This is a genomic window from Vibrio sp. R15-SG3-ISO1A, from assembly GCF_059833955.1.
The window spans coordinates 57,672-102,936 of the sequence record NZ_JCBDGH010000098.1 but is presented as its reverse complement, the minus strand read 5'-3'; the positions used below and the strand labels follow the sequence as shown (position 1 = coordinate 102,936).

38 protein-coding genes (1 of these 38 running past the window's edge) are annotated in these 45,265 nt (G+C 49.5%); 9 read left to right on the top strand and 29 right to left on the bottom strand.

Annotated elements, in window-relative coordinates; all coding sequences use genetic code 11:
* Positions 1–2,717: DNA translocase FtsK (locus AC6R0L_RS18395; protein ID WP_500630078.1), on the bottom strand; the 2,717-nt coding region annotated here is incomplete at its 3' end.
* A 170-nt stretch (positions 2,718–2,887) separates the two neighbouring features.
* The gene (gene lrp / locus AC6R0L_RS18390; RefSeq protein WP_284190498.1) at positions 2,888–3,382 is read right to left on the bottom strand and encodes a leucine-responsive transcriptional regulator Lrp; all 495 of its coding nucleotides are present in this window, start codon (positions 3,380–3,382) and stop codon (positions 2,888–2,890) included.
* A 156-nt stretch (positions 3,383–3,538) separates the two neighbouring features.
* On the opposite strand from lrp, the gene ald reads away from it, so the two are divergent.
* Positions 3,539–4,663, top strand: a complete 1,125-nt coding sequence (ald, locus tag AC6R0L_RS18385) for an alanine dehydrogenase (protein WP_500630077.1) — start codon at positions 3,539–3,541, stop codon at positions 4,661–4,663.
* 114 nt (positions 4,664–4,777) lie between these two features.
* Here ald and yfbV read toward each other — a convergent pair whose 3' ends face one another.
* On the bottom strand, positions 4,778–5,230 hold the full coding sequence (yfbV, locus tag AC6R0L_RS18380) for a terminus macrodomain insulation protein YfbV (protein WP_500626114.1): 453 nt from the start codon (positions 5,228–5,230) through the stop codon (positions 4,778–4,780).
* A 345-nt stretch (positions 5,231–5,575) separates the two neighbouring features.
* Between yfbV and AC6R0L_RS18375 the strand changes: the two genes are divergently transcribed.
* Complete coding sequence (locus AC6R0L_RS18375) at positions 5,576–6,772, top strand: acetate kinase (RefSeq protein ID WP_334552522.1); 1,197 nt, start codon at positions 5,576–5,578, stop codon at positions 6,770–6,772.
* Positions 6,773–6,929: 157 nt separating this feature from the next.
* Complete coding sequence (pta, locus tag AC6R0L_RS18370) at positions 6,930–9,074, top strand: phosphate acetyltransferase (RefSeq protein WP_487901124.1); 2,145 nt, start codon at positions 6,930–6,932, stop codon at positions 9,072–9,074.
* Positions 9,075–9,136: 62 nt separating this feature from the next.
* Here pta and AC6R0L_RS18365 read toward each other — a convergent pair whose 3' ends face one another.
* Together AC6R0L_RS18365 and AC6R0L_RS18360 are read right to left on the bottom strand one after the other, a co-directional pair.
* Positions 9,137–10,408, bottom strand: a complete 1,272-nt coding sequence (locus AC6R0L_RS18365; RefSeq protein ID WP_500630076.1) for an MgtC/SapB family protein — start codon at positions 10,406–10,408, stop codon at positions 9,137–9,139.
* A gap of 101 nt (positions 10,409–10,509) precedes the next feature.
* Positions 10,510–11,460, bottom strand: a complete 951-nt coding sequence (locus tag AC6R0L_RS18360; protein ID WP_500630075.1) for a glutathione S-transferase family protein — start codon at positions 11,458–11,460, stop codon at positions 10,510–10,512.
* Between the two features lie 409 nt (positions 11,461–11,869).
* Between AC6R0L_RS18360 and AC6R0L_RS18355 the strand changes: the two genes are divergently transcribed.
* Positions 11,870–12,655: a hypothetical protein gene (locus AC6R0L_RS18355; RefSeq protein ID WP_487901121.1), complete on the top strand. Its 786-nt coding sequence runs from the start codon at positions 11,870–11,872 to the stop codon at positions 12,653–12,655.
* A gap of 89 nt (positions 12,656–12,744) precedes the next feature.
* Here the strand turns inward: AC6R0L_RS18355 and ptsG are convergent, their stop codons facing one another.
* From ptsG to yceD, 14 genes are all read right to left on the bottom strand, one after another.
* Positions 12,745–14,175 (bottom strand): PTS glucose transporter subunit IIBC, encoded by a 1,431-nt coding sequence (gene ptsG / locus AC6R0L_RS18350; RefSeq protein ID WP_500630074.1) that lies wholly within the window; start codon positions 14,173–14,175, stop codon positions 12,745–12,747.
* Between the two features lie 444 nt (positions 14,176–14,619).
* Complete coding sequence (locus AC6R0L_RS18345; protein ID WP_487901119.1) at positions 14,620–15,387, bottom strand: TatD family hydrolase; 768 nt, start codon at positions 15,385–15,387, stop codon at positions 14,620–14,622.
* Positions 15,378–16,340, bottom strand: coding sequence for a DNA polymerase III subunit delta' (holB, locus tag AC6R0L_RS18340; protein ID WP_500630073.1), 963 nt, complete (start codon positions 16,338–16,340; stop codon positions 15,378–15,380). The genes AC6R0L_RS18345 and holB overlap by 10 nt, the downstream gene beginning before the upstream one ends.
* 1 nt (position 16,341) lies before the next feature.
* A complete protein-coding gene (gene tmk / locus AC6R0L_RS18335) occupies positions 16,342–16,992 on the bottom strand; it encodes a dTMP kinase (RefSeq protein ID WP_500630072.1) in 651 nt (216 codons plus the stop codon).
* Positions 16,989–18,005 (bottom strand): endolytic transglycosylase MltG, encoded by a 1,017-nt coding sequence (gene mltG / locus AC6R0L_RS18330; RefSeq protein ID WP_334552531.1) that lies wholly within the window; start codon positions 18,003–18,005, stop codon positions 16,989–16,991. Before mltG ends, tmk begins: the two co-directional genes overlap by 4 nt.
* Complete coding sequence (gene pabC, locus AC6R0L_RS18325; protein WP_500630071.1) at positions 18,002–18,805, bottom strand: aminodeoxychorismate lyase; 804 nt, start codon at positions 18,803–18,805, stop codon at positions 18,002–18,004. The genes mltG and pabC overlap by 4 nt, the downstream gene beginning before the upstream one ends.
* A gap of 84 nt (positions 18,806–18,889) precedes the next feature.
* The gene (gene fabF, locus AC6R0L_RS18320) at positions 18,890–20,134 is read right to left on the bottom strand and encodes a beta-ketoacyl-ACP synthase II (protein WP_500630070.1); all 1,245 of its coding nucleotides are present in this window, start codon (positions 20,132–20,134) and stop codon (positions 18,890–18,892) included.
* Between the two features lie 91 nt (positions 20,135–20,225).
* Entirely contained in the window at positions 20,226–20,459 is a 234-nt protein-coding gene (gene acpP / locus AC6R0L_RS18315; RefSeq protein ID WP_498017902.1) for an acyl carrier protein, read from the bottom strand.
* A gap of 305 nt (positions 20,460–20,764) precedes the next feature.
* The gene (gene fabG, locus AC6R0L_RS18310; RefSeq protein WP_500626164.1) at positions 20,765–21,499 is read right to left on the bottom strand and encodes a 3-oxoacyl-ACP reductase FabG; all 735 of its coding nucleotides are present in this window, start codon (positions 21,497–21,499) and stop codon (positions 20,765–20,767) included.
* A gap of 26 nt (positions 21,500–21,525) precedes the next feature.
* The gene (gene fabD / locus AC6R0L_RS18305; RefSeq protein WP_487901115.1) at positions 21,526–22,452 is read right to left on the bottom strand and encodes an ACP S-malonyltransferase; all 927 of its coding nucleotides are present in this window, start codon (positions 22,450–22,452) and stop codon (positions 21,526–21,528) included.
* A gap of 107 nt (positions 22,453–22,559) precedes the next feature.
* Positions 22,560–23,540: a beta-ketoacyl-ACP synthase III gene (locus AC6R0L_RS18300; RefSeq protein ID WP_334552535.1), complete on the bottom strand. Its 981-nt coding sequence runs from the start codon at positions 23,538–23,540 to the stop codon at positions 22,560–22,562.
* A 5-nt stretch (positions 23,541–23,545) separates the two neighbouring features.
* Positions 23,546–24,586, bottom strand: coding sequence for a phosphate acyltransferase PlsX (gene plsX, locus AC6R0L_RS18295; RefSeq protein ID WP_334552536.1), 1,041 nt, complete (start codon positions 24,584–24,586; stop codon positions 23,546–23,548).
* Between the two features lie 9 nt (positions 24,587–24,595).
* Positions 24,596–24,766, bottom strand: coding sequence for a 50S ribosomal protein L32 (gene rpmF, locus AC6R0L_RS18290; protein ID WP_014232495.1), 171 nt, complete (start codon positions 24,764–24,766; stop codon positions 24,596–24,598).
* A gap of 48 nt (positions 24,767–24,814) precedes the next feature.
* A complete protein-coding gene (gene yceD, locus AC6R0L_RS18285; protein WP_334552537.1) occupies positions 24,815–25,339 on the bottom strand; it encodes a 23S rRNA accumulation protein YceD in 525 nt (174 codons plus the stop codon).
* Between the two features lie 149 nt (positions 25,340–25,488).
* On the opposite strand from yceD, the gene AC6R0L_RS18280 reads away from it, so the two are divergent.
* Entirely contained in the window at positions 25,489–26,070 is a 582-nt protein-coding gene (locus tag AC6R0L_RS18280; protein ID WP_500630069.1) for a Maf family protein, read from the top strand.
* Between the two features lie 46 nt (positions 26,071–26,116).
* Here the strand turns inward: AC6R0L_RS18280 and rluC are convergent, their stop codons facing one another.
* On the bottom strand, positions 26,117–27,058 hold the full coding sequence (gene rluC / locus AC6R0L_RS18275) for a 23S rRNA pseudouridine(955/2504/2580) synthase RluC (RefSeq protein WP_500630068.1): 942 nt from the start codon (positions 27,056–27,058) through the stop codon (positions 26,117–26,119).
* Between the two features lie 571 nt (positions 27,059–27,629).
* On the opposite strand from rluC, the gene rne reads away from it, so the two are divergent.
* Both rne and AC6R0L_RS18265 read left to right on the top strand, forming a co-directional pair.
* A complete protein-coding gene (gene rne, locus AC6R0L_RS18270; protein ID WP_500630067.1) occupies positions 27,630–30,653 on the top strand; it encodes a ribonuclease E in 3,024 nt (1,007 codons plus the stop codon).
* A 258-nt stretch (positions 30,654–30,911) separates the two neighbouring features.
* Positions 30,912–32,471, top strand: a complete 1,560-nt coding sequence (locus AC6R0L_RS18265; RefSeq protein WP_500630066.1) for a SulP family inorganic anion transporter — start codon at positions 30,912–30,914, stop codon at positions 32,469–32,471.
* Positions 32,472–32,545: 74 nt separating this feature from the next.
* Here the strand turns inward: AC6R0L_RS18265 and rnd are convergent, their stop codons facing one another.
* From rnd to AC6R0L_RS18225, 8 genes are all read right to left on the bottom strand, one after another.
* Positions 32,546–33,661 (bottom strand): ribonuclease D, encoded by a 1,116-nt coding sequence (gene rnd, locus AC6R0L_RS18260; RefSeq protein WP_500630065.1) that lies wholly within the window; start codon positions 33,659–33,661, stop codon positions 32,546–32,548.
* 110 nt (positions 33,662–33,771) lie between these two features.
* Positions 33,772–35,463 carry a long-chain-fatty-acid--CoA ligase FadD gene (gene fadD, locus AC6R0L_RS18255; protein ID WP_500630064.1) on the bottom strand — a complete coding sequence of 564 codons (1,692 nt, stop codon included), beginning with the start codon at positions 35,461–35,463 and terminating at the stop codon, positions 33,772–33,774.
* A gap of 108 nt (positions 35,464–35,571) precedes the next feature.
* The gene (locus AC6R0L_RS18250) at positions 35,572–36,429 is read right to left on the bottom strand and encodes an alpha/beta fold hydrolase (protein WP_500630063.1); all 858 of its coding nucleotides are present in this window, start codon (positions 36,427–36,429) and stop codon (positions 35,572–35,574) included.
* Positions 36,426–36,962: a Slp family lipoprotein gene (locus AC6R0L_RS18245; RefSeq protein ID WP_500626098.1), complete on the bottom strand. Its 537-nt coding sequence runs from the start codon at positions 36,960–36,962 to the stop codon at positions 36,426–36,428. The genes AC6R0L_RS18250 and AC6R0L_RS18245 overlap by 4 nt, the downstream gene beginning before the upstream one ends.
* A gap of 32 nt (positions 36,963–36,994) precedes the next feature.
* The gene (locus tag AC6R0L_RS18240; protein ID WP_500626097.1) at positions 36,995–37,297 is read right to left on the bottom strand and encodes a chromosome partitioning protein ParA; all 303 of its coding nucleotides are present in this window, start codon (positions 37,295–37,297) and stop codon (positions 36,995–36,997) included.
* A 38-nt stretch (positions 37,298–37,335) separates the two neighbouring features.
* Positions 37,336–38,037, bottom strand: a complete 702-nt coding sequence (tsaB, locus tag AC6R0L_RS18235; protein WP_500630062.1) for a tRNA (adenosine(37)-N6)-threonylcarbamoyltransferase complex dimerization subunit type 1 TsaB — start codon at positions 38,035–38,037, stop codon at positions 37,336–37,338.
* Between the two features lie 23 nt (positions 38,038–38,060).
* The gene (gene yoaA, locus AC6R0L_RS18230; protein ID WP_500630061.1) at positions 38,061–39,977 is read right to left on the bottom strand and encodes a DNA repair helicase YoaA; all 1,917 of its coding nucleotides are present in this window, start codon (positions 39,975–39,977) and stop codon (positions 38,061–38,063) included.
* A 112-nt stretch (positions 39,978–40,089) separates the two neighbouring features.
* Positions 40,090–40,290 (bottom strand): hypothetical protein, encoded by a 201-nt coding sequence (locus tag AC6R0L_RS18225; protein WP_334552549.1) that lies wholly within the window; start codon positions 40,288–40,290, stop codon positions 40,090–40,092.
* Between the two features lie 266 nt (positions 40,291–40,556).
* Between AC6R0L_RS18225 and purU the strand changes: the two genes are divergently transcribed.
* Positions 40,557–41,390 (top strand): formyltetrahydrofolate deformylase, encoded by an 834-nt coding sequence (purU, locus tag AC6R0L_RS18220; protein WP_500630060.1) that lies wholly within the window; start codon positions 40,557–40,559, stop codon positions 41,388–41,390.
* A 68-nt stretch (positions 41,391–41,458) separates the two neighbouring features.
* Here purU and AC6R0L_RS18215 read toward each other — a convergent pair whose 3' ends face one another.
* Positions 41,459–43,462, bottom strand: coding sequence for an FAD-dependent oxidoreductase (locus AC6R0L_RS18215; RefSeq protein ID WP_500630081.1), 2,004 nt, complete (start codon positions 43,460–43,462; stop codon positions 41,459–41,461).
* 199 nt (positions 43,463–43,661) lie between these two features.
* On the opposite strand from AC6R0L_RS18215, the gene sppA reads away from it, so the two are divergent.
* Positions 43,662–45,265: the 5' portion of a signal peptide peptidase SppA gene (sppA, locus tag AC6R0L_RS18210; RefSeq protein ID WP_500630059.1), read on the top strand. 247 nt of this gene lie beyond the right edge of the window; only the first 1,604 of its 1,851 coding nucleotides appear in the window; the start codon lies at positions 43,662–43,664; its stop codon lies beyond the right edge, outside the window.

Below are 45,265 nucleotides of genomic sequence, written 5' to 3'. Positions count from 1 at the left end.
CGAGATTGCACTACGTGCTCGACCACTTGATCAAACAGAGGGTCCATCTCTTCATCACCTTCGGGCTTCTCGCCCGGTAGCAACGCTTCTGGCCCTTGGTCTCCGTTGGTGATCTCATCAATATAGTTTGGCTTGCCGCGTGCCTTCCAGTTGTTGACCACCGCATGCACATCGTCATCTGAAGCAAATGCCCCATGGACGCGAATGGTGTGACTCGATCCGGAAGGAAGATACAACATATCACCCATACCCAGCAGTGACTCTGCCCCCCCTTGATCGAGAATGGTTCGAGAGTCCGTTTTGGTTGAAACGGTAAATGCAACCCGCGTAGGAATGTTCGCTTTGATCAAACCGGTAATAACGTCTACTGAAGGGCGCTGCGTCGCCAAAATGAGGTGGATACCCGCGGCGCGCGCTTTTTGTGCTAAACGCGCGATCAACTCTTCGACTTTCTTCCCGACCACCATCATCAGATCGGCAAATTCATCCACGATCACTACGATATAAGGCAGCTTTTCGAGCAGCGGTGGATGCTCATCCATACTGTCACCCGGTTGCCAGAGCGGATCGTGGATTGGGTGGCCCGCATCTGCCGCCATTTTCAGCTTGTCGTTGAATCCTTTGATGTTCCTAACGCCCAGTGCAGACATCAACTTATAACGCCGCTCCATCTCGCCAACACACCAACGCAATGCATTGGACGCATCCTTCATGTCGGTCACCACTTCAGACAACAAGTGAGGAATCCCTTCATACACTGACAGCTCAAGCATTTTCGGGTCAATCATGATAAAGCGGACATCTTCTGGGGTCGCTTTATAGAGGATACTCAAGATCATGACGTTCACCCCGACCGATTTACCTGAGCCTGTGGTACCCGCCACCAACACGTGAGGCATTTTCGACAGGTCCGCCACCACGGCTTCGCCCGCAATATCTTGACCAAGGACGACGGTCGTCGGTGATTTAGCGTTAACAAACGCTTGGCTGCCGACCACGTCGGAGAAATAGACCGTCTGGCGACTCATATTCGGCAGTTCAAGGCCAACATAAGGCTTACCAGGGATCACCTCCACCACTCGCACCGCCATCGCTGAGAGTGAGCGTGCTAAGTCCATCGATAAACTTGAGATGCGGCTTACTTTCACCCCTGGTGCCAAATCCAATTCAAAACGAGTAATCACCGGTCCTGGGAATATATCCACCACCGAGGCGGTGATTTTATAGTCCGCTAACTTAGATTCCACCAGACGAGCTATCTCCTCTAACGCATCGCGATCAATAAAGTTTTCTCGCTTCTCTGGGTGGTACAAAAGCTCGAGCGTTGGCATAGGCTCGGTCGGTTTCGGCAAGTTTTGATCTTGCTGAACCAAAAACGGGTTCTGAGACGCGACCACTTTGGCTTGCGCTTCCGCAACTAAGTTTTGCAGCGCGGCCGCATCTTCGTCTTGTGCTACATCGACGTCGCCCTCGTCATCATCTGTTGAGCCGCCCTGTTCATAAATAAACACTTCGACGGGTTCTTGTGGCGTAAAGCTTGGCTCAGGGTCGTCTTCGACCACATCAAAGCTGGAGATACGAGGTTGCTCATCCTCTTCAATATCAGGGAGTGGCGAATCATCACGATCGTGAAAAGCGGGCTCGTCTTGCCAAGGCGGAGTAAGCTCTTGCTCGCGCTCTTGCGACTGCAACTCGCTGGACGCTTGAGTCAAAATCGGTTCAGGGGCGTAATCGTTGGCGCTATTGGCCGCCGCATCGAGCTCTTCTATAGTGGCACCAAGCTGCTTAACACGCAGGTTACTCTGCTCGTCATCCTCTTGCTCGTCGTAGTGATAAAGCGGCGTCTCTGGCGCAGAGGTGGACGCTTGAGTGGCACTATTGTCCGGCATATGAATATTGTAGCGACGTGTCGCGGACTGAGGAGATACTACCTCGCTGACTGGCTCCTCACGCTCTGAATCCGCTTGGATGGCAGGCGACGTGTTCATACCTTCTCGCGGCTCATGCTCTAATGAGTCAGGTTGCGTCGCATCCGGTTCGGTCAAGGTCGGCGCAAACACCTGATCCTTCTCACCGCGCAGCTTATTGATCACCCAAGTGATGGCACCAATCGCCTGCTCGCCAATCCAATCCACGATCGTTAGCCAAGAAATCCCGGTCAACAGCGTAAAACCCGCGCCCCACAAAAACAGCAGCACTAGCGTGGTGCCTAGCACGTTGAGTGTCGGCAGAGCGAGACTGGTCAGCACATCACCGATAACGCCGCCCGATGAAAAGTACCAGATATCGTCGAAGTTGATGTCGGCAAGACCGCAACTGGTGAGAATCAATATAGTTAAGCCGAGTAAGCGTGTGCCCCAAAGCATAAAATCGAGCGGCTCATCTTCGCCTCGTTTACGAAACAGAACCCATGCGGTCATTGCGATGACCACTGGAATAGTGTACGCCAGTGAGCCAAACGTAAAAAACAGTGTGTCCGCGAGCCAAGCCCCGACAATACCACCGGCATTTTCAATCTCCATACCCCAGGCGGTTTGCGACCATGATGGATCGGCCGCGCTGAAGGTCAGCAGAGCAACAGACAGTAAAATAGCGGCGAGGAAAACCACGATTAGGCTGCATTCTTGTAAACGCTCGGAACCGGAAAGGCGCGTCTTTTGACGATGGTCCCCAGTGTCGACGATGGTTTCGACTTTGTTTTTGGTTTCTCGGAACATAACCACTCTAACATACTGAAAAAAATAGCCCGAACAGCCAAGCTGCACGGACTATTGATTTAACCACATCGGCCTACAAAACCCAATTATGAAAAGTCAGAATATCGAAAGGGATTCTCACTTTGTCTCGCCTTCGCCCTGCATAGTCATTCCCATACTAGGCTTAGGGATTAACGAGTTTTGATCACCAATTGATTGGTTTGTTTCACTTCTTCCATAACCACGTAAGTACGTGTGTCATTAACACCGGGTAGACGAAGTAGTGTATCCCCTAGCAGTTTACGATAAGCACTCATATCCGAAACACGTGTTTTCAAAAGATAGTCGAAATCACCAGAAACAAGATGACACTCTTGGATGTCGTCAAGCTTCTGTACGGCTGCATTAAACTGTTCAAACACGTCTGGAGCACCACGGTTTAGCGTGATCTCCACAAACACCAATAGAGACGCGTCTAGGTACTGAGGGTTGAGCAACGCTGTGTACCCAGTGATGTATCCCTGACGCTCTAAGCGTCTTACACGCTCTAAACACGGAGTGGGCGAAAGACCGACTCGTTTAGACAATTCTACATTCGAAATTCGACCATCTTTTTGCAACTCATTCAGAATATTGCGATCGATACGGTCTAGATCCTTGGACGGCTTCTTATTGTTGTCTGCCATTTTTTATTCCACCTTATTACTTCCTTGCAAAAATTTATACTACAACTTCTTAATATACGGTATCAAATTTTATTACATCCTAACTATACTAGGCATTAATTCGACAGAATTACCCTAAGTACAGTTGATACAACCATTTATCGATAAGGAGTCAGGATGATCATTGGCGTACCAAAGGAAATTAAAAACCACGAATACCGTGTGGGCATGATCCCAGCCAGCGTCCGCGAGTTAGTCTCACAAGGCCACCAAGTGTTTGTTGAAACCAATGCCGGCGCAGGCATCGATTTTTCAGACGATGATTACATCGCTGTAGGCGCATCCATTCTTCCTACTGCTGCCGACGTATTTGCGAAGGCAGAGATGATTGTAAAGGTTAAAGAACCTCAAGCTGTCGAGCGAGCCATGCTCCGCGAAGGGCAAATTTTATTTACTTATTTACACCTCGCACCAGATTTTCCACAAACTGAAGAGCTAATCAAGAGCAAAGCCGTCTGTATAGCCTACGAGACTGTAACAGATAATATGGGTCGCTTGCCACTATTAGCGCCAATGTCTGAGGTTGCGGGTCGAATGTCTATCCAAGCCGGTGCGCAAACCTTGGAAAAATCGCACGGCGGACGTGGTTTGCTGCTAGGTGGCGTACCGGGTGTTGAACCTGCAAAAGTGGTGGTCATCGGTGGTGGTGTGGTCGGTGCAAACGCGGCACGTATGGCCGTTGGTCTGCGCGCAGATGTGACTATCCTTGACCGAAATGTCGACACTTTGCGCCGCTTGGACGAAGAGTTCCAAGGCCGTGCGAAAGTCGTCTACTCAACCAAAGACGCGATTGAAAAACACGTACTTGAAGCGGATTTGGTCATCGGCGCGGTATTGATCCCAGGTGCTGCGGCGCCGAAGTTGGTCACTAAAGAGCACATCGCCAAGATGAAACCAGGCGCGGCGGTAGTGGATGTTGCTATCGACCAAGGCGGCTGTTTTGAAACCTCTCACGCGACCACGCACGCCGATCCGACCTACATTGTCGATGACGTTGTCCACTACTGTGTGGCGAACATGCCGGGTGCGGTTGCGCGCACGTCAACCTTCGCTCTTAACAACGCGACCTTGCCTTACATTGTCAAACTGGCCAATAAAGGCTATCGCCAAGCGCTACTCGAAGACAAAGGCTTCCTGGAAGGATTGAACGTTATTCACGGTAAAGTAACTTGCCAAGAAGTGGCGGAAAGCTTTGACCTTGAGTACGTCGTTCCAGAACAAGCGATCGCGATGTTCAACTAAGCTTTAACAGCAACAACAAACAAAAGCGCTTGTGCCGAAACACAAGCGCTTTCTTTATTCTATTGATTCTAAGAATTGGCTCTGACCAAGCCGTAAGGATCAATCCGAGAACGCTTAAAACCAGCGCTCTAATGACGCACGATCTAGCTGTTTAAACGCTCGGTTAAGTAGACGCGCCAACTCTTTATAACGCGGACGAGATTTCATCGGCTCTAGCGCGCCTCCACTGTCGACAATTTTCTGATGGATTTCTCGATACCAGCCGGCCAACGCAGGAGGAAGTACAGTGTTCGAACGATTGCCGAGCCACCACATGCCTTGAATGGGCATACTGATGGCAAACAAGGCGATGATCACCGCCTGCGGCATAGCCTGATAGTTGTTGAACGCCATTTGAGTCAGCACACTGATGGCTGCAATCGCAGGCATGACCTTCACACCAAACCGAGTCGCCTTAATGATGCGTTGCTCTGGAAACAGCATGTTAAGCTCTTTGCGCATCGGCCAGATTTCCATGTATTTTTGACCGTCACGTAGGCTATGAATCAAACCGACTTTATTACTCATACGACTCTCTCACTGGTTTAGGCGACCAAATTAAAATTTAGTTGAAGAATTAAACTTTCTAAGTAAAAAATTGATAAAAGTTAATATTCTTTCAAAATTTTTTGTTATTATTCTCTATTATCGTTATCCTTCGCGGACCCACAATCTCATTGTTGCTGTTATTTACAATTTACGCAACTCTATGGGACCTATCTGCAAGGATGCAATGGTAACGTTCGGGAGACGTTACTGTCTCTTTATACGGAATTCGACGTTTTTTTGACCAAGATTAGTACGCAGCGAACCTCGTATCGTCTATTCTTGTGATTAATTTTTATCCTAACTGATTATTACAGGTAGCCACTCATGTCAAAGCTAGTTTTAGTTTTAAACTGCGGTAGTTCTTCTCTTAAGTTCGCTATTGTTGATGCAGCAAACGGCGACGAGCACCTAACCGGTCTTGCTGAATGTCTTCATCTTCCAGAAGCGCGTATCAAATGGAAGCTAGATGGCAAACACGAAGCACAACTTGGTGAAGGCGCTGCGCACGATGAAGCTCTTTCTTTCATCGTTGAAACTATTCTTGCTTCTAAGCCAGAACTTGCACAGCAACTGAAAGCGATCGGTCACCGTGTGGTACACGGCGGCGAGAAATTCACGCAATCTGCGCTTATCACTGACGACGTACTGAAAGGTATCGAAGACTGTGCAACGTTGGCACCTCTTCACAACCCAGCAGCGATCATTGGTATTAAAGCGGCTCAAAAAGCGTTCCCTGGCCTACCAATGTCTGCGGTATTTGATACGGCTTTCCACCAGTCTATGCCCGAAGAAGCGTACCTATACGCACTGCCATACAACCTGTACAAAGAGCACGGTATCCGTCGCTACGGCATGCACGGCACATCACACCTATTCATCGCTCGCGAAGCAGCTGAGCGTCTAGGTAAACCGGCTGACGAGTTGAACATCATCAACTGTCACCTAGGTAACGGCGCATCTGTGTGTGCAATCAAGAACGGTAAATCAGTAGACACCTCCATGGGTCTGACACCGCTTGAAGGTTTGGTGATGGGTACACGCTGTGGTGATATCGACCCTGCTATCATCTTCCACCTACACGACGCACTAGGTTACTCTGTTGAGCAAATCAACACCATGCTAACTAAAGAGTCTGGCCTACAAGGTCTAACTGAAGTGACGTCTGACTGTCGTTTCGTTGAAGACAACTACGGTCAAAAAGAAGAAGCAACGCGTGCGATGGACGTATTCTGTCACCGCCTAGCGAAATACGTAGCGGGTTACACTGCGACACTGGAAGGCCGTCTAGACGCGATCGTCTTTACTGGCGGTATCGGTGAAAACTCTGGCCCAATCCGTGAGATGGTATTGAACCGTCTAGGCGTATTCGGTATCGAAGTAGATGGTGAAGCAAACCTGAAAGCACGTTTTGGCGGTGAAGGCACCATCACAACTGCAGACAGCCGCATCCCAGCAATGGTGATTTCGACCAACGAAGAGCTTGTCATTGCCGAAGACACTGCTCGCCTTGCAGGTCTTTAATCAGATTCACCGGCTAGCCAAGTGCTAGCCGGTTTTCTAACTGAAGTCGGTCAATTACAGCTAACTGTGATGACCAAGGGGCACAACTGGCATTCTCCCTCTCTATCGTTTATGTCACTGTGCTTAACTCCCCCTAATAGCTAAAGGTACTCTACGAATGTCTCGTACTATTATGCTTATCCCTACCAGTGCTGGCGTCGGTCTGACCAGCGTGAGTATGGGTGTTCTTCGCGCTATGGAGCGTAAAGGCGTTAAAGTTTCTTTCTACAAGCCAATCTGTCAACCTCGTAGCGGTGGCGATCAACCGGATCTCACCTCGACGATTGTGGGCCGTAACAGCGATGTGAAAATCGGCCAGCCAATGCCGATGTCTGTCGCGGAAAGCTTGATCGGTAACGACAACATGGACGAGTTGCTAGAAACCGTCGTTGAACGTTACAACCAGATCAACAAAGATGCAGACGTAACCCTGATCGAAGGTCTTGTGCCAACGCGTAAGCACCCATTTGCCAACCAAGTGAACGCGGAAATCGCGGCCACATTGGGCGCAGAAATCGTGCTTGTCGCCACACCGGGTACCGATAACCCTGCGCAACTGAAAGAGCGTATTGAAGTTGCGTGTTCAAACTTTGGTGGCACTAAGAACAAAAACATCTCTGGCGTGATCATCAACAAGCTCAACGCACCGGTTGACGAAGCGGGTCGTACTCGCCCTGATCTGTCTGAGATCTTTGATGACGCCGACAGCGCGAAGCAAAGCGAGCTAAAAGTGATGGAGATCTTCAACACTTCTCCTATCCGTGTACTAGGTTGTGTGCCTTGGAGCATCGATCTCATCGCGACACGCGCTATCGACATGGCAGAGCACCTAAAAGCAGACATCATTAACGCCGGTGACATCAACACTCGCCGCATTAAGAGCATCACTTTCTGTGCGCGCTCTTTGCCAAACATGATCGAACACTTCAAACCGGGTTCACTGCTTGTGACTTCAGCAGACCGTCCTGACGTTATCGTTGCCGCATCACTGGCGGCAATGAACGGCGTCGACATCGGTGCTATTTTGCTGACCGGCGGCTACGACATTCCTAAGGAAATCGCAGGTCTGTGTCAGCCAGCGTTTGACACGGGTCTACCTATCTTTAAAGCACAAGGTAACACGTGGCAAACCTCATTGAACCTGCAAAGCTTCAGCATCGAAGTTCCCGCAGATGATAAAGAGCGTATCGAGTTCATCAATGAACACGTTGCTGGCCACATCGACGGTAACTGGATTGAGTCTATGACTGAAGGCACGCAAAAATCACGTCGCCTAAGTCCACCAGCGTTCCGTTACCAGTTGACTGAACTGGCGCGTAAAGCAGGCAAGCGTATCGTACTTCCAGAAGGCGACGAACCACGTACAGTGAAAGCGGCGGCCATCTGTGCAGAACGCGGCATTGCTGAGTGTGTGCTGCTAGGTAACCCCGCTGAAATCCGCCGCGTTGCAGAGCAGCAAGGTGTTGAGCTTGGCGCTGGTGTACAGATCATCGACTCAGACGCTATCCGTGAAAACTACGTTGCTCGTCTAGTTGAGCTTCGTGGTGCAAAAGGCATGACTGAAGTGGTTGCACGTGAGAAGCTGGAAGACTCCGTATTCCTTGGCACCATGATGCTAGAAAACAACGAAGTCGATGGCCTAGTTTCAGGTGCGGTTCACACTACGGCGAACACCATCGTTCCTCCGTTCCAAATCATTAAGACTGCGCCGAATGCGTCTATCGTTTCATCTGTGTTCTTCATGCTACTTCCAGACCAAGTACTGGTTTACGGTGACTGTGCGATCAACCCAGATCCAACGGCGGAACAATTGGCGGAAATCGCAATTCAATCTGCCGACTCTGCAGCGGCCTTTGGTATTGATCCTCGCGTTGCGATGATCTCTTACTCTACCGGTGAGTCTGGTAAAGGTGCAGACGTCGATAAAGTGCGTGAAGCAACACGCATTGCTAAGGAGAAACGTCCTGATCTTGTGATTGACGGTCCGCTACAGTACGACGCGGCGATCATGGAGAATGTGGCAGCGTCTAAAGCACCGAACTCACCTGTTGCAGGTAAAGCGACGGTATTTGTCTTCCCAGACTTAAACACAGGTAACACGACGTACAAAGCGGTACAGCGTAGTGCTGACCTTGTTTCTATCGGTCCAATGCTTCAAGGTATGCGCAAGCCGGTGAACGACCTATCTCGTGGTGCCTTGGTTGATGACATCGTCTACACCATCGCACTGACTGCGATTCAGGCCGACCAAGAGCAGAAGTAAACACGGCTCTTGCGTGACTCTTTTAAGCCCTCCGACTACTGGAGGGCTTTTCTATTTCCCTATTATTGCAAGCCATACATTACGGCGCCGAGCATAACGGCGCAGCTCATAACCGGCACCAATTTGTGCCATAGCGCCCGGCCACCAATGATGGCCACCATCAACATTTTTACTAACGTATTCACCGACGCCGCAATTAAGATCGCCAGCGATGCCACCTCTACGCTTAATATGGTCACGCTTTGTCTGCCCAGCGCGAGAGAAATTGCATCGACATCTGTCATGCCAGAGATCCCCGCCAGGATCAGCACACCCGATTCACCAAACCACTCAGTCAAGGCATGCGAAAGTAAAATGATCCCCGCGAGCACCAAACCAAACAGCAAGGCCGATTGCAACGCAAGTGGGTTACTTTGCTTGCTATTGGGTTCGACAGGCTCGATATGACAGCGGCGCCAAATCCACCATGCGGGCAGATAGAGTGCTGCCATCGTCACTAACGCTGGGTAAGCGATTTGCTCGACCAGTAAGGGGTTAATCACGCTTAGCACAATCAGTAAACGCGGAAACATGGTGCCACAACTGACTAATATGCCCGTCGCGAGTAAACCGCTCAAATGCGGCTGTTCCCGTGATAGATGAGAAAATTGCAATGTTAGCGCCGTCGATGAGCTCAATCCAGCAAATAGCGAAGTGAACAAGATACCCCGTTTGGTACCGCCAATTTTGATCGCAAAATAGCCCACAAAAGAGATGCTTGCGATCAACACCACCATCCACCAAATTTCATATGGATTGAGCGCATTCCAAGGCCCAAAGGTTTGATTGGGCAGCAAGGGCAATAAGACGATGGAGATCATCAATAGCCGCAGTGCCGCGTCCAATTCGTACTCTTGTAGACGTTGCAGCGCTTGGTGCAGTTCGCGTTTGTTATCAAGCACCACTGCCGTAATCACCGCCGCTGACGCAGCCAAGACAGCGTACCCCGAGACCGTGAGCGCGCCGAGAACAAAGGTCATCAGCAAGCTGACCACACCGGTAATACTGATGCTGGTGCTGTTTTTTTGCTGCGCGACAAACGCCACACAAGCAAGAATCACCAAGGCGACAAAAGCAAAACCAAGCAGTAAAGGGGAATAGACTTTGGCTAAAATCGTGACCAGCGCGCCGAGTACCGCTACGAGAGAGAAGGTTCGGATCCCTGCAACGCGCGTGCCTTCCGCATTATTGCGCATCACCCAGCCACGCTGTGTCCCAACAATCGCCCCAAGCATCAACGCAATCAAAAGATGCCAAAAGAGCTGCTCATCGCTGACGAGATGTTGTAACTCCATACGCCCTCCCACTTGCTAACTGTTCAATGTTAAGTGTAGGAACTAACGCAGATAATTCTGTGATAGGGCATAAAAAACCCCGCGAAGTGCGGGGGATTAAGTTAAGCGCTGATGGCCTCTCGTCCGTGGGGAGAATCGAGGTCTAATTCTGGTCCTTTAGGTACCACTTGTGTGGGGTTGATCCCGGTGTGACTGAAATAGTAATGGCGCTTAATATGATAAAAATCTGTGGTCTCTTTGACCCCTTCCACTTGGTACAACTCTTTTAGATAACCGTGCAAGTTCGGGTAATCTTCAATACGCTGCTTATTGCATTTAAAGTGGCCCACATACACAGCATCAAAACGAATCAAGGTGGTAAACAAACGCCAATCGGCCTCCGTTACCTGACCGCCCGCTAGGTAGCGATGACTCGCGAGATGAGTATCAAGCTTATCCAACGCAGAGAACAGCTTATCGTATGCTTCTTCGTACGCTTCTTGCGTCGTCGCAAAACCGCAGCGGTAGACACCATTATTGACGTTGGGGTAGATAAAATCGTTCCACTCATCAATCACTTCGTGGAGATGGTCTGGATAGTAATCGAGGGTATTGCCCGTCAAGTCGTTGAACGCATGATTAAACATACGGATGATTTCTGACGACTCATTGCTGACAATGGTGTTGTGCTTTTTATCCCACAAGACAGGCACCGTAACGCGCCCTGTGTAGTCGGACTTAGCCTGAGTGTAGATTTGGTGCAATCGCGTATGACCAAACAGCGGCTCAGGCAGCCCCATTTGCCAGCCTTCACTCATCATATCTGGGCAGACCACAGTGACATCAATATGAGGCTCCAGCCCTTTTAGGCGGCGAAAAATTAGAGTTCGGTGAGCCCAAGGACACGCGAGCGAGACATAAAGATGATAGCGCCCGGATTCCGGCGCAAAACGCGCGCCCTCTTTATTGACGACCCAATCACGAAACCCGGCGTCTTCGCGCACAAATTGACCGCCGTTTGATTTAGTGTCGTACCACACATCGTGCCACACGCCTTCAACTAGCTTGCCCATAATTCACCTTCGTTATTCTCGTTCACTGTAAAAACCTTGCTTTTACTATAGCGAGTTGATTCAAAATGGCAGTAAGGGAAATTAGACGAACTTGGTCAACATATTTGAATAACTGCCAGCAAACTTACTCATAACCGGTAGAGATAAATGAAAGCAATCCTTTGACTCATCTATTCCTAGCCTCTCCACTATGAGCGCTGAAACTTGATATACCTTCCAGTAAATCGCAACAATTTCCATACCTCTTGCTAACGTCACGGAGAACATCACATTTCAATCAAGACATACATCTTCGATTGTTATGTGTTTAATAACCCCCTCTCTATGTTTCTCATTTTTTGATCTCATTAGGATACGTCGTAAGCGCCCTCTCCCTTCGCTGGCGCACAACAACGAAAAAGGTATAACGATGAAAAACACCACGATTTGTGCAGTGGCTCTGGCCCTCGCTTCTAGCCCAATTTTTGCTGCGGACTCGGATGAGTTGCACGCGTTCGATCCACGAAATACCCAATCTCGCATTGGTACTATGGTCAATACAGACAGCGGTGAGCTAAAGCTGTTTGCCGGCTATGGCGCTGCCAACCTTTACGATGCGGGACCAGAAGGCAAAACTCAAACCGTGCTCTTTGGTGAATACTTTACGGATACAGATAACATGCGTGCACGCATGGCGCATTTTGACAGTCGTGTGGGCGGGGTTTATATCGACTTGTATGGCACTAAGCTGGCAGACTCCTACACCGCAGGCTACATGCTGCCTCTGGAAGCCGCCAACGGCACCACAAAGTTTTTCCCTTCAGTGAATTACACTTATGTGGATGTCGACCTCAATAAAGCGGCAGGCCGCATCGCCAAAAACAGTGGCGGTAGCGTTGATGAGATTCAATCTGTGCTGCACTCTGTGGGGGCGAAAGATGCCCACTTAGCATCGGTCAACCTTTACGCCTTGCAGCCTTGGAATGACACCCACTACACCGTCATTCAAGCGATGGCTGGACAAGCTGTCGATGGTATTGATGACCTCAACTTTGTCGATTTGATGTGGGTTCAAGGTATGCAAGCGTATGTGAATGGTCAGAACATCAATATCTTTGTGGAAGGCCGCTATCACAATATTGAGACCGAAGTCCTAGGCCCGAAAAAGCGCAGCGAAGATGCGAAAATTTCATTGGGGATCGATTGGCGTTTCTGAGTGTCAGCCGTGCACATTTAGTAACGCTAAGCCATAAAAAATGCCAGTCACTTGACTGGCATTTTTCTATCTATCGATGAGGGTAGGGATTATCCGTTGTTACGAATCCACTCATCCATATCTGTTTTAAGGTTGTCAGACTTAGTACCGAAGATAGCTTGAACACCACCTGCGACGACTACAACGCCTGCTGCACCCAATTTCTTAAGTTTGTCTTGGTCAACCACTTCTGTGTCCGCAACCGCAACACGTAGACGAGTGATACACGCGTCAAGACCTGTAATGTTTGCTTTACCGCCGAACGCTGCAACAAGCTCACCAGCCATGTCTGAACCAGACGCCGCCGCTTCAGCTTGAGTTTCGTCTTCACGACCAGGAGTTTTTAGGTCCATCGCTTTGATCACTGCGCGGAATACTACGTAGTAGATTGCTGCGTAAACAAGACCAGTCGCGATCATGATACCCATCTTCTGAGCGTTGCCAGAAAGTACTAGGAAGTCGATCAAGCCGTGAGAGAATGATGTACCGTGTACGAAGCCGATAGTGTTAGCAACAACGTATGCAGAACCAGCAAGTAGAGCGTGGATTCCGTAAAGTAGTGGCGCAACGAATAGGAATGAGAATTCGATTGGCTCAGTAATACCTGTTAGGAATGAAGTCAACGCTGCTGACGCCATGATACCCATAACTTTAACGCGGTTCTCTGGCTTAGCAGAGTGTGCAATCGCGATAGCCGCTGCTGGTAGACCGAACATCTTGAACATGTAGCCACCTGCAAGCTGACCGAAGCCATTACCTGCTGCGCGAGACGCTTCATCTGCTACTAGGTAACATGTCAGTACGCCGTTTTGAGTTTGACCTGCTGCGTTCACACATTGACCTGCTTCGAAGAAGAAAGGTACGTTCCACACGTGGTGTAGACCGAATGGGATCAATGAACGCTCAACGATACCGTAGATACCGAAGGCAAGTTGTGGGTTTTGCTCTGCAGCCCAGTGAGAGAACGCACCGATCGCTGAACCAATTGGTGGCCAGATGATAGACAGTGCGATACCCAGTGCGATAGCTGCAAAACCAGTGATGATTGGCACAGCACGCTTACCAGCGAAGAAGCCAAGGTACTCAGGCAGTTGAATGCGGAAGAAGCGGTTAAACGCCCACGCAGCCACACCACCGACTAGGATACCACCGAGAACACCCGTATCGATTTTCTCAACGCCCATCACGCCAGCCATAACGCTTAGTGTTGCCGTCATGATGCCGTAACCAACGATAGCAGCAAGACCCGCTACACCGTCGTTGTTAGTGAAGCCTAGAGCGACACCCACTGCAAATAGCAGTGCCATCTGGCCAAATACTGAACCACCCGCTTGTTCCATTAGGTTTGATACAATCTCTGGAATGAAACCAAGGTTGGCAGCACCAACACCAAGTAGGATACCTGCAACAGGCAATACTGATACTGGTAGCATCAGTGATTTACCTACTTTTTGCAGGTTAGCAAAAAGATTCTTAAACATGTTTATGCTCCTGAAAAGTTATAAGAATTATCGGGCACTAACGGCACACCCCCGCAGCCTTAAATGTTAGCACCCAAAGAAAATGTAACCACATATGACAGTATATTTTCTGCCTCTAAATATATCTTGATGGTGAACAAACTTTCTAGCGCGTTACGAAAATAAGTTTCAAACTACTAGATAGATCACAATAACGAAGCGCTAAACAAGGCCCTTATACCAACTTATCCCCATGAAAAATATGAACTTTTTATTGCACAACATTAATTTTGTGGCGTAAATAAAATAGAATAGATTGTTATTTTATGTAACAAAATTACATTTGAACAAATTTTGGCTCGCATCTTCAACAGATTTGGTGAACACTGGTTTGATGAGTCAGATACGTGACGCTTGTAACAAAAAAAAAGGGCGAGCGCCCCTTTTTTATACCGCTATTAATTTCTATCTTAAAAAAAGTTTTTTGAAGTTCGTCGTTGTGGCTGTGGCCACCTCATGCAGGCCGCATGACTTAAGCTTCGCGATGTATGCCGCCACTTCAACCACATAGGCAGGTTCATTCTGTTGGCCACGATGAGGAACCGGTGCCAAATAGGGTGAATCGGTCTCAATCAACAAGCGATCAAGTGGCAACGCTTTAACCACGTCTTTCAACTCCGTTGCTTGTCGAAACGTCACGATACCAGAGATGGAAATGTAAAAGCCTAACTCCATCGCTTGCTTAGCAAAGGTAAGATCTTCCGTAAAACAGTGTATGACACCACCGCATTTCTCTGCATGCCCTGCTCTTAAAATAGCCAGAGTATCTTCTCGTGCGTTGCGTGTATGGATGATCAGCGGCTTATTCACATTGACCGCGAGTTCAACCTGCTGCTCAAAGCGCAGTTTTTGCAGATCAGCGGTTTCCGGCTGATAGTGATAATCCAGCCCCGTTTCACCAATCGCGACCACTTTCGGATGACGAGCGTATTCATGTAAGCGATCAAGGGCAAAGTCACTTTCGACGTCTAATGGATGAACCCCACACGACGCGTGTACGTTGTCATAAGGCTCGATCATAGCCAACATATCGGGAAACGAATCAAGCGTTACCCCTACCGAAAGCAACTCGGTGACGTTAGCAGCGTTGGCTTTCTTTATGACATCAGCCACATCATTATGTCGCTCTTGGTAATCAAGCTTATCCAGATGACAGTGCGAATCTACGAACATAATTCCTCTTTTAATGAGAACAACCAACTCATGATCAGTAACTCTGCGTTGAGCCCTGGGTGGTCACTCAGTTGATTAATAAGTTTAGTCAGTGATTGTGTATGTTGGTAGAGCTGCGCGTAAGACACTGTCTCTGCTAAACGCTGACAACCAGGCGTCATCGCCTCATCCCTCACTGAAAAATGAACTTTTTGTGCGTCGGTCAGCAAGGTCCATAACCAGGGTAAAGACTCATCAGGCGCTTTCGCCAATTCCTTCGCAAGCTTCACCCCATCGTCTTGGCTGACCAAAAACGCGAATAAGGCAGACTCTAGCTGCTGATACTGAGCTTCCCCCCCCTGCTCAATAAACGCCAACGTATCGAGCGGTGAGTTCGCATGAATATGGGCGGCAAAGGCTGGCACCGCCTTTTGTGTGTGATATGACAACCACTCTGCGACGTCGGTGGCATTCGGCGTATTGAGATACCATTGCTGGCAACGACTGGTGATGGTGGCAAGCAGATGATTCTGACGGTGCGTCACCAACAGGAACAGACAGTTTTCCCCTGGCTCTTCCAAGGTTTTGAGCAAAGCGTTCGAGGCGGACGTGTTCATTGCCTCAGCCGGTTCAATCACAAACAGTCGATAGCCACCAAGTTGGGACGATTCTTGCGCTAACCGGTTGCACTGCCGCACCTGTTCAACCGTGATCGCTTTGCCCTCTTTTTCAGGCACCACTCGATGAAAATCGGGATGGCTTTGCGATTGCATCAACTGGCAACCATGACAAAACCCACACGGCTCAGAGTGGTCGTGTTGGCACATCACTGCTCTTGAGAGTCTGTCCACCAACTGCTCTGCCCCCATGCCACTCTGTGCAATCAACATCGAGGCGTTGGCAAAACGCTGGTGTTCGAGGCTCGATTTCCACTCCGCCCAAAGCGGCGTTAACCAAGGGTACAGCTCGTTCATACTAGGCGACGCCTTGCTCAGTCTGAGCCTCTAGCCAGCCTTTCAACGCCGCAGAGATATCAGCAGCCACTTGATCTATGGATTGCTCAGCGTTGATGATCAGAACCGATGCATCATGGCGCGCGATCTCAAGATAGCGTGCGCGAGTACGATCGAAAAAGCTCATGTCCATTTTTTCAATTCTGTCGAGTTCACCCCGACCACGCGCTCGCTCAAGACCTACTCGTGGGTCGATGTCTAAGTACAAGGTCAAGTCGGGCTTAAAGTCGCCTAGTGTCGTCTGTTTGAGTGCCGACATCGTCTGAGCGGCAATCTGTCGGCCGCCACCCTGATAGGCTTGCGAGGACATATCATGACGATCGCCCACCACCCACTCACCTTTTGCCAAGGCCGGTTTGATGACATTTTCCACCAGTTGGACACGCGCGGCATACATCAACAGCAGCTCCGTCATGTCTTGCAGCACTTCCCCCTCATGCTCTTGCTTGACCAAGTCACGTAACTTTTCAGCCAACGTGGTGCCACCGGGTTCGCGAGTTTGTTGAATCGAAGTGATGCCCGCCGCTTGTAACGTGGTCAATACGGCTTGAATCGCGGTGCTTTTACCCGCGCCTTCTAATCCTTCGATAACAATAAATTTTGCTTGTGTCATTGTTTACTTCTTAACTGTTTTAAATAGGCTCGGACCGCGCGGTTGTGCTCAGCCAATGTTTTTGAAAACACATGACCGCCGGTTCCACTGGCGACAAAGTAGTAGTAATCCCCATTCTCAGGGTTGGTCGCCGCTGCAATTGAGGCTTCACCCGGCATCGCGATCGGCGTAGGTGGCAGACCAAAAATGACGTAGGTGTTGTAAGGCGTGGGCGTACGAAGGTCTTTCTTACGTATGTTGCCGTCGTAGCTGTCGCCCATACCATAGATAACCGTCGGATCGGTTTGCAAACGCATACCTTTGTTGAGGCGATTAACAAACACTGACGCGACTCGCTCTCGCTCTTCTTCCACTGATGTCTCTTTTTCAATGATAGAAGCAAGAATGAGGGCTTCATACGACGATTTCAATGGTAAATCACGCTGACGTTCTGCCCAGTGATAATCGAGCACCTGAGTGAGCTTACGTGATGCTCGCTCAAGAATATCCAACTCTGACGCTCCGAAGGTATAGTGGTAGGTTTCGGCTAAGAACATGCCTTCTAACTTCTCCACATCGAGCTCTAGCGCTTGGGCAATCTCCGCTTCCGTCATCTCTGTCGTATCATGCGTCAGATGCGGCGCTTGAGACAGCGCTTCACGCCACTCTTTGAACGTCGACCCTTCAACAAAGGTGATCGAAAACTGGTGCTCTTTACCCGACTTAAAAAGCAGCAACGCTTGACGTAGCGTCAGGCCAGGTTCCAACAGATAGGTGCCCGCTTTTACTTGAGTAAGCTCGGGATAAAAGCGTCGAACCAGCGGCGTTAAATCGCTCGGTTCGATAAGGTCGCTCTGAGTAAGGTCACTTAACACTCGCTGAAAGCTGGTACCGGTTTTAAGGGTAAAAATGCGTTCTTGTGTCATCGATAGGGGTTGATTGACGTACTCATTCACTTGGTTAGTGATGTAGCGGTAACCCGCAAAAGCAATCAACAATATAGCAATCAATAAATAGGTGATTTTCTTAATCACGAGGAAAGGTTCTCCTGAAATCGTCGAGTTTGTGGTCCAATGGTGAACATTTTGTGCGAAATAGCGCTGACCGGTGCGACACCTAACAAGGCGTTGCAGATGAAGACCTCGTCGGCCTGTTCAATATCGCAGAGCGTGAATTGCCCCACTTCAATGTGCAATCCCATTGTCAATGCGCATTGAAGCACGCGCTCTCTCATTGTCCCCGCGACCCCCGCAAGAGTAAGGTCGGGGGTAAATAGCGTGTCTTCGCGACACCAAAACAGGTTCGCCATCGTGGTTTCTATCACGAAGCCATCAATGTCGAGTGCCAAGCCATCTGCATAGCCTTGCTCGTCTAACTCTTGTTTGAGCAACACTTGCTCAAGTCGGTTGTTGTGTTTGTGACCGGCAAGGAGTGGGTTGTGGCCTAAACGCCGCTCGCACACGCCAAGTGCTACGCCATTCTGTTGCCATTGTTCATAATGGGCGGGAAATGGAAAGTGGCTAATAGTAACATTGGGTGTCGTGACGTGCGCAGGGCTATATCCGCGCCCACCTTCTCCTCGGCTGACATGCAGCTTGAGACCGGCTTTCGCTGCAGGCAATGACGCGGTTTCTAGCCATTGTCGTACTTGCTGCCAATCTGGAAACTCAATACCCAGCAAACGCAAGCACGCTTCCATTCTCGTCACATGGGCTGACCATTCCTCAATCTGACCATGGCGAGTTAGTATGGTCGTAAAGCAGCCATCACCATATTGAAACGATCGATCACTTAGCGCGATTGAGTCCGCTCTTTGTCCGTTGACCCAAAACATCCGTCCACCTTAGAAAACAAAACGGCTTAATACCGAAGCATTAAGCCGTTTTAACACAAATCACCCGACTACACGTAGCACGGTTTAGATCTTTTTGAACACCAAAGAGCCGTTGGTACCACCAAAGCCGAATGAGTTACATATCGCGTAATCCATCGATACCTCTTTCGCAGTGTGTGGCACAAGATCGATATCCTCTAACCCTTCTTCCGGGTTATCAAGGTTGATCGTCGGCGGCACAATTTGATCGCGCAAAGAGAGCACGGTGATGATCGCTTCTACTGAGCCCGCAGCACCCAACAAGTGTCCTGTCATCGACTTGGTTGATGACACTTTAACTTGTTTCGCGCCCGCTTCACCCAGTGCACGGCGAATGCCTTTCACTTCCGCGACGTCGCCTGCTGGCGTCGATGTACCGTGTGCGTTCACGTAGCCAACTTGTGTGCCTTCGACACCTGCATCACGCATGGCCGCTTCCATTGCCAATGCACCGCCTGAGCCATCTTCACTTGGCGAGGTCATGTGGTAAGCGTCACCTGACATACCAAAGCCAACCACTTCAGCGTAAATTTTCGCGCCACGCGCTTTCGCGTGTTCGTACTCTTCTAGCACCATCATGCCCGCGCCATCACCAAGAACAAAACCGTCACGGTCTTTGTCCCAAGGGCGAGAGGCTTTTTGAGGCGCATCATTACGAGTAGACAGTGCTTTCGCTGCACCAAAACCTGCCATACCAAGTGGGGTTGACGCTTTTTCTGAGCCACCCGCCACCATCGCTTCGCAATCGCCATACGCGATCATACGCGCTGCATGGCCGATGTTGTGCAAACCAGTTGTACACGCCGTCGAGATCGCAATATTTGGACCACGTAGACCACGCATAATCGATAAGTTACCCGCCACCATGTTAACAATGGTCGATGGGACGAAGAACGGACTCACTTTACGTGGACCTTTCTCAACCAATGCTGAGTGACCCGCTTCAATCAAGTCAAGGCCACCAATGCCTGAACCGATAGCGACGCCCACTCGTGCGGCGTTTTCTTCGTTAATTTCTAAGCCAGAGTCATCAAGAGCTTGAATACCTGCTGCGATACCGTACTGGATGAACAAATCCATCTTACGTGCATCTTTCTTTGACATGTATTCTGTGCAATCAAAATCTTTGACTAGGCCTGCAAAACGAGTTGAGAAATTTTCAGTATCAAAGTGCTCGATATTGACGATACCACTTTGACCAGCTAGCAGGGCTTTCCAAGAGGATTCTACAGTGTTGCCTACCGGTGACAACATACCCATGCCAGTGACAACAACACGACGCTTGGACACGATTTTATTCTCCGGGTTTGAAATGATTCTATGGGAGGTATAGAAGAGTTGATAAAACACAGGCGGCCAGTTGGCCGCCTGAGAGAGGGGTTTACTGAGCGCTGTTTACGTAGTCGATTGCAGCTTGAACAGTAGTGATCTTCTCAGCTTCTTCGTCTGGAATCTCAGTGTCGAATTCTTCTTCTAGAGCCATTACTAGTTCAACAGTGTCTAGAGAATCGGCACCTAGGTCATCAACGAAAGAAGCTTCGTTTTTCACTTCTGTTTCGTCTACACCTAGCTGTTCAACAATGATTTTCTTTACGCGTTCTTCGATGTTGCTCATTTTTTCTTTTCCTTTACAGATTTCGCTCAATGCGATGATTCCGTAGTTTATTCGAACTATTGAAAGTTGCAAGTGGGACCTTGCTGGTCAAACCACAATTTTAGCGATTTTAACCGAAATTCAATACATTTTTGACTTAAATCATGCACAAATCTTGTGCACTTCGCTGCCAATAAACACTGACTATAGGCTATTTTTATGACATTAAATAGCCAATTTGGCGACATTGGGTACAAATTGAAGATTCAGCAAAGTTTCGAGTGATATTTGATGTAAAAGTTCACTTTCACTTGCTAAAGCTCAATTTAAACCATGTACATCCCGCCATTTACGTGCAAAGTTTCGCCGGTGATGTATCCCGCTTCTGGGGACGCCAGAAATACCACTGCAGACGCAATCTCACGTGGGTCACCAAGACGACCCGCTGGGACGTTCGATAGTGTTGCCGCACGCTGATCGTCGTTCAATGCTTTGGTCATGTCTGTCTCAATAAAGCCAGGTGCCACGGTGTTCACTGTGATGCCGCGAGACGCAACTTCACGTGCCATTGATTTAGTAAAACCAATCACGCCCGCTTTCGCTGCCGCGTAGTTAGCCTGACCTGCGTTACCCATAGTGCCAACCACAGAACCTACGTTGATGATACGGCCATGACGCTTTTTCATCATGCCGCGCAATACCGCTTTTGACATACGGAAAATCGGCGTGAGGTTGGTATCGATGATGTCATTCCACTCATCATCTTTCATACGCATCAGCAAGTTGTCACGTGTGATACCCGCGTTATTCACTAGGATGTCAATCGCGCCAAACTCGTCATTAATGGTTTTCAGGGTTGACTCGATGGAGTTCACGTCTGTGACGTTTAACGCGAGTCCTTTACCTTTGTCACCTAGGTATTCGCTGATCGCTGCCGCACCGCCTTCAGAGGTTGCAGTACCGATCACTGTCGCACCACGCTCAACCAATAGTTCAGCGATAGCACGGCCGATACCACGGCTAGCACCGGTAACCAGTGCGATTTTACCTTCAAGATTCATCATGTTTGTTGTTTCCTTTGAGTCGCTTATGACTTAGCTGCTTCGAGTGAAGCGACATCGTTAACGGCTGCGCCGCTAAGCGTTTTTACAATACGTTTCGTCAAGCCAGTCAATACTTTACCTGGGCCAAATTCTAACAGTGATTCGACGCCTTGCTCGCTCATGAGCTGAACACTTTCCGTCCAACGCACCGGGCTGTAAAGCTGACGCACCAGTGCTTCTTTGATTTTCGCAGGATCGGTCTCTGCCACGACATCCACGTTGTTGATGACGGGTAAAGACGGCGTGTTGAACTCGATCTCTTCTAGTGCAACCGCCAGTTTATCCGCCGCAGGCTTCATCAGAGCGCAGTGAGAAGGCACAGAGACAGGTAAAGGCAACGCACGCTTTGCGCCCGCTTCTTTACACAAGGCGCCCGCACGCTCCACCGCCGCTTTACTGCCGGCGATAACAACTTGACCTGGCGAGTTAAAGTTAACAGGAGAGACAACCTCGCCTTGCGCTGCGTCTTCACACGCTTGAGCAATCGCGGCATCGTCAAGACCGATAATTGCATACATAGCGCCCGTGCCCGCTGGTACCGCTTCTTGCATTAAGCGGCCGCGCAATTCAACCAGCTTGATCGCCTGCTGGAAATCAATCACACCTGCACACACAAGTGCAGAGTACTCACCTAAGCTGTGACCCGCTAGGTTGGCTGGCAGCTCTTGTCCTAGCTCTTGCCACACACGCCATACCGCAACCGAAGACGCTAGCAGCGCAGGCTGGGTGCGAAATGTCTGGTTAAGATCTTCCACTGGCCCGTCTTGCACCAACGCCCAAAGATCGTAACCGAGTGCTTCTGAAGCCTCAGCAAACGTCGCTTTCACTACTGGGTATTGCTCGCCAAGTTCAGCCAACATGCCAACGGCTTGCGATCCTTGACCTGGAAATACGATAGCAAACTTGCTCATACTCTTTTCCTTAACTCAATTTCTTTTAAGACTTGATTCGGTTGCTCTTTCTGCTGTCAGAAAGAAAAGATGCCACTGCGGCATCTTCAATTTGAATTCTTGCGTGATTAAAACTTCACTAGGGCTGAACCCCATGTGAAGCCACCGCCAAAGGCTTCAAGCAGCAAGGTTTGCCCACGCTGAATACGCCCATCACGTACGGCTTCATCAAGTGCAGTCGGTACTGTCGCCGCAGAGGTGTTACCGTGCCTATCCAGTGTAACCACGACTTGATCCATCGACATCGCCAACTTCTTCGCGGTCGCAGAAATAATGCGAAGGTTCGCCTGATGTGGCACCAACCAATCCAGCTCGGTTTTATCCATGCCGTTTTGCTTGAGAGTTTCTGTCACGAGGCGAGACAACTGAGTCACCGCCACTTTGAAGACTTCATTACCCGCCATGTGCAACCAGCTATTGATGTCATCACTGTGCTCAAAGTCACTGCTGATTTCTTCACGGCGATTAGGGTATTTCAAGCTCAGTAGATCGCCAAAGCGACCGTCGGCATTAATGGTGGTCGACAAAATACCCGGCTCATCACTCGCGCCTACGATAACCGCACCAGCGGCATCACCAAACAAGATCACGGTCGAGCGATCACTCGGGTCACAGGTTTTTGATAACGCATCAGCGCCGATCACCAAGATGTGTTTGCAATGACCGGTTTTGATGTACTGATCGGCCACCGACAGTGCGTAAACAAAGCCGGAACACGCCGCAGCCATGTCAAACGCTGGGCAGTGTTTAATGCCAAGCAAGGCTTGCACCTGACACGCCGCTGATGGAAATGCATGTGAACCACTGGTGGTCGCGACAAGAATCATGTCGATGTCGTTCTTGTCAATGCCTGCCATCTCGATAGCATTTTTCGCCGCTTGGTAACCCATATCTGCGACGGTTTCATTTTCCGCAGCAATACGACGCTCTTTAATACCCGTGCGAGCAACAATCCACTCATCACTTGTATCTACCATTTTCTCTAAGTCTGCGTTTGAACGCACCTGAGATGGCAGGTAGCTGCCAGTACCTAAAATTTTGCTATACATGAAGACTAGTAATGCCTCTCTTGGGGTTGCTGATCGAACAGAACCGTTTCCAAACGATCACTAATACGGCTTGGTACTTGTCGTTTGACCTCGTGTAGTGCTTCACCAATGGCATTGATGACCGCGTCTACATCAGCACTTCCATGGCTTTTTATGACAATGCCGCGCAATCCTAGCAAACTTGCGCCGTTATACTGGTCGGGGTTCAGGGTTTTTAGCTCATTAAATAAGCCAGAAAATAATTTTCTTGCAATCCAACCCTTTATAGATGAGGCCATCATGTGTGATTTCAACTTATCGATAAAGAGTTGCGCTGTCCCTTCACAGGTTTTGAGGCAGATATTACCCACAAAACCATCACAAACGACGACATCAGCGGCATCGCGTAACAATTGGTTGCCTTCAATATAGCCGACAAAATTGACCGACTGAGTCTGAGAAAGCATTTCAGCGCAGCGTTTAACGAGATCATTACCTTTGATCTCTTCAGCGCCGATATTGAGAATAGCGACTCGTGGCGGTTTACCCAAGTATTGTTCGACTAACGCACTGCCCATCACCGCAAATTGAAACAGCGAATCGGCGTCACTCGAGACATTAGCACCTAAATCCAACATCCAGGTTTTACCGCCGGATGCCGTTGGCAACGCGGAAATTAACGCAGGACGTTCAATACCAGGTAAAAGCTTAAGCTTGAAGCGTGACAATGCCATTAACGCGCCGGTGTTGCCACCGCTGACACACGCATCCGCTTCAGCGTTGGATACCGCATCGATTGCCATCGCCATGGACGTGTTCGCACTATTGCGCAGCGCTAGAGAAGGTTTTTCTGAGTTAGAAATGACTCGGTCACTGTGCACAACGCGTAACCGTGCGTTGGACTGAACACCAAGTTGGGAGAGTTGGGTTGTGATCATGTGCTGATCACCCAAGATGATCACTTTTAGCTCTGGGAAATGCGACAGTGCCTGCACGGCGGCAGGCACTGTAACGCGAGGACCGAAATCCCCGCCCATTGCATCAAGTGCAACGGTTATATTTTGCAAAGGTCAACCTTACTTGTTGATAACCTTCTTGCCGCGGTAGTAACCTTCAGCAGTCACGTTGTGACGTAGGTGAGTTTCACCTGAAGTTGCGTCAACAGAAAGTGCAGCTGTAGTTAGGGCATCGTGTGAACGACGCATACCACGCTTAGAACGTGTTTTACGGTTTTTTTGTACGGCCATTGACCCTACTCCTATGTTAGTTCTTAAAGTGTCTTGCTTACTAAAAAGTTAACGCTTTAAGCTTTTCAAAACATCGAATGGATTCGGCTTCTCTTCCACTACCTCTTCTGGAAGGTCACCAAACACCATGTTATCTGAATCAACGCTACAATCCGCTTCATCATGCATTGCTACTTGAGGCAAGTTGAGAATGAACTCGTCTTCAACTAACTGTATTAGGTCGACTTCACCGTACTCGTTCAGATCTACCAAATCGTACTCTTCCGGTGCGTCTTCTTCACTCTTCTCGCTATAGTATGGCGTGTAAGTGAATTCGACTTCGCACTCATGTGCGAAAACCTCATTACAGCGTTGACACTCTAAATCGACTTCGATGTTAGCTTTACCAGAGATAACAACAAGTCGCTGTTCATCCAACTCAAATGACAATGACACTTGAGCGTCGCGTTTAACGCCTTCGACCGATTCGCTTAAGCGCTTAAAAAGACTTTCTTGAATGATACCATCATAATCAAGACGCTTTTGAGCTGCTCTTGCGGGATCAACCGTTCGCGGTATTTTTACCTTTTGCATAGGGCGCGAATTCTATCTTCCAATTCATTTTGAGTCAAAGGAAAAGGAGAAAAAGTTGGACTTTTTTTCCTTTGCTCCACCAGAGCAATGATCTTAGCAAAAAGATCCTTTAAGCTCACCTAAATCAAACAAAACACTGATGATTTAAAATGCACTCTTACCCACTCGTCTTAGCGTCCACCTCTCCTTACCGTCAACTATTGTTGGAAAAACTCGGTCTCACGTTTAGCGCCATCGCACCAGACTGTGACGAAACACCACTGAGAAACGAATCGCCTCAAGCGTTAGTGGAACGTCTCGCAATGGGTAAAGCGCAAGGCTGTTCACTATCGCAGCCGAGCCTTGTCATCGGTAGCGATCAAGTGTGTGTTATTGACGGCGAAATTGTTGGTAAGCCCCATACACGTGAGCGCGCCATTGAACAACTGCGTCGGCAAAGCGGCCGTGCGATCTGTTTTTACACAGGCGTTGCCTTATTCAACAGTGCCACCCAAGCGCTGCACACCCGGGTCGATACGTTTACCGTGCATTTTCGCACGCTGACCGAGCAGCAAATTGAACGCTATGTCGATAAAGAGCAGCCCTTTTATTGCGCAGGGAGCTTTAAAAGTGAAGGGTTAGGTATTGCGCTGTTTGAGCGCTTAGAAGGCAAGGACCCCAACACCTTGGTCGGATTACCCTTGATTGATTTAGTCGACATGCTTGAGCAAGAGGGCGTATCCGTCCTTTAGACTGACACGCCCTGTTTTTACTCGTCGCGCGAATGAACCGCTGGGGTTAGGACCTTAGCCCGGCTAACGCCTTTTCAAGCTTTGGCTCCATAGGCGCGCTGATCTCCATCCAATCTTGCGTCTGCGGATGGACAAATTGGATCGTCGCCGCATGCAAAAATAGGCGATCCAACCCAACTTGCCCGGTATAGGCATCAAACCGGCGATCTCCATATCGGTCATCCCATGCGATAGGATGACCTACATATTGGGTGTGCACACGGATCTGGTGAGTGCGCCCTGTAATTGGACTGGCCTGAATTAAGGTAGCCTGTTCAAACTCTTCAATTATTTTAAAGCGCGTCTCAGACGCTTTGCCATTGGGGTTGACGCGCACAATGCTGTTTACTTCGTTTTTCAACAGTGGCGCATTGACCACTTTGCAACTGCGCTTCCATTTCCCCATCACGAGAGCAAAGTAACTCTTTTTGACGGTTTTCTCTCTAAATTGCGCTTGCAGGTGACGCAGTGCTGACCGTTTTTTAGCCACCAGTAAAATCCCGGATGTGTCGCGGTCGATACGGTGCACCAATTCCAAAAATCGAGCTTGGGGCCTCAATGCTCTCAACGCTTCAATCGCACCGAACTTCAAGCCACTGCCACCATGGACTGCGGTACCCGAGGGTTTATTGAGAATGAGTAAGTGATCATCTTCGAAAATGATCATCTGCTCTAGCTCCGCCACCTTACTCAGCTTTGTGCTTGGGGCAATGTCTTCGGTTTTTTCTTCGACCGTCACCGGCGGAATTCGAACCAAGTCACCCGCTTGCAGTTTGTACTCAGCTTTGACGCGTTTTTTGTTCACTCGTACTTCGCCTTTGCGCAAAATGCGGTAAACCACACTTTTCGGCAGGCTTTTGAGTTGGTTGCGCAAAAAGTTATCAATGCGCTGACCAGCCATGTCGTCATCTATATCGACGAATTGGACTTTCGTTCTAATTTCGCTCATCGGGCTATTCTAACACTCTCATAACCGTGCTTGAAATCACATTTCCTCTGCAATTTAAACGCGGTTTTATCTCAAACAATGAGTCTCAGTTCTGCTACGGATACTTTTTAACCGTGGCATTTGCAAATCTGTATTAAAACCAAACTAATAACTTTAAATACAAGGCGTTATAAAAAACAAAATTTGATTTTTTAGCGTTTTATTATAAAGCAGATTGCTGTGTTTACTGGGTACTGCTATAGTTCACACCTGCAATAAATGATTTGGTTGCATTTTACACAAACCCAATCATCTTAGCGCAAGACGGTAAGTAGCCCGCTAATTTAGCAAAATGCAGCATACGGCGTAAGACATTTTCGACATTAGTAAAATTGTTGCCCTGCTTACTGCTCCATCACGTTTGAGTATCGACCGCTAATGATAGCGGCTTACACGCCAGCGCGTGTAAGACTGAAGTGCCCTGAGAGCATCCCTCCAGCCGGGAGGCTGCAACGACATAAGCCATGGGATCAGGCACCGTGATAGAGAAAAAAGGCAACAATATACAAAAGAATGACAACGAGATTTATCAATGAAAAGAATGTTAATTAACGCAACTCAAAAAGAAGAGTTGCGTGTTGCACTGGTTGATGGCCAGCGACTGTATGATCTAGATATCGAAAGTCCAGGACATGAATCAAAGAAAGCAAATATCTACAAAGGACGTATCACCCGCATCGAACCTAGTCTAGAAGCCGCCTTCGTTGACTACGGTGCAGAAAGACACGGTTTCCTCCCTCTCAAAGAAATTGCCCGCGAATACTTCCCTAACGGTTACACCTATCAAGGTCGTCCAAGCATTAAAGAAGTGCTAAAGGAAGGCCAAGAAGTGATCGTGCAGGTAGAGAAAGAAGAGCGTGGTAGTAAAGGCGCAGCCTTAACCACCTTTATCTCTCTTGCGGGTAGTTATCTTGTATTAATGCCAAACAACCCACGCGCGGGTGGTATTTCTCGACGCATTGAAGGCGACGAGCGTACTGAACTCAAAGCGGCATTGAGCACGCTTGAGCTTCCGCAAGGCATGGGACTGATTGTTCGCACCGCGGGTGTGGGCAAAAGTGCTGAAGAGCTGAAGTGGGACTTGAACGTTCTGCTTAACCATTGGGGTGCGATCAAACAAGCCTCTGATGCGAATCCAGCACCGTTCTTGATTCACCAAGAAAGTAACGTGATTGTCCGAGCGATTCGTGACTATTTGCGCCGCGATATTGGTGAAATTCTGATCGACAGCAACACCATTTACGAACGTGCACTTGAGCACATCCGTTTGGTGCGTCCTGACTTTGTCAATCGTGTGAAAAAGTACGATGGTGAAGTGCCACTGTTTAGCCACTACCAAATTGAAAGCCAGATCGAATCTGCCTTCCAACGCGAAGTGCGCCTGCCTTCAGGCGGTTCTATCGTTATTGACCCAACGGAAGCGTTGACGTCTATCGATATCAACTCGGCACGCGCGACCAAAGGTGGCGACATTGAAGAGACAGCGCTCAACACTAACCTAGAAGCGGCAGATGAGATCGCACGCCAATTGCGTTTACGTGATTTGGGTGGTCTAGTCGTCATCGACTTCATCGATATGACACCGGTGCGTCACCAGCGTGAAGTTGAAAACCGTCTTCGTGATGCGGTTCGTATGGACAGAGCGCGCGTGCAAATTGGTCGTATCTCTCGCTTTGGCTTGCTAGAAATGTCTCGCCAACGCCTAAGCCCATCGCTTGCAGAAGCGAGCCACCATATTTGTCCTCGCTGTAGCGGTACAGGCGTGGTGCGTGATAACGAATCACTTGCCCTGTCAGTATTGCGCTTGATTGAAGAAGAAGCACTAAAAGATAACACTGCTCAAGTGTTGGCTGTGGTTCCTGTACCTATCGCTTCTTACTTGTTGAATGAAAAACGTCGCTCGGTGAACCACATCGAACGCATTCAAGAAGTTAAAATTACTGTGGTACCGAACTCTGACATGGAAACCCCTCACTTCGATGTGATTCGTGTACGTGAAGGTGAAGAGTTTGATCTGCTCTCTTATTTGCTACCACAAAAATTGGAAGCGATGAAGGAAGCAGAAGGCCGTGATGTTGCAGAAACAGAAGTGAAACCGAAGAAAATCGAAGAGCCTGCTCTTAAAGGATTTGCCTCGGCAACACCATCTGCACCAACGCCACCACCTGCTGCGCCAAAAGCGGTAGAGAAACCGGTTGAAGAAACTCCGGCTCAACCTGGTGTCGTTGCTCGCTTGTTTAAAGCACTGGCTGGCTTCTTGTTTGGTTCTAATAGCGAAGCAGAGAAGAAAGAAGAAAAACCAGTAGAAAGCGAGAAGAAAGACAACGCGCGTAACAACAATCGCAATCGTCGTGGTCGCAATGACAATCGCCGTCGTAACAACAATCGTGATGACAAACGCGATAACCGTGATGACCGCCGTCGTAATAGCAACCGTGATGACAAGCGTCGCAATAACAACCGCGATGAAGTCGAAGCGACAGAAAACAACGCGATCACTGAGCGTAAGAGCCAGAACCGCAAGCCAAAGCAAGATCGCCGCAATACCAAGCGCGATGATGCCACAAAAGGCAATGCGAAAGTCGCGGAAGAAGGATTGAAGCTTGCCGCTGATGCTCAGCAAACTGAGCCTACCAAAGCGCGCGAAAAGAAAACTGAAAAAGTGAAAGAGCGTCGCCAGCGCCGCAAACTCACCAAACAGGTTCGCGTGAAAGATCAACAAGCTCAGGCCCAAGCCGATGCCAATGCTCAAGAAGCAAAAGCTGAGGCGGTTGTTGAGTCCGTCGAACAGACGAACGATACAGCGAATGAACAAGCTGAACAGCCTAAGCAGCGCCGCAACCGCCGCTCACCGCGTCACTTACGTGCAAGTGGTCAGCGTCGTCGTCGTGGACGTGATCGTCGCCCTAACCCGTTCCGCTTACGTAAAGGCGGTGTCGCGTCACCAGAAATGGCGATGGGTAAAGTGATGCCAAGCTACGGCATTACTAAACCTACTGCGAAGCCTAAAGTGGAAAAAGAGACCACAGAGGTAACAGTGACCCTTGGTGGATTTGCCTGCCCAGAAATGGCAATGGGTAAAGTGATCATTCGTCGCGAGCACCCGGTCCAGGCTCAAGCTGAGGCAGTGCCGTCAACACCAGTGGAAGCCGAAGTGGTGAACGTCACTCCTGAAGCGCCTAAAGCGATCAAAACCGAAAAGGTTGAGGCTTCAGCGCCAGTTGAAGCCGTCGCAGACAAGGTGGTTGAAGAGACCGTCGCGACGAAATCAGCGCCAGCGACTCCAGTCTCTGAGCCAGTGACCCCTGCTGTTGAACCTGTAGTTGAACAGGCAGAAGTCAAACCGGAACCGAAAGTGGTTAAGCCAGCGACGGCTTCTCCTCTGAAAGGATTTGCTTCTGCACCAATGGCTAAAGCCCCTGGCAGCGATGAAATGAAAGAGATTTCAGTGGTCGCCGCGCCTCTTCGTCAAAAGCGCTATCAGCCTAAAGGAGCCGGCAGTCAAGTCGCGCGCAACCAGGCAAGCGCAGCGATGGCAAAGCCACAAGGTTACTAATACAGCCTTAATCCCTCAGTAAAACAGCCCCTTTTGGGGCTGTTTTTTTCTCTGTGATACACCCTCACTGTGTCACACACCACATGCTACACTCTAGTCATTATTGAACTTAATCACACTTTTAGGTAGCATTCGCGGTCTCGAACTGAATTAACGTTTTAGCAACCCTTTCGATGCCCATATCAAAAGTATCATCGCATTTTGCGCACTATGACGTCATTCAGACTAGGCCTAACTCATGAGCAGAACAAAATAAGTATGTTTGAATTTCCTCAATTTTCTAAGCACTCGGTGAAAAACGATGTGCTCTCTGGCCTAACGGTCGCCCTGGCTTTAGTCCCAGAAGCCGTCGCTTTCGCGTTTGTCGCCGGCGTTGACCCTATGGTTGGCCTGTACGCCGCCTTTATTGTTGGTTTAATTACGTCCATTTTTGGCGGTCGTCCAGGTATGATTTCAGGCGCGACGGGTGCCATGGCCGTGGTTATGGTTTCACTGGTAGCCAGTCATGGCGTACAGTATTTATTCGCTGCCATCATGCTTGCCGGCATCTTACAAGTCGCCGCGGGTATCTTTAAGCTGGGTAAATTTATTCGCATCGTACCTCACCCTGTGATGATCGGCTTTGTGAATGGATTGGCGATCGTTATCTTCCTCGCTCAGTTAGGCCAATTTAAAGCCCCGGATATCAACGGTATTCTGACTTGGCTACCACAAGGTCAAATGATGCTGATGTTGGGCTTAGTTGCACTTACCATGGCCATCATCCATTTCTTACCTAAAATCACTACAGCAGTGCCCTCTTCGCTCGTGGCCATCGTGACCGTCACCGCTTTGGTGGTGGGTTTAGACCTCGAAACACGTACCGTGGTTGACTTTCTTCGTACCATGTCTGGTGATGAAGCTGCAACACTGGCGGGCTCACTGCCCACCTTCTCCATTCCTATGGTGCCGTTTACCCTTGAGACGCTGCAAATCATCCTACCCTACGCCATCATTTTAGCGGCGATTGGCCTGATCGAATCACTATTAACCCTGACAGTACTCGATGAAATGACCAATACTCGCGGTCAATCTAACCGCGAATGTATCGGCCAAGGTATGGCGAATATGACCTGCTCCGTCTTTGGTGCGATGGGTGGTTGTGCCATGATTGGTCAATCGATGATTAACGTCAATTCGGGTGGTCGTGGCCGCCTTTCCGGTATTGTTGCCGCGGTTGCCTTGCTGATGTTTATTTTATTTGCATCGGCTCTGATTGAGATGATTCCGCTCGCGGCTCTGGTTGGCGTCATGTTTATGGTTGTGATCGGTACCTTTGAATGGGCGACCTTCAAACTAGCACGCCGCGTACCAAAACAAGATTTCTTCGTGATTGTTCTCGTCACTGTGGTCACGGTATTGACTGACCTTGCCGTTGCCGTAGCGGTTGGCGTGATCGCGTCGGCCTTGATGTTTGCTTGGCAGCACGCCAAACACATTTATGCTGATACGCGCATCAATGACGAGGGGTCAAAAGAGTACAAGATTCATGGTCCGGTGTTTTTTGGCTCTACCGCCAACTTCCTCGAGCTGTTTAACGCACAAGATGATCCAAGTGATGTGATCGTCGATTTTGCTGACTCTCGCGTCACCGACCACTCAGCGATTGAGGCCATTGAAACCTTGGCGGATCGCTACGCGACCGTCGGTAAGACATTGCACCTGCGCCACCTCAGTCCAGACTGCCGTAAGCTGCTACATAAAGCCGGTAGCTTAGTGGAAATCAATGTCAAAGAAGACCCAAGCTACAAGGTGGCCACCGACGTCTTAGCAGGCTAACGGCCCGCTTTTTGTCGATAGCATTCAAACAGTAAGGGCTTCCACTTGGAAGCCCTTTTTATTAACCGCGATGATTACAGCAGTTGATTCAACTTTTCGCCCACTAACGACTTACGCCATCCTTGCATCACGTCCGGTAAGGCCACAGGATCTCGGTCTTTTTTCCACACCCAAGTGATGATCTGATTGAGCTGTTTTTTTGAGGCAATGAATTCAGTCGCCAGACCTGAGCTTTGTCCAGCGTGCTTAACTTCATCCTTTAGACGTTTAAACACCTGCTTGTAGCCTGGTAAATCCATCAAACGTTCAATTTTCTCTGGGTACTCGTCGACTGGCGTCATTTTGGCTTCTTTCACCAACGAAATGAGTCGCGTAGCATGACGTTGCACGGATCTTGGGTCCATGCCTTCTTGCTCCATACGCTGCTTGTTTTGCAAACCCAGTCTCGCGACGTTGAGCAAATCATTTTCTTTAAACACAAAGTTTAACGCTAGGTCACGACGCAGCGCTTCTTTATAACGCCAAGTGGCCAGAGGCTTCAATATGGCCAGCTCTTTAGGTTTCAGTTGCCACGCGCCCTTGATGTCTAAATAAGCTTTAGCTGGATCGATGCTTTTGATGCGCTTTGCGGCCAGCATTTCGCTCTCCTGCTGCGCTGCGTCCCACCAGCCTGCTTGAGTCACTGCATCAAGCAGTTTTTCATACAGTGGCAAGAGGTAGAACACGTCTGCCGCCGCGTAGTCGAGTTGCTTATCTGAGAGTGGACGAGCTAGCCAATCAGTGCGTGATTCACTTTTATCGAGCTCTACACCTAAGTAGTGATTAACTAGGGCAGCAAAGCCAGTTGACAGGCCGTGGCCGAGAAACGCCGCCATCACTTGCGTGTCTACCATGGGAAACGGCAAGCAATCGAAGCTATTGTTAAACACTTCTAAATCTTCACCACAGGCATGAAGCACTTTCAGCACCGAACTGTCTTTAAGCAGAGCCACAAACTCACTCATGTCATCAATCACGGTTGGATCGATTAATGAGAGCTGCTCGCCATCGAACAGTTGTATCAGCCCTAGCTGCGGGTAGAAGGTGCGCGTTCTGACAAACTCGGTATCGAGCATCACTACATCCACCTGGCGTGCTTGCTGGCAGATAGAGTTAAGTTGTTGGGTATCGGTAATGATTTGGTAATTCACAAAGGTCTCGCTACGCCTATAGAGTGGCGTTCTAGTTGCGGCACATAAAAAATGCCGACCATGGTTATGTCGGCATTCTAACATCAAAGCTTACGATCTGCTTAGCGAGTTTAGCTGTCGTGCTTGGCGAGATTCGCTTCGTTTTCCTCTCGCAGAACGCGACGTAAAATCTTACCAACGTTGGTTTTAGGTAAGTCTTCTCTGAACTCAACTAATTTTGGCACTTTATAGCCGGTCAGATGCTTACGACAGTGAGCAATCACTTCCTCTTTGGTGAGGCTTGGATCTCGCTTGACAACGTATACCTTCACCACTTCACCAGAGACGTCGTGAGATTGACCGATTGCCGCCACTTCTAGCACCTTGCCATGCAGAGCAACCACATCTTCAATCTCATTCGGGTAGACGTTGAAACCGGAGACCAGAATCATGTCTTTTTTACGATCGACAATATAAATCATGCCGTGCTCGTCGAATTTGACGATGTCACCCGTTGATAACCAACCTTCGCTGTTGATCACCTCTTTGGTCGCTTCCGGGCGCTGCCAGTAGCCTTGCATCACTTGAGGGCCGCGTACTTGCAGCTCTCCAACCTCGGTGGTTGGTAATACCTGTCCGGCATCATCCACAATACGCACTTCCGTTGAGGGAACAGGCAAGCCAATCGCACCTGTGTAGTCTTTTAAATCGTAAGGGTTCCCCGTCACTAGTGGCGAGCATTCGGTCAGCCCATAGCCTTCAAGTAAGTGAATACCCGTCGTCTTCTTCCATTGGCCGGCAACCGCGCGCTGCACCGCCATCCCCCCACCAACGGCGAGCTTAAGCTTGCTGAAGTCGAGTTCGTGGAAATCTTCATTGCTCACCAAGGCATTGAACAAGGTGTTCACCCCAGTGATGGCGGTGAAAGGGTGCTTTTGCAACTCTTTGACAAAGCCTGGAATGTCTCTTGGGTTGGTGATCAACAGGTTCTGACACCCCAGTTCAACAAACAGCAAACAGTTCACCGTCAGAGCGAATACGTGATACAGCGGCAGCGCTGTTACCACTAATTCACGCCCTTCTGTCAAGACAGGGCCGTAAGCACCTTTCGCCTGCAAAACGTTAGCAATCATATTGCGGTGGGTTAGGATTGCGCCTTTCGCTACCCCTGTCGTCCCGCCCGTGTATTGTAAGAACGCAATGTCATCTCCCGACATAAACGGCTTCACGTACTGTAGACGACGGCCTTTGTGGAGGGCTTTACGCATCGAGATCGCCCCAGGCAAGTCATATTTGGGCACCATGCCTTTGACGTACTTAACGACAAAATCGACCAAGGTACCTTTCGCTCGAGGCAGCATTTGCCCAAGGCTCGTCAACACCACGTGCTTAACAGGTGTGTTCTCCACCACTTGCTCAAGCGTACTGGCAAAGTTGGAGACAATCACAATCGCTTTGGCACCAGAGTCATTGAGCTGATGCTCCAACTCACGTGGCGTGTAAAGCGGGTTAACGTTGACGGCGATCAGCCCAGCTCGTAGTACACCAAACAGGGCGACCGGATATTGCAGCAAGTTTGGCATCATCAACGCGACGCGATCACCCTTTTGCAACTTAAGATCGTTTTGCAGATAGGCGGCAAACGCTCGGCTGCGTTCCTCCAATTTACGGAAGGTCATCACCGACCCCATATTCACAAAAGCAGGTTGATCCGCGTATTTTTGTACGGACTGCTCAAACATCTCAACCAGAGATGGATACTGGTCCGGGTTAATGTGCTCAGGTACATCGCTTGGATAGCGTGACAACCAAGGTTTATCCACGTTAATACTCCTCGAAAAAACAGCGTGCGCGCGCCGATATCGTTATGTTGTTATTGGCCTATTACAGCACAGGCGCAGCGCCCGCGCACGGAAGACTCAAACACTTGTTTAAATTTTGTTAACTAAGCCAAAAATTAGGTCAGATACTCTAGAAGGATGCTCTAAATGGCAGTGATGTCCGCCCGAGATAGTGACAAACTCGCGCACCGGATTTGCCTCTGACGCCATAGCCTTCAAATGAGAAAAGCCTTGCTCTCCCAGCACAATGATCTGGGGGCAGACTATCGCATCGCGGATCGCTTGAGCATGCTGATGAGACATCCGGTAGAGGGAATCACTTTGCAAAGCGGTGTCATGGCGCCAAGCCCAGCCCTGTTCGGTTTGCTTAATTCCACGCAGCACAAGCGGTGCAATTTGTGCCTCCGTCAGCGAGTTGACCGAGGCACGCCGGGCTATCGCCTCGTCCGCTGAGCTCATCAAACGCACAGGTTTACGACGAATACGTTGGCGGCTCAGTACCCCTTGACGCAATCTTGTGACCGCACACTCCGGCGTCTCCGCAAGCGGCCCATCGCCTTCAATCTGGACTAATCCAGCCACCTGTTCTGGAAACGCGGCACTATAGCAACTTGCGATCAAAGCACCAAGCGAATGTCCAACCAATACGGTTCTGTTTGGCGATAACTTAGCCAAAACTTGGTAAACATCGTCGATATAGTCATGAAACGAATAGAAATGAGGAGAGGCTTTATGAAATGAGTGCCCATGTCCAGGCAAGTCTACGGCGCACAAGTGGGCCTGAGGTGACTGATGCGCTAGTGCTGTCATTACAGTAGTGAAACTGGCGGCGTTGTCTAACCAACCGTGCAAAAAAACGACCGAGACATCGGCCGTTTGTTTATCTCCTAGCTCAAGGGTGGCGACCTTGCCGCCATCAATCTGGTAGTGGCAATGTTCAAACGTCATTTGACTTCCTGAATCACGCGACCTTCTCTTGGTCGGTACCCCACATCACGACAGTAGTAGCCTCGGCAAGGGAACATATAGCTGCCAAAGTCATCCACAATCACGCGCTCTTCGATACGCCACAAGTGAAGGGTCGCTTGTTTCATCACAGGAAACTGATGTAAGTAATCACCTACTTTACCCTCTTCGACACCCGCAGATTGCCCCAGCGTCGTGATCAAGCGTCCTTGAGCTAAGCTAACAGGGTCCACAAAACCGGGCACATAGGCGACGTAGCGACCGTTGGGCTCTTGCGTGATGTCAGGCTTACCACTACTTGAGATAGGCAGATTGACTATTTCTATCCGCGTTTGTGAATCCAGATTCTTCACGTCGGCAATCACGCCGCCAAGGCGCACAGGGTGAGATTGTGAGGCATCCCACTGTGCGTAATCTGTCACGAGCGCAGGGTCGTCATTCACTAGCTGTGTGGGCAGTGTGCTGCATGCCGTCATGAGAAACGTAGTCGCAAAAAGGAGTAGTGCTGATTTCATCGGAGACTCATTATCGGAAAAAGGAAAGTGTGCTAGATATAGAGATCGACACCAAGCATCTGCGAGAGTTCATCTCGCTTCACCTGATGCATCACAGTCATATACTCTTCCATCGCTTTACGGCTCTTGCCTTCTGGAAGATCATATTGAACCTTCGCCCGTTCGACGTCAGATTCTGTGATGGGGCGAATAGTATTCGCAACGGCGTTTGCCACCTTGGTCGGCTGCGAAACCTCATTACCCTTGCTTTGCTTGTTTACCCCCTGTTTTTTATTAGCTTTATTCGCACGATTCGGTCCGGGGACCGAAGGGGGTAAACCGTTTATAGACACCATACTATTCACTCATTCCGCTGTACGCTCACTGGGCAGTATTATTCACGCCCAGGAAGCTTTTTCCACGCAACCGTATCGCGAAGATAAACAGGGCTGGCTTCTTCTGCACTGACACTGCGTCCCTCTCGCCACGCTTGTTCGGCCAAGATCACCATATCCCGCGCGTCTGGGAAGAGCAGATCACCCGCTTTCAGCGTTAATGGGAGTTCCGCCAGCGGCGCTTGATAGGTTTGCCACCCCGTCCCTGCCGTATGCCAGCACTGCGCATCAGAAGGCGTGCGTTGAACGAGCTCATCGGGAGCAATCACGCACTCTTCATCCACATTGGCCCAACTGCCATCTTCTTGACGCTGAAAACGTCCCCAATACACTTCACTCATGCGAGCATCAATGGCGCACGCAACTTGTTCCGCTTGGTGGAGACGGTAGCTACCTTGAGCCATCGCGGCGAGTGTTGACACACCAATCATGGGCAGATCCGCACCAAACGCTAAACCTTGTGCAATACCAATGCCAATACGTACGCCAGTAAAACTACCCGGGCCTTGACCAAAGGCTAACGCGTCTAAATCTTGTAGCGTAAGCCCGGCTTCTTTTAGCACTTCATCGACCATAGGAAGAATCTTCTTGGTGTGATCACGCGGGGCGACTTCACTGCGAACAAACACTTTGTCAAAGGCTAATAGGGCCACAGAGCAGTTCTCTGTAGCGGTATCTAGGGCAAGAATTTTTGCGCTCATGAGGTTCTCTAAATCTAATTTCATTAATCTTTATTGGGCTGGAGGAACTGCTTTATCGCTTCAATATCCCGTGTACGAGGAATTAGAGGTAAACTGGCTAAGAACACGCCACCGTAATCACGTGTTACTAATCGATTATCACAAATGATTAGCGCTCCCCTGTCCGTTTTATCACGAATCAAACGCCCTACGCCCTGCTTTAAGGTAATCACCGCATCAGGAATTTGTACCTGTGCAAACGGGTCTCCCCCTTTTAACTGACAATCCTCAATACGTGCTTTCAGCAGTGGGTCATCGGGCGCGGTAAACGGTAATTTGTCGATAATAACACAGCTCAGCGCGTCGCCTCTAACATCTATCCCTTCCCAAAAGGCCCCTGTCGCTACCAGCAGTGCATTACCCAACTCCATAAACTCCGCCAAGGTCTTTTGCTTACTGGTCTCACCTTGCATAAGAACCGGGACATTCAGTACCGCGCGAAATCGCTCAGTCAACTCTCGCATCATCGAATGGGAGGTACACAAGAAAAAGCAGCGACCTTGGTTTTGTTCAATGACAGGCGCGAGTAAAGCAACCAGTTTGTCTGGTAAACCCGCCGAATTTGGCTCAGGAAGATAACGGGGCACGCAAAGTCTCGCCTGCTGTTGGTAATCAAATGGGCTAGGTAGCGACATCTGCTGAGTGGGCTGTATACCCAAACGCGACGTGAAGTGAGCAAAATCTTGATTGACCGCTAACGTTGCAGAGGTAAATACCCACGCACCGGGTTTGAGCGTCATTTGTTCATGGAACTTATCCGCCACACTCAAGGGCGTAATGTGCAAACTGAAATGACGAGGCGTCGTGTCATACCAGTAGGAGTAGCCCGTGATTGAGACATCACACACGCGCTCCAAGCGCCCTTTGATGGTACTCGCTCGCTCAAAAGCGCTATCAAGCAATTGGCTGCGGCCAAGGGCTAATTTCAACACTTCAACGGTAAAATCAAGGCTCTCTTCAAGACGGTTTAACTCTCGAGCGATCGACGGTGATTTGATCGCTTCACGCCAATTGCCACGAAACCCAGGTTCACCCAGAGTAATGCGCAGATCCATCGCACATTGACCCAGTTTTTCCGCTACCTTTTGCAGTTGACGCATGTCTTTTGCTTCGGTGCGATAGGCGATCTCAATATCCTTGCACAGCTCCTGTATTTGGCGACTGGATAACGACTGACCAAAATACTGGCTAGCAATATCCGGCAGTTGGTGTGCCTCGTCGAATATAAACACGTCCGATTCTGGGATCAGTTCACCAAACCCCGTCTCTTTAATGGCTAAATCGGCCAAAAAGAGGTGATGATTGACGACAACCACATCCGCTTCCATCGCTTTTTTACGCGCTTTGAGTACAAAACAGTCTTGGTAGCTAGGGCACTCTTTTCCCAAGCAGTTATCGTTGGTGGACGTAATGGTCGGAATCACAGGGCTGTCTTCCGCAATCGCATCACAATCGCCCAAATCTCCGGTTTTTGTCTCTGAAGACCAGCTGCGTACTTTGACCAACTGACTGAGTAAGGTCGGATCCGAACTTTGATGGTGACTCTCGAGCATTTGTCGGCTTAGACGATCTAGACAGAGATAGTTTGCACGACCTTTCAGCAAGGCCACTTGTCCGTAAAACCCGAGCGCTTCGACCATCAGTGGTAGATCGCGGTGGTAGAGCTGCTCTTGTAAGTTCTTTGAGCCAGTACTGATTACGGTTTTCTTGCCGCTTTGCAGCGCGGGCACCAAGTAGGCGAACGTTTTTCCGGTTCCCGTTCCCGCTTCAACCACGAGCTGCGAACCATCTTGAATCGCTTGATGCACCGCCTCTGCCATATCTAACTGTGCTTGGCGAGGCTGAAAGCCTGGGATGGCCTTGCCCAAGGCGCCATCTTGAGTGAAGGTTTTTGCAATCATTCGACAATACGATAAGAGGGGTTGCTGGGGATTATGTCAGTTTTTTAAAAAGGGCGCGAATGTGTTTGGCGCCCTAAGTTGGTAGATAGCAAGTAGAGAGGTGACGAGTGGATTAGCGTTTGTTGAGGTAACGCGCTAACCACGCAGGACCGGAAAATCCAGTGTGCTGATCAAGCATGGCTCTGGCCGCTTCGCTTGGCGACGCTTTGCTTTCCCACATTTCTCCTAAAATTTGTTCATCAATTTCATGATCACCGAGCAGCGCATGAACACGCTCAGAATACAGTTTGCGGGCGAGGAGTTCTTTATCCATACATACCACCTTAAACAACTCTTTGAGAGTAGAATGAGTCAACCTTGAGCTTATTCGTATTGCCCGAACAGTGCGCCCTCATTTCACTGGCCTGCGACCTTCATTGACGATACAGAGAAGCAGATAATCAATTAACTCAGATTAATTGTTGAAACCAATCTGATATTAGTTTAATTGTAGCTTCAATATTGCGTGTGGCTTCACCGTTCGAAGCGGCGCAAAAATTTTACTTTTAAAAAAAAATAATTCTCGGAAGTATCGACTTAATGGAAAAGAAAACACTACTGACGCACTGTACAGACGCTGCGGGCCTGATTTCTAAAATCACTAACATCTGTTATAAGCATCAACTCAACATCATTCACAACAACGAATTTGTCGACAATACCAGCGGCCACTTCTTCATGCGTACCGAATTGGAAGGTTACTTCAACGACCAAACCTTGTTGGCCGATCTAGACCAAGCGCTACCTGCAGGCACGAAACGTAAATTGATTGGTTCTGAGCGCAAACGCATTGTCATTTTGGTCACCAAAGAAGCGCACTGCTTGGGTGATATTCTGATGAAAAATTACGATGGTAGCCTAGATGTTGAGATTGCGGCCGTGGTCGGTAACTACGACAACCTGCAAAGCCTGACAGAAAAGTTTGATATCCCTTACCACTGCATCTCTCACGAAGGGTTAAACCGTGAGGAGCATGAGCAGAAAATGCTGGAAGTGATTGAGCAGTATGAACCGCACTACTTAGTGCTCGCGAAATACATGCGCGTTCTTACTCCCTCTTTTGTCGAAAAGTACAACCATAAGATCATCAACATTCACCACAGCTTCTTGCCTGCGTTTATTGGCGCGAAACCATATCAGCAAGCGTATGAGCGCGGTGTCAAAATCATCGGAGCAACGGCGCATTTTGTCACCAACGACCTCGATGAAGGTCCGATCATTAAGCAGGACGTGATTCCAGTTGATCATAACTTCAACGCCCAAGATATGGCGCAAGCAGGTCGCGATGTGGAGAAAAACGTTCTCAGCAAAGCGCTAACCAAAGTCCTTAATGACCATGTGTTTGTCTACGGAAACAAGACAGTCATTTTGTAACGCTTTCTCAGTGGGAATAAAAAAACGCCAGATGGACTGACTCCATCTGGCGTTTTCTATTGAACACATTAGAGCTTAATCGCCAGCTCGACCCCTTGTTTAATTGCGCGCACCGCATCCAACTCACCGGCATAATCCGCGCCGCCAATCACATGCAGTTTGTCGCCAAACTTCTCCCACTCATTCTCAAACGGACGAACGGATTCTTGGCCCGCGCAGATGATCACTTTGTCGGCCTCGAGTAACTGCTTTTGTTCATCAATCGCAATGTGCAGGCCTTGGTCGTCAATCTTCTCGTAACTCACCCCACCGAGCAGGTGAACCCCACGTTTTTCCAGTGTGCGCTTATGAATCCAACCTGTGGTTTTTCCCGGACCTTTGCCGACACGCCCTTTACGACGTTGCAACACCCACACGGTTTTATCACTGAGCGAGTCTGGGTAAGGGAACAAGCCGCCCGGATGTGAAATCGCTTTGTCGATACCCCACTCATGCAGCCAATCGTCAAGATTGTGTCCTTGAGGCTCGGTGAGCATGGTGGCAACGTCGACGCCAATGCCGCCGGCTCCCACAATCGCCACCTTGTCGCCAACGTAGGTTTTTTCGCGGATTAGAGTTTGGTAATCCACCACTTTCTCTTGGTTCTCAATCCCCTCAATAGTCACTTTACGAGGTTCAACACCACTGGCCATGACCACTTCATCGTACTCCGCCAATAGATCGAAATTCGCTTCCGTCTCTAAATGGAGTTTGACGCCCGTTTCATCAATGCGGTTAGCAAAATAGCGGATGGTCTCACGAAACTCTTCCTTGCCCGGGATCTGCATGGCAAGACGGAACTGACCACCGATACGGTCACTGCGTTCAAACAAATCCACTTGATGGCCTCGCTCGGCCAAAGTCGTGGCACACGCCAGGCCAGCAGGACCTGCGCCCACCACGGCAATGTTTTTCGCCTTCTGCACCGGAGAAACAATCCACTCTTCCTCTCGACAGGCGAGCGGGTTGACTAAGCAGCTTGCACGTTTGCCTTTGAAGACGTTGTCCAGACAGGCTTGGTTACAACCGATGCAGGTGTTGATGAGCTTCGCCTTGTCCTGCTCGGCTTTGGCGACGAAATATGGGTCTGCTAAGAATGGACGCGCCATCGAGACCATATCCGCATGGCCACTCTCTAAGATTCGCTCCGCTTCATCGGGCATATTGATTCGGTTACACGTCACAATCGGCACATTGACATGCGGCTTCACTTTCTCGGTCACCCACGTAAACGCTCCTCGCGGGACTTGCGTCGCAATGGTTGGAATCCGCGCTTCGTGCCAGCCGATGCCGGTATTGATGATGGTGACCCCAGCCGCTTCTAGCGCTTTGGCAAGCATCACCACTTCATCAAATGTGCTGCCCTCTTCCACCAGATCCAGCATCGATAGGCGGAAAATGATAATGAACTCTTCGCCAACCGCTTTGCGAATGGCTTTGACGATCTCTAGGGGAAAACGCATACGATTTTCGTAACTACCACCCCAATCGTCGTAGCGCATATTGGTTCGTTTACAGATGAACTGGTTAATGAGATAACCTTCCGACCCCATCACTTCCACGCCATCATATCCTGCCAACTGAGCTAACTGCGCACTGTTTGCAAACGCATCGATGGTTTTCTTGATTTGACGAGCACTCATTTCACTTGGTGCAAAACGCGCAATGGGCGCTTTAATGGAAGAAGCACTTTGGGAGAAGGGGTGCATTGCATAGCGACCTGCGTGCAACAGTTGCAACGCAATCTTGCTGCCATGTTGGTGGACCGCTTCGGTCACGACCTTGTGTGCTTGTGCATGTTTCGGCTTACTGAATTCAGCCGAAAATGGATGAAGACGACCGCGCAAATTGGGCGAAAAGCCGCCCGTCACAATTAAACCGACACCGCCTTTGGCACGTTCAGCGTAGAAAGCGGCAAGTTTTCCAAGGCCTTCTTTCTGTTCTTCAAGGCCGGTGTGCATAGAGCCCATCAAGACACGGTTTCGAATCTGAGTAAAGCCGAGATCTAAGGGCTTGAGTAGGTTTGGGTACATGGCAGACATCACTATACTGTTTATTATTGTGGTCTGACCACGATATGAGCTTCTTTATAAAAAATCAAACAGGTGTTTACATTTTTGTAACACCGATCAATCTTACAGTTGTTCCACTCCACGAGTTTCAGTAGGATGGAGGGTGTCCGGACATCTAGGGTAACCCCATCACCTGCGTTGACGTCGCAGCGGAGATAGAATGAAAAAAATATTCAAAATCATAGGGATGATTTTCAAGGGAATGTGGAAACTGCTCACCTTCCTACGCATCGCCCTAACCAATCTGATCTTTTTGGCGAGCATCGCTGTTATCTACTTCCTCTACACCGCTACGGATGCCCCGCCGCCATCGGTGCCAAAAGAATCCGCACTCGTGCTTAACCTCTCTGGCCCGATTGTTGAGCAGCCTCGCTACATCAACGCGATGGACTCTTTGACCGGCTCCCTATTTGGCCAAGAGATGCCAAGAGAGAATGTCCTGTTTGAACTGGTGGACACCATTCGCCACGCCAAAGACGACAGCAGCATCAGCGGCCTAGTGCTCGCGCTGCGCGACATGCCGGAAACCAATCTCACGAAACTGCGTTACATCGCCAAAGCCTTGAATGAGTTTAAAGCATCGGGCAAGCCCATCTATGCGGTCGGGGACATCTACAACCAAAGCCAGTACTACCTCGCCAGCTACGCGGATAAGATTTATCTTGCTCCGGATGGCGCTGTGATGCTCAAAGGCTACAGCGCGTACTCGCTATACTACAAAACCTTGCTTGAAAAGCTGGATGTCAGCACGCACGTTTTCCGCGTTGGTAGCTATAAATCGGCTGTGGAACCGTTTCTGCGTGATGATATGTCCAATGAAGCGCGTGAATCCGCGTCACGTTGGCTTGGTCAACTGTGGGGCGCGTACGTTGACGATGTGGCGACCAACCGCCAAATCAGTGCAGAAAAACTCAATCCAGATATGGATAGCTTCCTAACACTGCTTGAGCAATACCAAGGTGATTTAGCGGCGCTATCTAAAGGATTAGGCTTGGTGGATCAACTAGCGACGCGCCAACAAGTGCGCAGCGAATTGATCGACGTGTTTGGCAGTGATGGTGACGATAGCTACAACTACATCACTTACTATGAATACTTACCGACCATGCGCATGCCGCTGAATCTTGCGCAAGATGATATCGCCGTCGTGGTGGCAAGCGGCGCGATCATGGATGGCTCACAGCCCCGTGGTACCGTCGGTGGCGACACCACTGCTGCCTTACTTCGTCAAGCGCGAAGCGATGACAAGGTGAAAGCGGTCGTGTTGCGCGTTGACAGCCCCGGAGGCAGCGCCTTCGCCTCAGAAGTGATTCGCAATGAAGTCGAAGCGCTGCGCGCGGCGGGCAAGCCTGTGGTGGTGTCGATGTCGAGCCTAGCGGCCTCTGGCGGTTACTGGATATCAATGAGCGCCGACAGCATTGTGGCGCAGCCAACGACGCTCACTGGGTCAATTGGTATCTTCAGTGTTATCACGACATTTGAAAAAGGGCTCAACAAACTCGGCATTTATACCGATGGCGTTGGCACATCACCGTTTTCTGATGTCGGTGTGACCACCGGTTTGTCAGACGGCGCCTCGCAAGCCATTCAGATGGGTATCGAGCATGGCTACCATCGCTTTGTCGGCTTGGTCAGCGACGCTCGAGATATTCCGCGCAAAGATATGGACGCGCTGGCACAAGGTCGCGTTTGGACGGGTCAAGACGCCCTAAACTTAGGCCTTATCGACAAAATTGGTGACTTTGACGATGCGATTGCACTCGC

Bases quoted from the DNA above. Each gene is read 5' to 3' on its own strand.
- rluC (WP_500630068.1), bottom strand. From the start codon at position 27,058: ATGAGCGAAATTAGAACGAAAGTCCAATTCGTCGATATAGATGACGAC.
- AC6R0L_RS18360 (WP_500630075.1), bottom strand. From the start codon at position 11,460: ATGGGCAAGCTAGTTGAAGGCGTGTGGCACGATGTGTGGTACGACACT.
- AC6R0L_RS18300 (WP_334552535.1), bottom strand. From the start codon at position 23,540: ATGTATAGCAAAATTTTAGGTACTGGCAGCTACCTGCCATCTCAGGTG.
- tsaB (WP_500630062.1), bottom strand. From the start codon at position 38,037: ATGAGCGCAAAAATTCTTGCCCTAGATACCGCTACAGAGAACTGCTCT.
- AC6R0L_RS18240 (WP_500626097.1), bottom strand. From the start codon at position 37,297: ATGGTGTCTATAAACGGTTTACCCCCTTCGGTCCCCGGACCGAATCGT.
- AC6R0L_RS18375 (WP_334552522.1), top strand. From the start codon at position 5,576: ATGTCAAAGCTAGTTTTAGTTTTAAACTGCGGTAGTTCTTCTCTTAAG.
- pta (WP_487901124.1), top strand. From the start codon at position 6,930: ATGTCTCGTACTATTATGCTTATCCCTACCAGTGCTGGCGTCGGTCTG.
- AC6R0L_RS18265 (WP_500630066.1), top strand. From the start codon at position 30,912: ATGTTTGAATTTCCTCAATTTTCTAAGCACTCGGTGAAAAACGATGTG.
- rne (WP_500630067.1), top strand. From the start codon at position 27,630: ATGAAAAGAATGTTAATTAACGCAACTCAAAAAGAAGAGTTGCGTGTT.
- yceD (WP_334552537.1), bottom strand. From the start codon at position 25,339: ATGCAAAAGGTAAAAATACCGCGAACGGTTGATCCCGCAAGAGCAGCT.
- acpP (WP_498017902.1), bottom strand. From the start codon at position 20,459: ATGAGCAACATCGAAGAACGCGTAAAGAAAATCATTGTTGAACAGCTA.
- lrp (WP_284190498.1), bottom strand. From the start codon at position 3,382: ATGGCAGACAACAATAAGAAGCCGTCCAAGGATCTAGACCGTATCGAT.
- pabC (WP_500630071.1), bottom strand. From the start codon at position 18,805: ATGTTTTGGGTCAACGGACAAAGAGCGGACTCAATCGCGCTAAGTGAT.
- ptsG (WP_500630074.1), bottom strand. From the start codon at position 14,175: ATGTTTAAGAATCTTTTTGCTAACCTGCAAAAAGTAGGTAAATCACTG.
- AC6R0L_RS18215 (WP_500630081.1), bottom strand. From the start codon at position 43,462: ATGTACCCAAACCTACTCAAGCCCTTAGATCTCGGCTTTACTCAGATT.
- ald (WP_500630077.1), top strand. From the start codon at position 3,539: ATGATCATTGGCGTACCAAAGGAAATTAAAAACCACGAATACCGTGTG.
- AC6R0L_RS18345 (WP_487901119.1), bottom strand. From the start codon at position 15,387: ATGTTCGTAGATTCGCACTGTCATCTGGATAAGCTTGATTACCAAGAG.
- holB (WP_500630073.1), bottom strand. From the start codon at position 16,340: ATGAACGAGCTGTACCCTTGGTTAACGCCGCTTTGGGCGGAGTGGAAA.
- AC6R0L_RS18250 (WP_500630063.1), bottom strand. From the start codon at position 36,429: ATGACGTTTGAACATTGCCACTACCAGATTGATGGCGGCAAGGTCGCC.
- tmk (WP_500630072.1), bottom strand. From the start codon at position 16,992: ATGACACAAGCAAAATTTATTGTTATCGAAGGATTAGAAGGCGCGGGT.
- yoaA (WP_500630061.1), bottom strand. From the start codon at position 39,977: ATGATTGCAAAAACCTTCACTCAAGATGGCGCCTTGGGCAAGGCCATC.
- AC6R0L_RS18225 (WP_334552549.1), bottom strand. From the start codon at position 40,290: ATGGATAAAGAACTCCTCGCCCGCAAACTGTATTCTGAGCGTGTTCAT.
- purU (WP_500630060.1), top strand. From the start codon at position 40,557: ATGGAAAAGAAAACACTACTGACGCACTGTACAGACGCTGCGGGCCTG.
- fabD (WP_487901115.1), bottom strand. From the start codon at position 22,452: ATGAGCAAGTTTGCTATCGTATTTCCAGGTCAAGGATCGCAAGCCGTT.
- fabG (WP_500626164.1), bottom strand. From the start codon at position 21,499: ATGAATCTTGAAGGTAAAATCGCACTGGTTACCGGTGCTAGCCGTGGT.
- AC6R0L_RS18280 (WP_500630069.1), top strand. From the start codon at position 25,489: ATGCACTCTTACCCACTCGTCTTAGCGTCCACCTCTCCTTACCGTCAA.
- yfbV (WP_500626114.1), bottom strand. From the start codon at position 5,230: ATGAGTAATAAAGTCGGTTTGATTCATAGCCTACGTGACGGTCAAAAA.
- AC6R0L_RS18245 (WP_500626098.1), bottom strand. From the start codon at position 36,962: ATGAAATCAGCACTACTCCTTTTTGCGACTACGTTTCTCATGACGGCA.
- AC6R0L_RS18365 (WP_500630076.1), bottom strand. From the start codon at position 10,408: ATGGAGTTACAACATCTCGTCAGCGATGAGCAGCTCTTTTGGCATCTT.
- AC6R0L_RS18355 (WP_487901121.1), top strand. From the start codon at position 11,870: ATGAAAAACACCACGATTTGTGCAGTGGCTCTGGCCCTCGCTTCTAGC.
- rpmF (WP_014232495.1), bottom strand. From the start codon at position 24,766: ATGGCCGTACAAAAAAACCGTAAAACACGTTCTAAGCGTGGTATGCGT.